This window comes from Vibrio sp. JC009 (assembly GCF_029016485.1).
Taxonomy (GTDB): Bacteria; Pseudomonadota; Gammaproteobacteria; order Enterobacterales; family Vibrionaceae; genus Vibrio.
The window spans coordinates 922,747-980,417 of sequence record NZ_CP092106.1 but is presented as its reverse complement, the minus strand read 5'-3'; the positions used below and the strand labels follow the sequence as shown (position 1 = coordinate 980,417).

Here is a 57,671-nt window from a genome sequence, read left to right as displayed (position 1 = left end):
CACTCAACATGCTCTGGTGATTCGTAAGTGTGTTGCTGAACTACGCTATCACCAGCCTCCAAGTCTTGAACCTGTCGTGTACCTTTTACTAACCAGTGTTGCCCCAGAGCAGGCTGCACAGGGATGCTATCAGGGTTGACTTTAATGGTGACGTAATACTTACCGCTGTTAATTTTGTATGAGTTTTTCGCCAGAGGTACACCTCTGAATATCACAATGCGCTTTGAACAGTACGGGATGCTTGTCACACGCATTTGGTCTTCATGCATTGCAATAGTATTCATCGTGGCATCAACCCCATCTCAGATATGGTTTCGGAAAGCTCACCAAAGCGTTTAAGTTTATATTCAAGCTCATTCACTTTAGCCTTCAATTCAAGGTTTTCAGCTTCTAGCTCTGATACTCTTTTTGAAGCGAGAAGGTTACGATTGGCGGTGTTGTCATAGGGCTTTGGCTTATCCAGGCTCTTATTGGCAGATTCTGTCAGAGGGGGGAGTACACTTCTCTTCCGTAACTCATCCTCTAACGCCTTGAGAGCTTCTCTAAGCGCTGGGTTTTGATTAAGAGCAGATTTACCACAACCAACCCCTTTTGCAACTTCGTTGCGATTAAGGTGCCCCCTGAAAATAATCTGCTTAAAGTCATCGTCAGTCTGTGTTGCTTTCCAAACTTCGAATGCTTCGAGGTTTTTTTGGGCTTTTTGTTGTCCGCTTGCCATTAATCCCTCCTAGATACCATCCATGCGATCAATGAATTCCATTACACTTTCATTGTCTTCAGTAATAATTTCAGCCACATATCCCTTGTGCGACATCATCAGTACACGCGCTAGGTCAACATAATATTTATATGTTGTTCCGATGTCTTCATGCCCCATTTGATTTGTTAGAGCCTCAGCCGCAGCAATATAAAGAGCATCTGCTGACTCAGTAAGCAGGCGATCTCCAAAAAACTTAACCAAGAACATCGTAGGCCACCAATGTCGAGCATCATAGAATTTTACCGAGTCACGAAAGGATGGATCTTTAACTTTTATAGCCTCCTTTGCATCAAAGGTTCTTGATGCAATTCGATCTGGTGTGACAGGGGTGCCTCTGTCTGTCAGGAAGAGAATAGACGGTGGGCATTCTTTCCCATACTTCTTTTCATACTTAGCAACACGGGAAAAATAATAAGGCTTAATATAGTATTCTTCTAATGCCTTCAAATCAGCTTTGTTGATTTTGATCGTTCTTGATTTGTTACCTTTACTGCCTGAAATAGTATAATCAACAGTAGCACTCTCGACTTGCCTCATTTCAGAAAAGGGCATTATGTGCTTGTTTCTACCATTTCCCAAGTATGGGAAATTGCAGAGATCCATTGGACGCATCGCCGTTCCAAGAGCTAACTTAAATATTGCCGCATAAACAGGATCACGATAAGACTGTATCAATAACCTAATTTCTGAATTGGTGATGAGTGATTTTGCTTTTTTCTGCCGACCTTCCTTATCTAAAACAGTTATGTTTTTACCATCGATCTTTACGGACGATTGGCGCGTTACATAATTAAGCATGTGTTCACTTTTGAAGTTTGGACACCAAGTTTTCTTTATTACTGAAACATTGGTTTCATAGCCCGACTCTTTAATCCAACTGAAAAATACGAGCAAAGTTTTTGCTTCTTCATAAATTGTTTCAGAAGACGGTTTGATGCTTTGGCGCTTGGTTCGCTCAATTTGCCTATCGACTTGCCAACGCTTAATATCGCGATTATCAGCAACAACGTGATATTGACCTACATCCAAATCACGGTACTTGATTTGTGTGGAAAGATATCGGTAAAACTTTGAAATAATACTAGAATATCTGCTTGATGTTTCAACAGAAGATCTGGCGTTTTCGCTAAGAAATAGATTTGCATGACTTAAAAGGATGCGCTTATCTGAAACATTCGCAATGAGAACATGGTGCTGCATGTTTCTGCCAGACTCTAAGTTTTGGTAGCTGATAAGCTTTTTGTCAATAGAAATCATTTAGTCACCCTGGCGAACTCTAAACATAACCACAGAGTCATAGCCGTCCTTTATCAAAGGAGGTGTCATCTCGTCTGCGGCAGTGAACTCAATGTCGGGCACATCTCTAAACTGAAAGACTCTTTGGGATTTCAAAACGGATTCGCTGTCACAGAATGGAAAAACGACCCCAACTCTTGCATTTGAAAGTATTTTGCTCTTGAAAATGTTTAGTTCTGTTCTCGTAAATAAAGGAAGTTGTACAACTATTGCGGGATCTCCCGAAATGTATTGTCTGCTTTCAGTGAACTTTTGAAAGCTGCACATATAACGATCTATAAACAACGTGACTTGCGGACTTCCAATAGCAGATAACTTATTAATTTTTTTCAGAATTCTATCTATAGCTGTATCTTTTTCATCTTCGTAAACATCCAAATCTTTATTTTGAAGATAATTAGCAAACACTGGTTTTAGATTGGGCGTAATTGGAATTAGTTCTGACTCAACAACTTTACTCGTACCGTTTTCATTACTTTCAGATAATGACCGTACTTTTTCAAGGGTCAGTTCACGCTCTAGATTTTGAACCTGATTGATAAGTTTTTCATTGTGTAGAGCCTGTTTTTCCAATGTTGTTCGTACTTCATTTGTTTCATGCAGTGTCGTGTCGTTAATCATCAGTGTCGTTATATACTGAAGTTCAACTTCTTTCGTATAGTCTGTATATTCGGTTCTCAGTTTCTCCACCTCTAAACTCAACTGCCTGATGCGCTCTTGACTCTTAGCCAGCAATGTCTGGTATTCACTACCGTTATCAATAAGGGTTTCGATTGGCTTCTGCCCCAGCACGTAGGGTTTTAGGTGTTTATAGAATCTATTGAATGACTGTCGTGAGATTCCTGCCTTCTCCGACACCTCTTGTATAGTCAATTTCCGCATTCCATCACCCAAGTAATGCTCTGCTATTGACTGTATGATTTTCCTTTCAGTGCCTTCTGAACTCATGAACTAGCCTCTGAAACTTCAGTTTGGGAGACACAACCTGTGGTATTTAGTTTACTTAAGTGTTTTTGGTTTGCCTGAAGCTGCAATTTAAAATACTTCCTTGCTTTTTCTGACAACCCCTCACTTAGCATCTGTTCGTAAAAGCGAATGTTAGACTCTAACGCATCTTTAGCGTCTTCAAGTATCACTGCATTCTTACAATCCAGTTGACAGTTTGAAACATCAGGAGAAGCAGATTCTCCATTTCCTATATGTGATATACAAGGTGGTCTATGTGATTCAGAATATTTGTCGGTGCTAACACAATATGTGCCAAGAGTTGTCCTTTTGATAAAAATAGGCTCACCTGCCTCTAAAAGGTAGGCAATATAGCGCCTTACAGACATCCGAATTAATGTTCCTTTAAACTCATAGGCATCTTGAGTCATAGCAGCAATACGACCAGCAGCCTCACCAGAATACCCGCCTTTTCTTACTGAATTTACAATGTGAATAAAATCTTCCGTGTAATGTTCACTCAAAGCATCTACTACAGACTCAATCAGATATGGGTTACGAGCAATATACTTTAATGACATACGATAACTTTTATGACCAAAGAGCATCCTGATTAAATCAATATTTCGTTCTGACCTCTTAATCAAGATCTCTGCTATCGTTTTTCTAAAGCGATGATGATGAAGCGAATCATCAATACCAAGAGATTCCCCTATTCTTGATAAAGTTCTGCGAATGCCTCTAGCGGTATCGGTCTTCTCACTCTCTTCACGCGAATCGTGCACAGTGGTTAACAGTAATTCCCGCTTTACACTGAACTGTTCAACAAACTCTCGCAATGTTTTGTAATCAGAAATTATTTCACCAATAAAGTCTGGAAGAGGGATATAATCATGCTCTCCAAAATAATTCGGATCGCTGCCTGTCTTAAAGCGAGTTATGTTCAGAATCCAATTTTCTCCATCTTCAGACTTGGTAATATCTTCAAACTTCAAGATCCCCATCTCACGATTTCGCATTCCTGTGATAAGCGAGAGTAGGATAATTATACTTTCTAAGATCTTATCCACCGCAAGCTTGAAGGATCTTCTCCAACTATAAGAATGATGTTCGTATACATATCTACCTTGCTGTTGTTCCAACTCGCGGACACGGTAATTGAATCCGCAAATTACTACACCATCTATTTTTGTACCTAGTAATTGTTCAAGCTTTGTATCTCTTGTTCTACGCATATAAGCTTTGTGCTTTTGCGTTGAAGCACCAATTTCATCTAGGTAAGATGCTATCCTTAACATCTCTGGTAGAGCTTTCTCTGACCAGAACAATGCGTGCTCTACTAACAACTCAAGTTCTTCTTCGGAAAGAGGTTTCCATCCCACACGTTCTTTTGCAATTGCAGCCTGAATATCCTGATAGCGTTCTTTGGTTCGTATTTTTTTTAATGAAACAGATAATGTATGAACAGAGGGGAGTAATTTTTGGTCAGATATCGAAATCCAAAAACAAATTAGAAAATAGGTAAAACTATACGCCCTTGCTGAGTGCTCTTTTGCTCTATCTAGAGCCTCATTTAACAAGCGTGGGGTTATCACATTAAGATCAGAAGCCTCACAACCCAGCGCATTGGGCAAAAACAGGAACTTTTCAAGATAGGGAAAACAGGATGTGTACGTGCGCGTAGAGTTGTAACTAGTTATGCGTCCAAAAGGGTTAAAGTCAGGTGTTAAGTAGTATGCTAAAGCTCGAAACAGTGCATTTGCACCTGTTATGTCGCTGTTAAAAACAATATTAGACTGCTGAATAGGCAGCACCCAAGAATTGGAAGAATATTTCGACTTATCAGTAATATAAAAGGAACCATCGGGTGCTTCATTAAGGCGAGCAACTAAACTACCATGAAACCCTATATCACTTTCCGCATCAAACAATCGTTCTAGCGAGTCCAGAGTTTCAGTTGCAGCTTCGTTTGCATCTGCCTCGTATCTTTCTAGACTACGGATTAAAGAGTCCTTCTCATCAAAACATTTCTTAGCCATTAGTCATCCTCAAAAAGTATCGAAAGAGACTGTAAATTAATAGGCAGCAACCCAGGGTGCCTCCGCTGATATCTAGCTGCCTTCTTCAAAGCTCTCTCATCCCCCCATTGATCTAAAATATACCGAATAATCTCAAGCTCATCATTTTCATCAGATTCATCCTGAATCTGAATCTCTCGTTGAATCAAATAAGGGAGTGAGTCTTCAAAAATGCATACCTGACTACAAAACAAGCACTTATGTATGGAACTACATTTTTGTCCTATAGGTATTGTTTCGCTTTCAGGCCAATCTGGTTTGTAAGAATCAGCACAAGCCCATAAAGGTAGTTCATGCCCTGGAATGGTGAAAAATCGTAGATTTAGCGTATTAGTGTTATTTTTGTGCTGGTTATTCAGCAGACCTTTGAATTTTCGCTCGCGCAAGCGTTTTACGAGCAGCTCTAGTTCATTACTTAATCGCTCTCTTCGTTTCTTAATTGCTACACCTGAGCTATCGTAGTGTACATCTGTTGTTTCTAAGCTTGAATGCCCCTGCTCCAGAGCAACTAGACTTAGTGGCTTTTTCTTCTTATCTCGAACATGCCTTATCCATGTAGGTCTTAGGCGTTGAGTCAAATCTTTTGCACTTACGATTCTATTACCATCGTCATAGATCTCGTATTGCTCCAAAAAATTCTTTACACCATCAATCCAAGCCTTTTTCTGTAGTAACGTAGTATGACGACCTACATATGTATTTGTTTTGCAGCTACCTTTCCACTTATTAACGGGTTTTATACATGAAAAGAGAGGGTTGTGTTCGATATCTTTTCCAGAGTCATATTCTATCCCTTCAAAAGCACTGGATAATTTTTTCGCAATCTCAATAAGATTATAAGAAGAGTACTTATCTGTCTTGCTGGTTGGCGATGTAAAAGATTTGGGATTGAAAAATGGCAAATTGGTGCTCTGAGACTTTTGCTTCTCTGAGAAGATTAGCGTCAAATCTGTATTAAGCGCCCCTGTCATAGTATCTATATAGTTTTCAGTATCAATAGCAAGCACTGTTTCCTTATTCCAACCTGTTTGAGTCATAAGGAAGAGGGCAATAGCTGCCTGATCTGCATAATTGGGGAAATACTTATTAAACAAGTTGTCTGAGCTAAATACTGGTCGCCCAGCTTTTTTATCCCTCATTTTTTGATGAGCATCTTCATAACGCCGATAAATCGCATGCAGAGGGTCAGTAGCGTAGTTAGGATGGTCACGAGCAGTCTCAATATACTCAACCATAGGCACTGCCAAGGGGTGTCCTTGTTCTAATAACGTTTTAAATGCTCGTTCGTCTGAAGGCTCCCAAGAGCGAGGTGAACCACTCACCTCCGCCATAAGTACATTAATCTCGTCAATACTATATGGTTGTGCCTCGCTTACACGCTTCCTGAATTCAAGTTTTTCTGAAAGCTTATCAATATGTGTTCTCAGCGCATCACTTAAGTTATCAAAGCCATCTTTTGATAATGGTTCAGACGGATCACTCTCCTGTGCTTTAAGCAGGGGGAAAACTAATAACGGCATACCATCATCAGTGCTATTTGCAACAGACTCAAAAGCTCCTTTTAAGCGCCCCGCACAATTTTTAGGAGCCTTTGTTTTTTTGCAATAGAGATCAAACTGCCTGAAAACCTCTGCCGTGAGCCGTTCTAGGGAAGTCAGGTGTAATGTTTGAGGGATTTTTCTTTCATATTCAATTAGAAAGCTTAGTAGTACATTGATAGACTTTCTTATTTCGTAAACTTTTGAATAACTACGTTCAGGGGCAAAGGCAACAAAGAGATAATGCAGACCTAAACAGAAATCACATTCACTACTAAAGCGAGTATGTTCAACGTAATTGCAAGGGATCGATTTTCCACAACGAGATGTGGCGGTTTGAACTTCTCTATAGATAGAACGATAAGCCATCTAACAAAGCCCCCAGAGGTTAAATCTGAATAACTTCTTTAACAATAGATAAAACGTCCTCTATAACTGCCGCCAGTGGCTGAGACGCATCTACAATTGCAAAACGCTCAGGATATTTAGATGCTTGTTCTAAATAGCCGTTACGTGCTTTATCTAAAAATTCTAATTTTTCCATCTCTAGACGATCTAATCCATCACCACGCATGTTAACACGTTCCAGACCCACTCTTGGATCAAGGTCAAGGATGATTGTCATATCCGCTCTAAAGCCGTTGAGCGCGATTTCGTTAAGTTGATCAATTAGTGGGAGAGGTAAGCCACGAGCGTAATGCTGAAAACTAACAGTAGCAGACTCAAAACGATCAGAAAGAACAATCTTCCCGCTCTCAATACTGGGTAGTATTTTCTCTTGAACATGTTGAGCGCGAGATGCGGCAAACAACAATAATTCAGTAGTATCACACATCTCAGGGGTATCAGGGCTAAGAATGATTTCTCGCACCTTCTCACCAATGGGTGTTCCTCCAGGCTCTCTGCTTAAAACGACTTCCCGACCTACTGATAGCAGATAATCATTGATTGACTTAATAACCGTGCTTTTCCCTGCACCATTACTACCATCACAAACAATCATGCAGCCTGAATTCATATAACCTCACTCAAAACCATCTCTCATTGGTTTACATTATATCACAACCAAAAATAATATCAATTGGTTTACATAAATATCAAACCAAAAATAATGCACCTTCCAGTCCTTCTACTACAATAAATTTCGCGTCTTTCATTATTTCTTTTTTCTTAACTGTTTCAGGTATGCACGAACTGCACGGTTATGTTCGGTCAAAGTCTTGGAAAATACATGGCCACCCTTTCCGCTGGCGACAAAGTAGAGATACTTTGTGCTCTCAGGGTTTAAAGCAGCTTTGATAGAAGCCTCACCCGCCATCGCTATCGGCGTTGGCGGCAGGCCTTTAATCACGTAGGTATTATACGCAGTGGGCGTCTGAAGATCCTTCTTGCGGATATTCCCTTTGTATTTATCGCCCATTCCGTAGATCACTGTCGGGTCTGTCTGTAGGCGCATTCCGCGCTTTAGACGGTTGTTAAATACCGACGAAACCGTGGTCCGCTCCGACTCCACAGCGGTCTCTTTTTCAATAATTGATGCCAGAATCAAGGCATCATAAGCACTTTTTAGCGGAAGCTTGTCTTGTCTTGCTTCCCAGCTACTTTCAAGCACCTTAGTCAGTTTATCGTTAGAGCGCTTTAATATCTCAAGATCAGAAGTACCGGCAGTGTAATGATAGGTCTCAGCCAGAAACAAGCCTTCCAGCTTTTCTTTATCCAGTCCAAGCTTTTTCGCGATCTCAGCTTCAGAAAGCGCCTTGGTATCGTGAGTCAGGAACTGGGCAGAGTTAAGGATTTCACGCCATTCGCTAAAACGGCTTCCTTCCACAAAGGTAATCGCAAACTGATGCTCTTTACCGTCGATAAGAAATGCCAGCGCCTGTGCCAGAGTCATATCGGGCTGAAGCTGGAATGTACCGGCCTTGAGTTTGACCAGTTCCGGCCTTACGCGACGTACAAATCGTGAATAGTCACTTGGCTTTATCCACTCTTTTTCCTCAAGCTGTCTGAGAACGGACTGGAAGCTGCTGCCACTTTTGATGGTAATGATTTCAGCTGAATCCAGTGCCATCGGCTGACCCAGATACTGATTAACCTGTTGCAGGCCATAAAAAACAGCGCCACCAGCAATGGCAGCTGCCAGTAAGACCAGCAAAAATAACTTCTTAATCACGAATTCTGATTCTCCTGAAAACTTCGTGTAACCGCACCTATCTCAAAGCAGCGGTTTTGTATCTTAGTTACCGGGGCTATCCCCAGTATTGAATTTGTCATAAAGACTTCGTCAGCACTGTCCAGGTGATCCAGCGTGAAATCACCTATCTGCACTTCTAATCCGAGCTGTGGTGCAGCCTGAATAACCAGCCTCCGCATCACTCCGGCAACACCACACATATCCGTGCTCGGTGTATAAAGGGTATTGCCTTTCTTCCAGAAAATATTTGCCATTGTGGTTTCAACCACATGCCCCTGAATGTCCAGGACAAGAGCATCAAGCAAGCCCTTTTCATCCACTTCCGCTTTTGTGATCACCTGCTCCAGGCGATTATTATGTTTATGGCCTGCCAGTAACGGATTCAGCCCGAGTCTGCGCTCACAAACGCCAAGCTCAACGCCGTTGTCCCGCCAGTAGTAATAATGCTCAGGGAAAAGAAAAGCGCTAATGGTCACAGTAGGCTGACTAACACCGGCCGGGCTATAACCCCGCCCCCCCTCACCTCTGCTGATATGCAGCTTTAACCCTGCATAGCCATCGGTAAAAGCGGCTTTTTCCAGCCAACCGCTCACCGTGTCCCAGTCGGGCCCGGGAATTGCCAACAGTTCAAGGCAAGCCTGCATCCGCTCAATATGAAGCGGCCAGTTCTGCACCCGGCCATCGAAAGTCCGCATGGTGGTAAAACAGCCATCTCCGTACTGGAATGAACGATCCCTTACTGAAATTGACTCGCTTAGTTTTCCATTAACCAGAATCATGCAGTCCTTCACCATCCGCTCCGGGGAACACCCCAGTTCCCCTCAATACCAATAGAGGCAAAGTCCCAGGACCTATAGGACGAAGTCCGTTCCCAGGGCCCAGAACCCATAAACACAAAAAACGGCTCAATGCTAAGCATCAAGCCGCTTTAAAACAAGTTTATTTTACTCTGAGAGCAAAACCAATCTTTATTCAGCGATCTTCTTAAAGATTAGAGAACCGTTCGTACCACCAAAGCCGAATGAATTACACAGAGCATATTCCATGTTCTCTACTTTACGAGCCGTGTGTGGAACAAGGTCAATATCACAACCCTCATCCGGGTTATCCAGATTGATTGTTGGCGGAACCATCTGATCAACCAGAGACATAATTGTGATGATAGCTTCAACAGAGCCAGCAGCACCCAGAAGGTGACCAGTCATAGACTTAGTTGAAGAAACCAGTACGCTCTTAGACGCCTCTTCACCAAGAGCACGCTTCACGCCTTTAAGCTCAGCAACGTCACCAGCCGGAGTAGAAGTACCGTGTGCGTTTACATAGCCGATCTGCTCGCCAGAGATACCAGCGTCACGCATAGCCGCTTCCATTGCCAGTGCGCCACCAGAACCGTCTTCGCTTGGCGCTGTCATATGGTAAGCGTCACCGCTCATACCAAAGCCTACAAGCTCAGCGTAGATCTTAGCACCACGTGCTTTCGCATGTTCGTACTCTTCCAGTACCAGCATGCCCGCACCGTCACCAAGAACAAAACCGTCACGGTCTTTGTCCCAAGGACGAGAAGCCTTCTGAGGCTCGTCATTGCGGCTTGAAAGCGCTCTTGCAGCAGCAAACCCGCCCATACCAAGAGGTGTAGACGCTTTTTCAGCACCACCGGCAACCATTGCGTCAGCATCGCCGTATGCAATCATACGTGCAGCGTGACCAATGTTATGAAGACCTGTTGTACATGCTGTAGAAATAGCGATATTCGGACCACGCATGCCTTTCATAATAGAAAGGTGGCCAGCAATCATATTTACGATTGTTGAAGGAACGAAAAACGGACTGATTTTTTTCGGGCCTTTATCAACCAAAGCCTTATGACCTGCTTCAATCAGGCCCAGACCACCAATACCTGAACCAATCGCGACACCAACGCGTGGTGCGTTTTCAGCGTTGATTTCCAGACCTGAGTCATTGATAGCCTGAATACCGGCTGCGATACCGTACTGGATAAACAGATCCATCTTACGAGCATCTTTTTTAGACATATACTCTTCGCAGTTAAAGTCTTTAACCATACCTGCAAAACGAGTTGAGAATTCTGATGCATCAAAGTGCTCAATAGTTGTGATACCACTTTGACCTTCTAGCAGGGCCTTCCATGAAGATTCTACTGTGTTGCCGACCGGTGACAACATACCCATGCCAGTGACAACGACGCGACGCTTGGACACGATATTATTCTCCGGAATTGATTTAAAAAGAGAGGATAAAGGTTTAGATAGAACTCAGGCGGTCAAGGTGACCGCCTGGAAGAGAATAATATTACTGAGCGCTGTTTACGTAGTCGATTGCAGCTTGAACAGTAGTGATTTTCTCTGCTTCTTCGTCTGGAATCTCAGTGTCGAATTCTTCTTCTAGAGCCATTACCAGCTCAACTGTGTCCAGAGAGTCAGCGCCTAGATCATCAACGAAAGAAGCTTCGTTTTTAACTTCTGCTTCATCCACACCTAGTTGTTCAACAATGATTTTCTTTACGCGTTCTTCGATGTTGCTCATTTTTTCTTTTCCTTTACAGATTCGCTCAATGCGATGTTTTCCGTAGTTTATTCAAACTTTTGAAAGTTGCAAGACCGACCTTGCTGGTCAAACCACAAATTTCACGAATTTAACCGAAATTACATACATTTTTGACCTAAGTCATGCCTAATTTTTAGACAAAACTTAAACCATGTACATTCCACCATTCACGTGAAGTGTTTCACCAGTGATATAAGCAGCATCATCTGATGCTAAAAATGCCACTGTTGTCGCAATTTCACGAGGATCGCCCAAACGACCTGCAGGCACCTGAGATAGTGTAGCAGCACGTTGGTCATCGTTCAGCGCTTTTGTCATGTCAGTTTCAATAAAACCTGGAGCAACAGTGTTCACTGTTACACCACGTGAAGCCACTTCACGTGCCATTGACTTGGTAAAACCAATAACACCAGCTTTAGCTGCTGCATAGTTGGCCTGACCAGCATTACCCATAGTACCAACAACTGAACCAATATTAATGATACGTCCGTTACGTTTTTTCATCATTCCACGCAGAACTGCTTTAGAAAGACGGAAAATAGACGTCAGGTTAGTATCCATGATATCTGTCCATTCGTCATCTTTCATACGCATCAACAGGTTATCACGGGTGATACCAGCATTGTTGATCAGAATATCAACACTGCCAAACTCTTCATTAATTGCTTTAAGAACAGCTTCAACAGACTCTGGCTGGGTCACGTTCAGAGCCATACCCTTGCCTTTGTCGCCAAGGTATTCGCTGATCGCAGCTGCACCGTTTTCACTGGTTGCTGTACCAATAACTGTGGCACCGCGTTCAACCAAAAGTTCCGCGATTGCACGGCCAATACCGCGACTTGCACCAGTTACTAAAGCAATTTTGCCTTCTAGCATCATTGTTATCACCTCAATTTACTTAGCAGCGTCTAAAGATGCAGCGTCATTTACCGCTGCTGCGCTAAGTGTTTTTACAATACGTTTCGTCAAACCTGTCAGAACCTTGCCCGGACCAAGCTCAAGCAGTTTCTCAACACCGTCTTCGCTCATCTTCTGAACGCCTTCAGTCCAGCGAACCGGGCTGTAAAGCTGTCTTACCAGAGCGGCTTTGATTTTAGCCGGGTCAGTCTCAGCGATAACATCAACATTGTTGATCACCGGGATGACAGGAGTATTAAATTCAATATCTTGCAGTGCAACTTCCAGCTTTTCAGCTGCAGGTTTCATTAGTGCGCAGTGAGAAGGCACTGAAACCGGAAGAGGAAGAGCACGCTTCGCGCCTGCTTCTTTACAAAGCGCACCTGCACGCTCAACGGCATCTTTGTTACCTGCGATAACTACCTGACCAGGAGAGTTAAAGTTAACCGGTGATACCACTTCACCCTGTGCCGCTTCTTCACAAGCTTTTGCAATGCTTTCATCATCAAGGCCGATGATTGCGAACATAGCACCAACGCCTGCCGGTACCGCTTCCTGCATTAGCTGACCACGCTTTTCAACCAGCTTGATTGCATCTTTAAAGTCGATAACGCCAGCACATACCAGTGCTGAGTATTCACCCAGGCTGTGACCTGCAAGGTTTGCAGGCTGCTCAAGCCCCTGCTCCTGCCATACACGCCAGATTGCTACAGAAGAAGCCAGCAGTGCAGGCTGAGTGCGGTGAGTCTGATTCAGATCTTCCGCTGGACCATTCTGAACCAAAGCCCAAAGATCGTAGCCCAGAACTTCTGACGCTTCTGCAAATGTGTTCTTTACAACTTCGTACTGTTCACCAAGTTCAGCCAACATCCCAACTGTCTGAGAGCCCTGACCCGGAAATACGATAGCAAACTTGCTCATAGTTATTTTTCCTTAAGCACGCAATATGAAAAGGATGGCTGGAGCCACCCTTAAATTTAATTCGGTTAGAATCTGACCAGTGCAGATCCCCAGGTGAAGCCGCCGCCAAATGCTTCAAGAAGCATTGTCTGGCCGCGTTTGATTCGTCCGTCACGCACAGCTTCATCTAACGCTGTCGGTACGGTTGCCGCAGAGGTATTGCCATGACGGTCCAAGGTTACCACTACCTGCTTCATGTCCAGAGACAATTTCTTCGCTGTCGCAGTAATGATACGCATGTTAGCCTGATGAGGAACCAGCCAGTCAAGCTCGGACTTATCCATATCGTTGGCTTTTAATGTCTCTTTTACCAGACGTGAAAGCTGGGTTACCGCTACCTTAAACACTTCATTACCAGCCATATGCAGCCAGCTGTTGATATCATCACCAAAGGCGTTGTTTTCATCGATAACGCGCTCTGGATATTTAAGGCTTAGCAGATCGCCAAAGCGGCCATCGGCATTAATATGAGTCGACAGAATGCCCGGCTCTTCACTTGCTCCAACCACCACTGCTCCGGCAGCATCACCAAACAGAATAATGGTTGAGCGATCCGTCGGGTCACAGGTCTTCGAAAGTGCATCGGCGCCAATAACCAGAATGTTTTTGCACATGCCGGTTTTAATATGCTGATCAGCAACAGATAATGCATACACAAAGCCCGAACATGCCGCTGCCATATCAAAAGCCGGACAATGTTTAATTCCAAGCTGCTCCTGCACCTGACACGCTGCAGATGGGAATGCGTGAGAACCACTGGTAGTTGCAACAATGATCATATCGATATCGTTTTTATCGATTTCTGCCATATCTATGGCATTTTGCGCCGCTTTTGCTGCCATATCAGCAACGGTTTCATCTTCTGCTGAAATACGGCGCTCTTTAATGCCGGTTCTCTGAACGATCCACTCATCGCTTGTATCTACCATTTTCTCCAGGTCTGCGTTTGAACGCACCTGAGATGGCAGGTAGCTGCCTGTTCCTAAAATTTTGCTAAACATGAAGACTAATAATGCCTCTCGAGTAAAACCGTTTCCAAACGATCGCTTATACGTCCGGGTACCTGTCTTTTCACTTCCAGTACCGCTTCACCTATGGCGTTGATAATAGCAGGAATATCTGCACTTCCGTGACTTTTTATTACAATGCCGCGCAATCCTAACAAACTTGCGCCGTTATACTGGTCGGGGTTCAGGGTTTTTAGCTCAGTAAATAGCTCTGAGAACAATTTTCTTGCTATCCAGCCCTTCAGGTTGGGCGTTGCCATATGCTCTTTTAGCTTGCCAATAAACAGATGCGCCACACCTTCACAGGTTTTCAGGCAGACATTGCCCACAAAGCCGTCACAAACGACAACGTCTGCTGCATCGTGCAGCAGTTGGTCACCTTCTACAAAGCCGATATAGTTTACTGAGCTGATCTGATTTAATAATTCTGCGCAGCGCTTCACTAAATCGTTGCCCTTAATATCTTCCTCGCCAATATTTAAGATGGCGACGCGCGCAGGGCGATTCAAGTGCTCTTCTGCCAAGGCACAACCCATGACGGCAAACTGGAAAAGCGTATCAGCATCGACAGAAACGTTAGCCCCTAAATCCAGCATCCAGGTTTTGTTCCCCAGAGCGGTTGGCAGTGCAGACACCAACGCCGGTCTTTCTATGCCGGGAAGCAGTTTTAGCCTAAACCGGGAAAGTGCCATCAAGGCACCTGTGTTGCCACCGCTCAGACAGGCATCGGCCTCTCCGTCCGCAACCAGATCCAATGCAATACGCATGGATGTATCTGTACTGTTACGCAAGGCGAGAGAAGGTTTTTCAGAATTAGAGATGACTCGGTCACTGTGCCTGATAGTGAGTCTTGTGCCCGGCACATAACCGATTTGAGATAATTGACTGGTGATCGTCTCTTGATCACCCACTAGGATCACTTTTAGCTCTGGGAAATGCGACAGTGCCTGCACGGCGGCAGGCACTGTTACGCGAGGACCGAAATCCCCGCCCATTGCATCAAGTGCAACGGTAATATTTTGCAAAGGTCAACCTTACTTGTTGATAACCTTCTTGCCACGGTAGTAACCGTCAGCAGTCATGTTGTGACGCAGGTGAGTTTCACCTGAAGTTGCGTCTACAGACAGAGCAGCTGTAGTTAGGGCATCGTGTGAACGACGCATACCACGCTTAGAACGAGTTTTACGGTTTTTTTGTACGGCCATTGACCCTACTCCTATGTCTTAACTTAAAACTTTAACGCTTTAAATTCTTTAAAACTTCAAACGGATTCGGTTTCTCTTCCTCAGTTTCCTTCGGAAGTTCACCAAACACCAAGTTGCTTGAATCAACGCTGCAATCCGCTTCGTCGTGCATTGCTACCTGAGGCAATCCCAGAATGAACTCGTCTTCAACCAGTTGTATGAGATCGACTTCACCGTACTCGTTCAGATCTACCAAATCGTACTCTTCCGGTGCATCCTCTTCACTTTTAGCACTGTAATACGGTGTATAAGTGAATTGGACTTCACACTCGTGTGTGAAAATCTCGTTACAACGCTGACACTCTAAATCGACTTCGACGTTAGCTTTACCAGAGATAACGACTAATCGCTGTTCATCCAGCTCAAATGACAATGAGACTTCTGCGTCGCGTTTTACGCCTTCGACTGACTCCGCTAAACGCTTCAAAAGACTGACCTGAATGCTACCAACATAATCAAGTCTCTTCTGAGCCGCTTTGGATGGGTCAACCGTTCGCGGTATTTTTACCTTTTGCATAGGGCGCGAATTCTAGCCTTCTATTCTCTTCGAGTCAAAGGATAAAGGTAAAAAACTTACGCTTTTTTTCTTTTCAGATTAATATGACTCAATCGTATTATAAATAGCACTTTTACTATGCCAGATTTACCGCTAATCCTTGCTTCAACCTCTCCATTCAGAAAGTCCATTCTGGATAAACTAGGACTTGATTTCGACATTGCCAGTCCCGACTGCGATGAAACACCACTTGTTAATGAAACTCCGGAATTATTGGTCAAAAGACTGGCATTAAGCAAAGCAAAAAGCTGCCATACAGACAAACCGGCTCTGTTTATCGGCTCTGATCAGGTATGCGTAATTAACGATAAAATAATAGGCAAACCGCTAACCAGAGAAAAAGCCATACGCCAACTCTCAGACGCCAGCGGCCAGAAAATCACCTTCTACACCGGAATCGCCCTTTATAACAGCAAAACCGGCACTGAACAGGTCGAAATGGATACGTTTACTGTTCATTTCAGGCAATTGAGCCAATCTCAGATTGAAAACTATGTAGATAAAGAACAGCCGCTTTACTGCGCGGGAAGTTTTAAAAGCGAAGGGCTGGGGATTGCGTTGTTTGAGAGGCTGGAGGGGAAAGACCCTAATACCTTGGTTGGGTTGCCGTTGATTACGCTTGTGGATATGTTGGGGCGGGAAGGGGTTAGAATTTTGGGTTGAAGGCCCTCGGCCCTAGGACAATGCTAGCTTTTTGTTCTACGCACTTCCCAGGGACCAGCAGGGCGAAGCCCGAACCTAGGGCCTAGGGCCAACCTTCCGAAGCCCTTCCAACACCTTCTCCAATTTCCCCCCCATCGGTGCCGAAATATCCATCTCCTTCTCCGTTCCCGGGTGGATAAACTTAATATTTGCGGCATGCAGGAAAAGCCTGTCCAGGCCAAACTTTCCGGTATAGGCATCAAATCTTCTGTCGCCGTATCTGTCGTCCCAGGCGATTGGGTGGCCTGTGTATTGGGTGTGTACGCGGATCTGGTGAGTTCTGCCGGTGATCGGGCTTGCCTGAACCAGAGTGGCGTCAGAGAATTTTTCCAGGATCTTAAAGCGGGTTTCTGACGGTTTACCGTTCGGGTTAACACGCACGATGCTATTTACTTCATTTTTCAGCAAAGGAGCGTTAACGACACGGCAGCTGTTTTTCCAATGCCCCATAACAAGTGCGAAGTAGTATTTCTGAACCGTTTTGTTTCTGAACTGAGCCTGCAGATGACGAAGCGCTGAACGTTTCTTTGCCACCAGCAGAATGCCTGAGGTGTCACGGTCAATCCTGTGTACCAGCTCCAGAAAGCGTGCCTGAGGTCTGAGTGCACGAAGTGCTTCGATGGCTCCGAAGCTTAAACCACTACCACCGTGAACTGCTGTGCCCGATGGTTTGTTAAGGATCAGCATATGGTCATCTTCAAACAGAATACAGTTTTCCAGTTCCGCTACCCGGTTCAGTTTAGTATTTGGGATATCTTTCTGTTCCGTCTCCTCCACTTTTACCGGAGGAACCCTCACCAGATCGCCTGCTTTTAGCTTATATTCAGCCTTGATGCGCTTTTTGTTTACGCGCACCTCCCCTTTCCTGATAATTCGATAAATCAGGCTTTTAGGGACATTTTTCAGTTGATTGCGTAAAAAGTTGTCAATACGCTGCCCAGCCATATCTTCATCGATATCAACAAACTGGACTTTAGTTTTAATCTCGGTCATGTGCTCTAGCTTAGCAATTCTGTGCGATCTGGTTTATTTGTTGCTGTTTTTGCAACAGGCGCGACATTCTAAAAAATCTAAAAATGAAATGGAAACTGAAGTTAAAAATTATTTTTTACACAGCCTGTGAATAACAATTGGAGTTTTAACTGGACAAAAATAAGCCACTCAGGCAATTCAGTTCTATTTTCAGCACGTTACATTTACTTCCATGTTAATCCAATGTGTTTTTTTTCCCTGTTTATAACAAAGCAGATTGCCGTGTTTTCTTCTCGCTGCTATAGTTCACAACTGAAATAGGCAGATTGGTGATATTTTGCACTTTTCCTTCTGCCTTATGTCAAAGCAATGTGAGTAGAACACTTCATTATCAGGATGCTGCACCGGCGTAAGACTTTCTGAATGAAGAACACTTGTCGCTCTACTCATCGTTCACTGATGTTGAGTTACGTACCACCTCAGATGTGGATCAGGTATTTTATCAGTAATAAATACCTGATGACTGTTGTGTCCCCGAGCATCCCTTCCAGCCGTGAGGTTGCACCACTGAACCATGGGATCTGACACCATCAGTATCGAAGCAAAGCGACAAGAAAATGAAAATATAAAGAAAAGACAACGAGAATTTCTAAATGAAAAGAATGTTAATTAACGCAACTCAAAAGGAAGAGTTGCGTGTTGCACTGGTTGATGGCCAGCGGCTTTTCGATCTCGATATCGAGAGCCCGGGACATGAATCAAAGAAGGCCAATATCTATAAAGGCCGGATTACCCGCATTGAACCAAGTCTTGAAGCTGCATTTGTCGATTACGGCGCAGAAAGACACGGTTTCCTTCCTCTAAAAGAGATCGCAAAAGACTACTTCCCCGAAGGTTACACCTATCAGGGCCGTCCAAGCATTAAAGAAGTGCTGCAAGAAGGTCAGGAAGTGATTGTTCAGGTTGAAAAAGAAGAGCGTGGCAGTAAGGGCGCGGCTTTAACAACCTTTATCTCACTTGCTGGCAGCTACCTGGTTCTGATGCCGAACAACCCTCGTGCCGGTGGTATCTCCCGCCGCATTGAAGGTGACGAGCGTACTCAGCTTAAAGCAGCACTCAGCACTCTTGAACTGCCTCAGGGTATGGGCCTTATCGTCCGTACTGCAGGTGTTGGCAAAAGCGCTGAAGAGCTTGAGTGGGACCTTAACGTACTGCTTAACCACTGGAATGCAATCAAGGAAGCGGCAGACTCAAATCCTGCTCCATTCCTGATCCACCAGGAAAGTAACGTTATTGTCCGCGCGATTCGTGATTACTTGCGTCGTGATATCGGTGAAATCCTTATCGACAGCAACTCTATCTACGAACGTGCCCGTGCGCATATTCAGCTGGTTCGTCCTGACTTTATTAACCGCGTTAAGAAGTACGACGGCGAAGTGCCACTGTTCAGCCACTACCAGATTGAAAGCCAGATCGAATCTGCTTTCCAGCGTGAAGTGCGTCTGCCATCAGGTGGCTCTATCGTTATCGACCCGACTGAAGCCCTGACTTCTATCGATATCAACTCTGCCCGAGCAACAAAAGGCGGTGATATCGAAGAAACGGCACTGAACACTAACCTTGAAGCAGCTGATGAGATTGCTCGCCAGCTACGTCTTCGTGACCTTGGTGGTCTGGTTGTTATCGACTTTATCGATATGACTCCGGTTCGCCACCAGCGTGAAGTGGAAAACCGCCTTCGCGAAGCTGTCCGCATGGACCGTGCCCGCGTACAGATTGGCCGTATTTCACGTTTCGGTCTGCTGGAAATGTCACGTCAGCGCCTGAGCCCTTCACTGGCTGAAGCAAGCCACCATATCTGTCCTCGCTGTTCAGGTACCGGTGTGGTTCGTGATAACGAATCACTGGCTCTGTCGGTACTTCGTCTGATTGAAGAAGAAGCGCTGAAAGAAAACAGTGCACAGATTCTGGCTGTGGTTCCGGTCGCCATCGCTTCTTATCTGCTGAACGAAAAGCGTCGCTCAATTAACCATATTGAACGCATTCAGGACGTAAACATCATTGTTGTGCCTAACGCCGATATGGAAACGCCACACTTTGAAGTCATCCGCGTTCGTGAAGGCGAAGAGCAACAACTGCTTTCTTACCTGCTTCCTAAGAAACTGGATGCAATGAAAGAAGCAGAAGCGAAAGAACCTGCTGATGTAGAAATCAAGCCGAAGAAAGTTGAAGAGCCTGTACTGAAAGGTTTTGCAGCTCCGGCACAATCTGCACCGGCACCTCAGCCAGCAGCACCAGTTGCGGCTCCGGCTGCGCCTGAACCAAAAGCAGCTGCTGAGAAAAAACCAGGTGCAATCACCCGATTCCTGAAAGCGCTTGGCAGCTTCCTGTTTGGTTCTTCTGAAGCAGAAGAGAAGCCAAAGGAAGAAGAGAAGAAGCCGGCTGAAAAAGAGCCTCGCGATAACCGCAACCGCCGCGACAACAAGAACCGTCGCCGCAGCGGAAACCGTGACAACCGCGATCCTAACAAGCGTAAGCGTCGTCCGAACAAGGCAGATCAGGATGCTCAGGCAACCGATAAAGCTGCTGACTCTCGTAAAGAGCAGAAAGAGCGTAAGCCTAAGCAGGACAAGAAGGGCAAATCACAGTCTAAAGTTGCTGAACAGGGCAAGAAACTGGCTGCAGAAGCTCAGTCTGATAAGTCTTCTGAAGAGAAGGCAGCTAAGGTTAAACAGCGCCGTGAACGTCGCCAACTGCAGAAGAAAGTTCGCGTAAAAGATCAGGATGCTAAAGCTGAAAATGCAAATGTTGCAGCTGAAGTTAAAGTTGCTGAAGAAGCAGCGAACAAAGCAGCTGATAAAGCCCAGGCTCCGAAATCTGAAGAGAAGGAAGAAGGCAAGCAACAGCGTCGCGGCCGTCGTACTCCTCGCCATCTGAGAGCGAATGGCCAGCGTCGCCGTCGCGGACGTGATCGCAGACCAAACCCATTCCGCCTGCGTAAAGGTGGGGTAGCCTCTCCTGAAATGGCGTCAGGCAAAGTAATGCCTAAGTACGACCTTTACAAGCCTAAGCGTAAAGAGCGTAAGCCTAAGAAAGAGCAGGTAGAAATGCCGGTAATGGGTGGATTTGCTTGTCCTGAAATGGCGATGGGTAAAGTGATTATCAGCCGTCCGGTTGAGGTTGTTGAAAAACCTGTAGTAGAGCAGCCAATCGCAGAACAAGTGGTAGAAACAGTAGTTGAGCCAGTTGCAGCAGCTCCTGTAGTTGAAGTTGCAGAACCGGTAGTTGAAACACCAGTTGTTGAAGAAACACCTAAGAAAGAGGTGGCAGCTCCTGTGGCAGAAGAAGTGAAACCAGCAAAAGAAAAACGCGCTTTCACCTCTCACGCAGCGTCAGCAATGACAAAAGCTCCGGGCCCTGATGAACTGGCTGAAATCCAGGTGGTTGCAGCTCCGTTCCGCGAAGAGCGTTACCAGCCAAAAGGCGCAGGTAGCATGACAGCGACGAATCAGGCTTCATCTGGAATGGCTAAGCCAACCGGGTACTGATTGAGTCCTTGTTAAACGAAATAAAAGAGGCTGTCAGATGACAGCCTCTTTTTTATACCAATAATCAGCGCTTCAGTGATTGCGCAGGCAAAATCGCTAATAGCCGGGATTGGTATTATTTATCAATGAGACTCTTGAGCCGTTTTTCTTTTCAGTAACGTACTTTTTATCTTCAGAAACAAAATCACAGACGCCAGTGTAAGAGTCACTGCATTGGCCAGAATGATCGGCAGATCCTGCACAAGAAAACCATAGATTAACCATAAACCAACGCCAAAAACGAAAAATGAGTACATTCCAAGAGAAATCGCTTCTGTGTCCTTCGTTTTTAAGGTTTGTAACACCTGAGGAATAAACGAGCATGTGGTGCAAAAGGCAGCTACATATCCCAAATTAGTTGGATCAATATTCATGGTTTATCCTCGCGCTTAGTTCTTAATCAGCGGCTAAATATATACGAACTTACTGATTTCAAAAGCGATAAAAACACTTTGTGCAACATCGATCGCAAGTTTTTGATTCCGTGATTAGCCACTGCTCTGATGACAAATTTGACAGTGAATTGCCGCTCACTCAATTGCACCCTCTTCTAATACAGGCACTTGCAGGTCATAATAGCTGGAATATTTAAATCACGAGAACCGGCCTGAGCGATTACACCCAGTATGAATATGAAAACAAGTGGCAGAGCATCCATCAGGCTACTCATTCCGGCCGGTTTATTTTTACTCTATATCGCTATTGTTGCTTCCGTGACAATAGGCCCGATGGACATCTCTTTTTCTGACAGCTTTCTGGCCATCATACCGGATATCTTCTTCTCCGATAAAGCGCTGGCACCTCATATTGAACTTATTATTCAACAGGTAAGGCTGCCCCGTACTCTTCTTGCTGTCGCCATTGGGGCAATTCTGGCTATCTGCGGAACAGTGATGCAAGGCCTGTTTCGTAATCCGCTGGCGGATCCGGGAATTATCGGCGTCTCCGCCGGTGCATCACTGGGAGCCGCTGTGGCCATCGTACTTTTTGGCGGCCTTGCTCAGCAGTATCCAACGCTTTTGCTCTTTGGCACCGTACCGGTATTTGCTTTTCTGGGGGGGACACTCGCCAGTGCCCTTGTATACAGGCTAGGTACAAGCAACTCGGGCACCTCGGTTTCTATGATGCTGCTTGCGGGTATCGCAGTTGGCGCTCTAGCCGGAGCCGGTCTCGGCATGATGAACTATTTTGCTGATGATCAGGCGCTGCGCGACCTTTCACTCTGGACAATGGGCTCGCTGGCCGGAAGCAACTGGAAAGGGATAGCGCTTGCATTTGTGTGTCTGGCGATTTTATTTATGCTGTTTATCAGAGATGCAAATAAGCTTAACGCCCTGCTGCTGGGCGAACCGGAAGCCAGACATATGGGCATTGATGTTCATTCACTCAAACGCCGCTTAATTCTGCTTACAGCGGCCGGAGTGGGTATCACCGTATCGCTCTCCGGTATCATCGGCTTTATCGGACTGGTAGTTCCGCATCTGGGAAGAATGCTGTCCGGTCCGAACCACAGAACATTATTGCCGGTTTCAATGATCATTGGCGCACTGCTTTTACTGGTTGCAGATATGGTTGCCCGTACCATAGTCGCCCCAATGGATATGCCGGTGGGTATCATTACCGCCTTGATAGGTTCTCCATTTTTCTTGTGGTTACTGGTTAAACAGAGAGGAAAATTGTAATGTCGGTTTCCCTTAAAAATATCAGTCTGAAACTCAGCGGCAAATCGATTCTCGACAATATTAGTGTTACCTTCCGCCCGGCTGAGCTGACCATTCTTCTTGGCCCAAACGGAGCGGGTAAAAGCAGCCTGCTTAAGATGATCACCCGCGAGTGGGCTTGTAACGGTGAAATCCATTATTTTGATATCCCTGCTTCAGACTGGAAACCTGAGCACATCGCCAGACACCTGGGCGTGCTACCGCAATCCAGCTCTCTGAGCTTTAATTTCACCGTTCGTGAAGTGGTGGAGCTGGGAGCTATGACTCTTAAAGCCAGTCAAAACCAAATCCGTAGTATTGCTGACAAATATATGCAGGCCAGCGATATCAGCCACCTGTCTGACAGACTTTATCCCAGCCTGTCGGGAGGTGAAAAACAAAGGGTACACCTGGCAAGAATACTGACTCAGCTTGAACAGAGCGGCAACCAGAAAATAGTATTGCTGGATGAGCCAACTTCAGCGCTTGATTTGTCACATCAGCATAAGACCCTGCAACAGGCTAAGTCACTGACAAAAGAAGGCGCTTCTGTCGTTGCGGTCATCCATGATCTCAATCTGGCAGCAAAATATGCAGACCGGGTAATGATTCTTGATCAGGGCAAACTTGTGGCGGACGGCTCTCCATGGGAAACCCTGACGGAAGAGAAGATTCTGGAAGTCTATAACTGGCCGGTAAAAGTTATCAACCACCCGGAAAAAGACCACCCGGTCATACTCAGCTAAAATTGTTTATTTTACGCTCGAAATAAAATCTGCCGACATTGAACTTCATCACACTTTTCTGTAGGATGCGCAGCGTTACTGAGTACCCGATCACATTTGTTTCCAGCCTCACTTTAACGCTCATTCTTGGCTCGAACAGCAAATTTGGTTGGCATCAAACTATTAGCTATAAAACTGGATCCTAATGTTCGAATTTCCTAAATTTTCAAATCATTCCGCTAAGAATGATATTTTGTCTGGTTTAACCGTTGCCCTGGCACTGGTACCAGAAGCTGTTGCATTCGCCTTTGTTGCGGGTGTTGACCCTATGGTTGGTCTGTACGCCGCATTTATCGTCGGCCTTGTTACTTCTATCTTTGGTGGTCGCCCGGGTATGATCTCTGGTGCTACAGGTGCAATGGCGGTTGTTATGGTAAGCCTGGTACTTGAGCACGGTGTTCAGTATCTGTTTGCTGCCATCCTGCTTGCAGGTGCTCTGCAGGTTTGTGCCGGTATCTTTAAGCTGGGTAAATTTATCCGCATGGTGCCGCACCCTGTAATGATCGGCTTTGTAAACGGTCTGGCGATCGTTATCTTCCTGGCACAGTTGGGCCAGTTTAAAGCGCCGGATATCAGTGGTGCACTGACATGGCTGCCTGCCGATCAAATGGCTCTGATGCTTGGCCTGGTTCTTGTGACCATGGCAATCATTCACTTCCTGCCTAAGTTTACAACTGCCATCCCTTCATCTCTGGCGGCAATTGTGTTTATCACGCTTGTTGTGCAACTTCTTGGTCTGGAAACCCGCACCGTTGTTGATTTCCTTCGCACCATGTCCGGTGATGAGGCTGCAACTCTGGCCGGTACACTGCCAACGTTTTCAACGCCTCAGGTGCCGTTTAACTTCGAGACTCTGAGCATTATTCTGCCGTACGCTGTTATTCTTGCTGCTGTTGGCCTGATTGAGTCTCTGCTGACACTGACAGTTATCGACGAAATGACCAACACCCGTGGTCAGGCAAACCGCGAATGTGTGGGCCAGGGCTTTGCTAACCTGACCTGTTCTGTATTCGGGGCAATGGGTGGTTGTGCGATGATCGGTCAGTCAATGATCAACGTAAACTCTGGTGGCCGTGGTCGCCTTTCCGGTATCGTTGCTGCGCTGGCTCTGCTTTGCTTTATCCTGTTTGCATCAAGCCTGATTGAAATGATTCCGCTGGCAGCGCTGGTTGGCGTTATGTTTATGGTAGTTATCGGCACCTTCGAATGGGCAACCTTCAAGCTGGCCCGTAAAGTACCAAAACAGGACTTCTTCGTAATCGTTCTGGTAACTGTGGTTACAGTTATGACTGACCTTGCGGTTGCGGTTGTGGTTGGTGTTATCGCATCTGCTCTTATGTTTGCATGGCAGCACGCTAAGCACATCTACGCCAGCAGTAAGATCACTGAAGATGGCACCAAAGAGTACAAGGTAAATGGCCCAGTATTCTTCGGATCTGCTGCTAACTTCCTTGAGCTGTTCAATGCTCAGAACGACCCGGAAACCGTTGTCGTGGATTTTGCTAACTCACGCGTTGCAGACCACTCTGCCATTGAAGCGATTGAAACTCTGGCTGAGCGCTATACCGCTCAGGGCAAAACGCTTCACCTGCGTCACCTTAGCCCGGATTGCCGTAACCTGCTTGAAAAAGCGGGAAGTCTGGTTGAGATTAACGTAAAAGATGACCCTAGCTACAAGGTAGCAACGGACGTTCTGGCGGGTTAATAAACCTACTCAAAGAGAAAGCCCTGCAAATGTTTGCAGGGCTTTCTTTTATTTATCGTACTGTATCTTTCTGAGCAAAGTCTCACTGGCCTCTTCAATCAAATCCAGAACCAGCTCAAAACCATCGTCCCCGCCATAATATGGATCCGGGATCTCATCGTATTCAGGGTGATAATGACCAAGAAACAGCTTTATCTTATGCACATGATCCACCGGACACATTGAAAGCAGATCACCCATATTATCTCTGTCTGCCGCGAGGATAAGATCGTAATATTCAAAGTCCTCTTCAATGACCTGTCTGGCTTCCATTCCCTTAAAGGAGTAACCCCGCTTCTCACCAGCCGTTCTTGCTCTGTAGTCAGGTTCGCTCCCTGCATGAAAGCTGATGGTTCCCGCCGAATCCACTTCCACCGGAATATTTAACCTTTCAGCGGTCGCTTTTAAAACCGCTTCACCGGTTGGAGAGCGGCAGATATTGCCCATGCAAACTATCAAGATTTTAGTTTTATCTTTATTTTTCATGATGTTAACCTCATAAAAACCACTAAATTAACACCTCAATGAACAAAAATAAAGTGGTTAGAATTCATTAAGTTAATAATAGTTTTGGAGGAGCTTTTCAGCAAGACAGTTCTAAAAGCGGATGCTACCAACAGGCTTGCTCATTCGTTTTGCTAACCATCTGACGTACCTGGTAATCACTTGTCATATAATTGTTTTTCTTATAATAACTTGAATGTAATTCAAAAATACTTGGCGTTACTCAAAAATTTTCTTGATAAAAATACGGTATTTACCCATACTTCACTTGCTCACCTACCATTGAGTAGGAAGAGGTGACCGCTAATCGCCCGGTCCATAATAGGCGACCATTTCTCATTATCTACAGTTAAAACCACTCACACCCTTCAAGCTCAGCTCGTTTACAATCAACATAGTCTGAATACCACTTCTGATAGCTATCGCGTTTATACGTCTCCGTAATGTAAAAGCTCGTGACCAAAAACGAGGTAGATTTCCCTAACTTCTGCACAATAACAACAAAGTCAGAATTATGAGCCCACAAATAAAGCCGTATGGGCTTCTTGCCCTTTGTTTCCTTGCGATAAAACAGCTTAATATCACCATGATCATGATTTTGCAGGATAGGCTTTACCCAATGAATTCTTGAGGCGCGGTCGGGATCTAAAAGTCGAGTTTTTACAGTTACAAACTTACCTTCTTTCTTAATTCGCTTTGTTTTATCTCGAGTTGTTATATGCCAGAAAACCTCCTCTTTGCCCTCCCTCATACCTTGTCCATGCGGATCAACATAGATTGATTCAGCCAAATAGGCTTCGTTTTGAACAAAGTCTTTATGAAAAATGGAGTACAAAAAATCGAATATCTCTGTCTCAGTCTTTTCTGGCAACTCAAGTGGTGCTTTAAGCATGCTTCACCCCCGTTGCCAGTTTGGTAAGAACCGGAATATATTAAAGTTTGTTTCCCATGGGGGCGTACCATAGTCCAAACCATGACCTAACTTATACTCAATATATTCAACGAGCTGGTTCTTTATTACACTAGTTTTCTCAATGTCATTCCGATTCCGGTAGGCCACAGCACCAATTATCAAATCACATAGCTGTATTAACTGAGACTCATAGCTTTGAACAATATATGCGTGAATATCAATTTCCTGCCGCCCTTCGGAATGAAGCACATCACAAAGCTTCGCGGTTTTTGCTCCACCCAATGTATCCATGTAGTCAAGATAGATCCGATATTGATCTCTTTGGCAAAGAAAGTCGCGCAACGTGTAATAAAACATCTTGTAGTAAAAAGTGTTATGCGACCCTTCATTAAAAAACGCATGATCGAGCCTTTCTTTGTGCTGAACGACAGTAGCCTTAAAGCAGATCTCCGGATCATCCAACATTAGATCTATCAAAGCCTTATAAAACGGGAACTGCTTTCTTACCAACTTGGTCCATTTGAGCTCGTTTTGATAGTTATGCTCATACCTTAACCATTTAATGTGGCGGGTAACGGCCTGCGCCTTATCTGCATCACAACATATAGCGCCGAGCACCATCACATCGGCACCGTCCTTCTGCAGATGGCAACTTTCATCACAAAATATTTTTTTCAATGGCATACCGTTACCTATCCAACTCAGTTATATCTTAATTTTACTTCTTACAAAAAATCGTTTTCTATCAATAAGCAATCAACAAAACGAAAACAAAACCAATCCATACAAAACAATAAGATAGCCATTATCCAATGCACTTTATATAGTGTTTAACTTCTCTCAATCAACAAACCATCAACAAAAATCTGTTACTTTGATTTTTCCTGTTACTGCGCTGTTGATAAGGGTGGTTTTGTATTCCTTGAGCTTTTCAATTTGTTGCTGCAAAACGTCTACAGCTCCATCGATTTTAATTGCCTCTGATTGACCAGATAACTGAGACAAGTTTGTTATGTACTGAATGGTCCATAGTTTTTCTTCTATGTTCTTAAATTGCTCAAAAATCAAGCAAGAAAATCAAATAGTTTCAGCCATTTTACTGCTTATTCGATTCAGTGGCGATTGGAAATATATGAAAGTATGTTGTCGATTTGCTTACACTCCATCTCAAGGCACTTTATGAGCACATACTCTATTTATATTGGAAATACGGTTATAGTCACGTATTCTTTATTTAGATAAGGAAATAATTAATAAACAGATACCAGACGCTTATTCGTTGATAGCTAAGCAACTCAGTTCAGGGAGGTTACAGGCTATTTATGACCAGATCTCTTTGGATATGTCTGCTGCTTTTAAGTCAGTCGCTTTTTGCTGCAGAGCTGATCATTGATGATCAGTTCAAGCGGCTTGATCTGACCACGCCGATAGCTACAGCCATTGATACTAAGGCCAGTGGCGCTGAATATATGCTTAAATTTGCAGATTTTAATCCAGTGCGGTATCAGGAGTCTCTGTCACCCAATACAAGCAGCTACTGGTATAAAATCGAGCTTTCAGCCTCCGGGCTCAGCCAACCCAAAAATCTGGCCCTTCTCTCTCAAAGCCAGATATTACAGCACTTCGACATCTATCTCTTTCAGCAGGGGAAATTGCTGCAAACCGCGCAACTGGGCATCAAAGACCGCCCGGCGAGTAATGATGTCTATCAGGGTGTGGTATTTAAGTTCCCTGTGAAAGTGGGCGATAAGCTCACTTTGTTAATCCGCAAAGAGAGTGACGGCCCGGCCATCATGCCACTAAGCCTGATGGATGACCAATCCCTCAATAATCATCAGGTAATTACCCTGTTTTTCTGGGGAGGCGCTGTCGGTGTCATTCTTGCGCTCGCGGCTTATAACGGCTTTATTTACGCTTTAAACAGACAAAGGTCGCAATACGGCTGGTATCTGCTTTTTCAGTTATTTATCTTCCTTACCTTCGCCCCGTTATTTGGGTTCGGCTACTTAATCTTTCCCGATGCTCTTTGCCGGTGGCTGGGCAGTCATATTGGCGTATTACATCTGATGTCACTATGGTGCGCTCTGATGTTCGGGCACCATTTCCTTGATATTAAAAAATTCCGCCCAAAAACCGGCCGGATAATAGAAAAAAGCGGCTGGATTTTGGCTGTATTACTGCTTATCAGTTTCCAGCTGACTGAATTACAACGTATGTACGTCACTTCAGTGCTTATCGTAATTGTATGTTATGTCTGTATTGGAACCGCGATTATCGCACTGAGGAAACAGTACTCGCCAGCCTCTTTTTACCTGCTTTCATGGGTCTGCACATGGGTTGGTGCAATTTGCGGATTCCTTACTTACAGCAATATCCTGCCGCAAAATATCATCACTATGCACAGCTTTATGATTGGCATCCTTGCTGAGCTCTATCTGTTGTCAGTGAGTCTTGCAAAACGCCTGCAGTATCAGGAGCAGCAGGAAGAGCAGCATCGTTTGATCGATCATACTCTGAACATGCCGAATCAGATTTTTTATCAATATGTCCTTAAAGACCAGCTCGCCGAGCGCGGGCTTGATATCAGGCGCATAAAACTGGTTCTGGTTCATCTGGAAGGTATGGACCATTTGATAAGTACCATGGGAGCAGAGTCCGTTGCTTCTGAAGCCAGAACTTTACTGGAAAAAATCGCCTGTCAGGTTTCTGAGCTAAGCTGGCAGATTGATCTGACTCTGGATAAAAAATACTTTGGCGTAAGCCTGTCCCCTCAACAAACTTTAGTGTTTGTCAGTGATGATTTGGCCACTGAGAAGCAGGTAGAAGTGCTGTCCGGTATCTGGCAAAACCAGTTAGCCGGCAGCTTATATTTTTCAGATTTGCATCTTAGAGCAGCAAGTGCCAGTGTTCAGTCTGAAGAGGAAGAGATTTCTGATCTGCACCAGAAGGCTTATATGGCTCTGCTGGAAGCACAAAAGAGAAATTTAAAATGGCTGCCATTTCATGAGCAGATGACTGAGGAAGCAGAGGCGCATGTCAAGATTTTGCATGAGCTAAAACTCGCCATAGCCCGGCGGCAGCTGGATATTTATATTCAGCCTCAGGTTGATCTTACAACCGGTAAAGTCGTTGGCGGTGAAGCCCTGATGCGTTGGACTCATCCTGTGATGGGCATGATTCCTCCCGGAGAATTTATCCCTATCGCTGAGCAGAGTGGACTGATAAACAGCCTGACCTGTATTGCCTTTGAAAAAGTATTTTCATGGCTTGAGCAATCAAAGGTCACAATCAATATCTCTATCAATATTTCAGTGCTCGATCTGCAGGAGAAGGACTTTATTGAATTTTTGCAGGAAACCAGTGCCCGGTATTCCGTTGATACGAGTAAAGTCACCCTGGAAATCACTGAGTCTCAGGAGCTGGACAGCTCTGATGATTTTGCTAAAAACATCAGCGCGATAAAAGAGTTAGGCTTTGCCATTTCCATCGATGATTTTGGTACCGGATACTCCTCTACCGCCTACCTGAGTCAGTTAAATATCGATGAAGTCAAAATTGACAGAGTGTTTATCCCGGACATTCAGAACAATACGGCAAACCAGACCATAGTAAAAACCCTCTTAAGTATGGCCGATGCCTTTGATGCCAGAACAGTTATTGAGGGCATTGAAACGCAGGAAGAGCTGGATATAGTCAGGAAGCTAAATGGTACCGTAGGCCAGGGGTATTTCTGGTCGCCAGCAATCTCAACCGGTGACTTTTCCAGCCAGTATTTAAGTTAGTTATAGAAAACTCATTGTGCTCCCTCCGCTAAAAGGCTATCTTGCACCCGTAATTTTATGGCTGATACCAAACTCCACTTAATTAAGGAATATCCCTTGAGCACAACTCCTTTTTCTCAACTCCCACTTTCGCAGGCATTACTGCAGAACCTTGATTCTATGGGTTATACCGCAATGACCCCGATTCAGGCTCAGTCACTACCACTAATGCTGGCAGGTAAAGATGTTATCGGACAGGGTAAAACCGGCTCAGGGAAGACTGCGGCGTTTGGGCTTGGCCTTCTGACCAACCTGAACGTGAAACGATTCCGGGTGCAGTCACTGGTGTTATGCCCTACCCGCGAACTGGCCGATCAGGTTGCAAAAGAGATCCGTCGCCTGGCGCGTACTATCCACAATATCAAGGTACTGACTCTGTGCGGCGGCATGCCGATGGGACCTCAGATTGGCTCACTTGAGCACGGTGCTCATATTCTGGTGGGAACGCCGGGCCGTATTCTTGACCACCTCGATAAAGGCAGAATCGACCTTTCCGAGCTGAATACGCTGGTTCTGGATGAAGCTGATAAGATGCTGGAGATGGGCTTTCAGGAAGCGCTGGACGCCATTATTGAACAGGCTCCGGTCCAAAGACAAACCCTGTTGTTCAGCGCCACCTTCCCGGAGCAAATTGAGAATATTGCCAAGCGGATTATGATTGCACCGCAGCGCGTAAAGGTGGAATCCACCCACAGCGAAACCAGCATCAAGCAGCAGTTTTTCAAAGTTGAAGACAACGACGAACGCTTGCAGGCAGTGAAAAAACTGTTGTTACATTATCAGGCAGAGTCGACGGTTATCTTCTGTAATACCAAGCGCGAAGTTCAGGAGGTTGCAGACGAGCTTTATCATTCCGGCTTTGATGTTATCGATCTGCATGGCGATCTGGAGCAGAGAGACAGAGATCAGTCACTGACTATGTTTGCCAACAAAAGTATTTCTATACTGATTGCTACCGATGTGGCGGCAAGAGGCCTGGATGTAGACAACCTGGATATGGTCATTAACTATCAGATTTCCCGTGATCCTGAAGTGCATGTTCACCGCATCGGCCGTACCGGACGTGCAGGTAGCAAAGGTGTTGCATGTAGTCTGTTCAGCGAAAAAGAGATGCACCGGGTGATGATGATTGATGAAATGCTGGATGCTCCAATCGAGCCGGTTCCTCTTCCGGGCGATGAAGTACTTTCAAAACCGGCTTTCGAAGCTCAGATGAGAACCATTGAAATCGCCGGCGGTAAAAAACAGAAAGTCCGTGCCGGCGATATTCTGGGCGCTCTTACCGGTGATAAAGGCATTGATGGTAAAAAAGTCGGCAAAATTAACCTGTTTGCCATGCGTTCCTATGTGGCAGTGGATAAATCCGTTGCTAAAAAAGCACTAAGTAAGCTTGAACACGGAAAGCTTAAAGGGCGTAAATTTAAGGCAAGGATTCTTAAATAACCAGAAAACCATTTATAAATCATGGTTTTTACTTTCTCCGCCTTCTTCTATTATTAGCGGTGAAGGTTTAAAGGAGTAAAGCAAATGGTTTCGCAGGAACAGAAAGATTCAAGACACAAAGCCCGCCAGCAGAAAGTAAAAGATAAGGTCGATCAGAAGGTTGAAAAGGCTCAGGAGGAGCGTGGACTTCTTCTGATCATTACCGGCAATGGTAAAGGAAAATCCACATCTGGTTTCGGTACCATTGCCCGCGCTGTCGGTCATGGTCAGAAATGTGCTGTGGCTCAGTTTATCAAGGGCACCTGGGATAACGGTGAAAAAAACCTGCTGGAAAAGCTTGGCGTCGAATTTCAGGTAATGGCAACAGGCTTTACCTGGGAAACCCAGGATAGAGAAGCCGATACCGCCGCTGCGCAGCTTGTCTGGAGCGAATGCAAAAGAATGCTGCAGGATGAGTCTATCGATGTGGTGTTGTTTGATGAGCTGACTTATATGGTCAATTACGATTACATTGAACTGGATGAGGTTCTGGATGCGCTTGAGAACCGACCACGAGAGCAGTCTGTCATCATCACAGGACGTGCGGCACATCGCTCTCTGGTTGAGCTTGCTGACACCGTATCTGAAGTAAAAAATATCAAACACGGCTTTAAATCCGGACTGAAAGCACGGAAAGGTGTTGACTGGTAGATCCCCGCCTCCGCCTGACTCTTATACACAAGTTTGAGGAGCCAAAGAATGCTCCCCCTTCTATTAGCTTTATCAACCAGTTAGGCTTTCTCACTCAAGGGGGAGAACCGTTCTCTGGTCACTTTAATATTTGTGTATAAGAGCCAGGCTGTTAGCTGATAGCTAACAGCTAGTTAAACAACCCTTTCAACAACTGGTCCGCCAGATTCTTAGTCTCTTCATCTCCGGCTTTATCACCCAGAAGCTTCTTAAGACCGCGCTGAGCTTCCTTTTTAGCCTTCTCTTCCAGCTCTTTTTTCTTCTCATCTTCCAGAGCCTTCAGTAACTGGCCTAGCTCGACCTTATACTTAGGATCAGTCCACTTGTTATAAACGCGAACAGGAATAGTCACATCTCTCAGCTCATCGATATCTTTACCGCCCTGTCCTTTGGAAGTACCTACGATTGATGTATCGAACAGAAAATCCATGGTCTCTTTCAGATAATTGGTTTCACCTTTACCTTTAATTCTCAGGAAAGGAGAAGCCATGGCAAGATCATCTGTCTTCGCAACCCCTTTAGACAAAGTGATAGTCGATGTAAGAGCTGAGAAGTCCGTTTTCTTCTGTTCAGCATCTGCGCTTGAAATGTCTTCACCTTTCAGCTTGGCCTTACTTTCGCGTACAATCTGCGCAATATTGATTCCGTTCACGGCACCATCAGCAAAGTTAATCTTAACCGTACCGGCAAGGTTTTGTTTTATGCCTGTCGGTGTCAGGCTTTTACCCTTAACGGCAACATCAATATTCCCCGTACCTTCCAGCATTTCATTTTCAGCTACATCTTTTAGTAAAGGCAGCACCTTAACTCCGGTGATCTGGTTATTCACCGAATAAGTGGCAGGCGTTTTTCTGCCATCAAGCTTAGCACTGGCTTTGATAGCACCTTCATAAAGGTTTGAGCTGAAAGAAGACAGAGTGACTACGCCTCGGTTAACACTAAACTTAGCATTCACATTCTGCATGTGAGCGTTGCTTGCCTTAAACTTATCGATGGCAATACTGCCCGCAATATCCAGCGTTTTCAGCGCAGAAAGATCGGGTTCGGCTTCTGGAGCCGGAGCAGACGCTTTAGTCGGCTCTTGCTTAGCTGGCTGCGTTTCACCCGATTTCGCTGTTTCTGAAGAAGTGGTATCTGGAGTCTTATTCAGGCCCAGAAACTCATCCAGATCGATGTCCGGGCTGTGAATATCAAAACGAATTGCCGGGATATCTGCCAGAGCAACGTTTGCATTACCATCAAGCTCAATATCATTGAGTGCCAGCTTTTCAATGGCCAGATTCAGCTTCTGTTTTTCCATCTGGAAATCAAAACCGAATTTACCATTGATATTCATTGGTGATTGAGGAAGTGCTTCTCCTTCAAATACAGATTTCAGCTCAATATTGTCCAGCTTCACCACGCTGATGGCTTTATCCACCAGCAAGGTTGCAGCCAGATTTACATCAAGCACCATATCCGCCGCATTACCTTTTACTGCCACCGTTAGCGGGCTTAAGTCATCAAAAGCAAAGCTTTCCAGTGTCACTTTTGCGCTGGAAATATTGGTTGCCGGGTCGCTAAAGCTGGAGTCCAGTTCAATATTACGCAGCTGATAGCTAACCAGATCTTCTGCCAGCTTAAGTTCTGCCTGACCTTTAGCCGCAAACTTCTGCGCATTATTCTGGCCTTTGGCTTCAAATGTCGCAGTTGTCCACTGATCAAACGCAAACTCAGACACAGCCAGACCCACATCATACAGCTTGGTGTAACTGCCCGCTTTATCGTCACGGATTTCCATCAGCGCATTGGTAATGGAAATACCTGCAAGATTAATTTTCCATGATTGCGCCTCGCCACCACGGGTTGCTACCGGTACGGACTCAGACTTTGTACCTTCATTAACAGCAGGAGATGTTACCGGATCACCCTGCACCGGAGCAGATGTCAGTGAATCCAGGTTACTCTTACCATTTTTCAGAGTTTCCAGATAAATCTCTGCACCATCTAAAGTGACGCTACCAACGTACAATTCACTATCCAGCAGTGGCATCACTGAAACATCAACATTGATCGCATCGATTTTCAGCAGGTTTTCATTTTTAAAGCCCTGCGGATTTTTCAACTCAGTTTTGCCCATGGACAAACCAAGGCTTGGGAAGAAACTCCAGTTAATATCGCCTTCAATAGCCAGATCCAGACCGGTCTGCGCTTTGGTCTGTTCAACAATAATTGGCTTAAACTGATTAGGATTAACAAACAGAACCAGGGCTGCAATGGCGATAACCACAAGCGCAACCGGGATCCCTAGGATAAGAAGCAGTTTTTTCATTTTTTTCGTCCCTGAGAAATAGAAACCTAGACACTAAAAATAATAGATAACAAAAACAAAAGATGGCACATATAGTGCCATCTTTTCAATTGGATAATAAGCTTTATAGCCAACTATTTATTAAGATTTCAAAAGCTTGGCAATATGTGCTTTCAATACGTCAATCGCAATCCGGTTTTTACCACCACGCGGAACGATAATGTCTGCGTACTGCTTTGAAGGTTCGATAAACTGCATAAACATTGGACGAACCGTCTTCTGGTACTGCTTAAGTACAGATTCCATGGTTCTGCCACGCTCTTCCACGTCACGCTTCACACGGCGAAGAAGACAGATATCAAGCGGCGTATCCATAAAAATAGAAGCATGCATCAGGTCACGCAGTCTTGGGTCAGTCAGCAGCAAAATACCTTCTAAAATGATCACCTTTTTAGGCGTAAAAGTTGTGGTATCTTCTGTACGTGTGTGCTCTGTGTAGCTGTACTCAGGGATCTCAACCGCTTCGCCTTTAAGCAGAGCCTCAAGATGCTCACAAAGCAGATCGTGATCAAGAGCATTTGGGTGGTCGTAGTTAGTTTTAACCCGCTCTTCCATGCTCAGGTGGCTTTGATCAGCATAGTAACAGTCTTCTGTTATTACTCCGATTTCATGATCGCCTACTTTTTCCAGCAACTCGTTATAAATCGTTCTTGCTATTAAGCTCTTTCCCGAAGCAGAAGCGCCAGCAATTCCTACGATGACGCATTGATTATTTTCAGACATGATTCGCACTTGGTGATAATTGAATAAACCGCATGATTATATGTGGTTCGAGGGGGAGTTGCTAGTGGCTGATGGTTAACTTAGTATATTTTTGTTCCCATCAATAAATGTCCACTATGCGTTAATTGAGTATTCACTCGCAAAGCCTGCTCTATTTTGTTGTAAGGTAATCCGTTGAAACTTATATATCCCCTCAGCTTTACATACCTAGGGTGCTGATATCAGTGGTTGCATAGAAACCCCTCATGGGAGTACAATGTACCCGCTGGTTATATTGAGGATAAGCCAATTAGCCACGCAATTGAATTTATAGAAACACCTATATTTGAATCTCAGCGCAAAGAGCTGATAAATGATGATGAGTTTAGAGAGCTACAATCGGACATCATAAAAAATCCAAAGTTCGGGAAACTGGTAATCGGAACAGGGGGACTTAGAAAAATAAGACTCGCCAGCTCTAACACTGGTAAAAGTGGAGGGTATAGAGTTTTATATCTTTTAGTTTTACCTGATACCGTTTATCTGATGATGATCTATAAAAAAGGGCGAAAAGACAGTCTAACAAACCAAGACAAGAACTTGCTTAAAGAAGTTTCGCAATCTATTAAGAGGAGGCATGCTAATGGGTGATAGTATTTTCGATGATCTGTATGCATCAATGAAGCAGGCTGAATCAATAGCCAAAGGCGAATTAAAACCAGCAGGCGTAACACGCTATGAAGTAGCGGATGTTAAAGCAATCCGGGCACAACTAAACGTCACACAAAAAGAGTTAGCTTCTGCTATGGAAGTAAGTGTTGAAACAGTAAAAAGCTGGGAGCAAGGGAGAAGAAACCCAACAGGTTTAGCCTGTAAAGTCCTCACTCTTATTAGCCAAGACCCTTCAATATACAAAAAATTTGCGGCTCACTAGCCCCCTACTTTTCAGAGCGGAAGCTGTTACAACCTCCGCTCTGATAGCTGACGGTGAAAAAACTACTTCACTTCAGTAAAAGAAATCATCTCAGGCTTTACCTTCCCTTCCCAGTAAATCTTACTGGCGACGGTTTCTGCCAGAGACAGATAAATCGCGGTATGCTCACTGTCAGGGCGGGAAACTACGGTTGGTTTTCCTGAATCGATATCTTCACGCATGGTGATATGCAGCGGCACCTGAGCAAGGATGGATGCACCAAACTCCTGAGCCATTTTTTCTGCGCCATTGGTGCCGAAGATATGCTCTTTCTCGCCACAATGGCTGCAGATGTGATAACTCATATTTTCAACAATGCCCAGAACAGGCACATTCACGCGCTCGAACATAGCCAGACCTTTGCGGACATCAGCCAGTGCCAGATCCTGTGGTGTGGTCACAATAACAGCGCCAGTTACCGGGATCTGCTGAGACAGGGTCAGTTGCACATCACCTGTACCCGGTGGCATATCAATCACCAGATAATCCAGCTCAGGCCAGTCAGTTTCTTCAAGCAGCTGTCCCAGAGCCTTTGACGCCATTGGGCCACGCCAGATAGCGGCTTCAGATTTATCCACCAGATAACCGATAGAGTTGGTATGAATACCGAAAGATTCAATTGGCACCATAAACTGACCGTCGCGAACGGCTGGAGTATCGTCTTCTTTACCCAGCATAATAGGTACTGAAGGGCCGTAAATATCAGCGTCCAGCAGACCTACCTCTGCACCGTTGGCCTTAAGCGCCAGAGCCAGATTTACAGCAGTTGTGGACTTGCCCACCCCGCCTTTACCTGAGGTAACAGCGATAACATTTTTCACTTTGCTTAACTGAGACTGCACCGGCGTTTCCATAGCACGGACATTCAGAGAAACATTCACTTTATCGGATTCAACATCCTGCTCATCCAGCCAATTGGCAAACGACTCAAATAGAGTCGATGAACAAAACGGAAATTCTACACGCACGGTTTTATCAGCAAGCAGCTTTACAATCCCCGTCTGCTCGCTCCAGTTTTCCACAAGCAAAGGGTGAGTAAATTTGTTTAACCAATCACACACTGACTGCTTAGAGTCAAATAATGACATATATTGCTCCTTATTATAATTCCCCTTACTCAATCCCGGTCATTTGAAGAATGGTAACGGGCAGGTATCGATAAGCAAACCCTCCTTGCCAGGGAAGGCAAGGCGGAGCCCCATGGATGGGTTCATGCGTGTTTGTGTTCGATACCTGTTCGTTACCATTCCCCCGTCCAGGTGCAGGGTTGAGATCATGCTACCACCAGCCGGACTGCAACTAAACCCCATAAATATTGAGGAATAATCAACAAACGGCCTGATATTTATCGGTGAATCATTGATTACAATCTTGGAGTAAGAGTGCGATTAAGGTAGTATTATCGCCTTAATTTTTAATACCTATCAAAAAGCGAATAAATAAGTATGGCAACTGATCCAAGAAACCTTTCTCCAAGGAAACTACTGGTAACTTGTGCCCTTCCGTACGCTAACGGTTCTATCCACCTTGGTCATATGCTTGAGCATATCCAGGCAGATATTTGGGTTCGTTATCAGCGCCTTCGCGGCAACACTGTAAACTTCATCTGTGCAGACGACGCTCACGGCACGCCAATCATGCTTAAAGCGCAGCAAATGGGTATTACTCCGGAAGAGATGATCGAAGCAGTAAGCGAAGAGCATCAGAAGGATTTTGCCGGATTTGATATCAGCTTTGATAACTATCACAGCACTCACAGTGAAGAGAACCGTGAACTGGCTTCTCTTATCTACACTCGCCTGAAAGAAAACGGCTTTATCACCAGCCGCACCATTTCTCAGTTGTATGACCCTGAAAAAGAGATGTTCCTGCCGGACCGTTTTGTAAAAGGCACCTGCCCTAAGTGTAAGTCTGAAGATCAGTACGGCGACAACTGTGACAACTGTGGCGAAACTTACAGCCCGACAGAACTTATCAACCCAAGATCTGCAGTATCTGGTGCGACACCGGTAATGAAAGATTCTGAGCACTTCTTCTTTGACCTTCCGCAGCTTGAAAGCATGCTGAAAGAGTGGACACGCTCAGGCTCACTTCAGACAGAAACCGCAAACAAGATGCAGGAATGGTTTGAGTCAGGTCTTCAGCAGTGGGATATCTCACGTGATGCACCTTACTTCGGTTTTGAAATCCCGGGTGAAAAAGACAAATTCTTCTACGTTTGGCTGGATGCGCCTGTGGGCTACATGGCTTCATTCAAGAACCTGTGTGACAAGCGTGATGACCTGAACTTTGACGAATACTGGGGCAAAGACAGCGATGCAGAGCTTTACCACTTTATCGGCAAAGACATTGTTTACTTCCACAGCTTGTTCTGGCCTGCAATGCTGGATGGCTCTGGTTTCCGTAAACCAACTAACGTTCTTGTTCACGGCTATGTAACCGTAAACGGCGCTAAGATGTCCAAGTCTAAGGGCACCTTCATCAAAGCGGCAACTTACCTTGATCACTTAGATCCTGAGTGTCTGCGTTACTACTACGCCGCTAAGCTGAACAGCAAGATCGATGACCTTGACCTGAACCTTGAAGACTTCACTCAGCGTGTAAACTCTGATGTGGTCAACAAGATTGTTAACCTGGCTTCACGTAATGCCGGCTTTATCACCAAACGCTTTGAAGGCAAGCTTTCTGCTGACTTCGCAGAGCCTGAGCTTTACAAAGAGTTTGCACAAGCGGCAGACCGTATTGCAGAGCTTTACGAAACCCGCGAATTCAGCCGTGCTATCCGCGAAATCACCGCTCTGGCTGACAAAGCAAACCAGTACGTGGATGAAAAAGCACCCTGGGTTGTGGCGAAAGAAGAAGGTAAAGACAAAGAACTTCAGGATATCTGCTCTGTGGGTATCAACCTGTTCCGCGTTCTGATGACTTACCTGAAGCCTGTAATGCCTGAGCTTGCAACACGCACTGAAGCATTCCTGAACCAGGAGCTGAGCTGGGAAGGTATCGCTTCACCGCTGACAGACCATGAAATCACTAAGTTCAAGGCTCTGTTTAACCGTATTGATCCTAAGAAGGTTGAAGCTATGGTTGAAGCATCAAAAGAAGATGCAGCAGCAGAAAAAGCAGCGGTTGAGAAAGCGGCTGAAACTGAGCTTTCTAAGGACCCGGTTGCAGACGAAATCGAATTTGACGACTTTGCAAAAGTAGACCTTCGCGTAGCTAAGATCGTTTCCTGTGAAGAAGTACCAAAGGCGAACAAGCTTCTGAAACTTCAGTTGGATATCGGCGGCGAAACACGCCAGGTATTTGCCGGAATCAAGTCGGCTTACAAGCCGGAAGATCTTATCGGTAAGCACACGGTTATGGTAGCAAACCTTAAGCCTCGTAAGATGAAGTTCGGCATGTCTGAAGGCATGGTTCTGGCTGCTGGCCCTGGTGGTAAAGACCTCTGGATTCTTGAGCCACACGAAGGTGCTCAGCCTGGCATGCGTATTATGTAAGACGGCTAACTATACGAATCTGATTAAGCGGCGGCCTTTTGGGTCGCCGTTTTTATTTGTACTCACCATATTGGTGCATACTGCCCGCCAATCGCCTCTTTTTAATCCACACAAAAACCTATCTATCTGTAATTATTATAAAAAAAACACTGGCACTATTTATGCTCAGTAATACCAATACCAGTAATTAGCGGTTCAGCGATTGCTAGGGTTGGTATAAACCAGGTATTTAAAAAAGATGGAAAGGAGACCGTTATCGTTATGTTCGTTGTTTTAGCAATCCTGCTGTCTGCCGCAATTCTGGGATTTATGTATCATATCTCTCAGGTTAATGAGTCAGGTTTTCGACGTAAGTATGAACTGATCACCGAACTAAGAGATCTTGTGGACTTCTGCCGCCTGCACAGAGCTGAGTCACACAAAGTACTCGCTTTTAACCAAAAATCAGAGCAGCAAATTGAGCATATAGAAACGTCACTGCTGACGATAAGCAAGCAGTTAATCGAGAGTGCCAGCTACGAAAACAAATCCATCTACCGGATCCTGCAAACAAGAATAAAAAAAATGCTGGATGAATGGCGCTATATCAGTATCAGTCAGAACCAGATGGTACACGGAAAGACCATAAGGCACTGCCTTTTCCTGATTGATGAAATAGTCCTGACATGGCTGATAGAGAAGCACAGAAGTGACCTCAGTGACGAATACAACCTCAACTGGCAGCAGATTATCGATACGCTTGAAGCTCTCACCCGTTTCAGAATTGCAATTCAGGATATTGGCACAGAAGTCGGAAGCTCAAGGCTGGAAGGTTGCGCAGCCATTCTTTTACGCAAAGTTTATCAACTGGAAATCATTGATCCTTTGGCAACAGAGAACACAGAGACAAATAAGGTATGTGAGCAGCTCAGGAGAATTGCCAGCCCCGGCAGAGTGAAGTTTACCGATGAACAGCTCTATACCATTTCATCGGATATCTCTTTAATCGTTTTTAATACCTATGATCAGATGCTGGAAAGCATAACCAATACTATTTACGAACCTTTACCGAAACTCAATCCACAAAGAGATCTGTAATACCGAAACAAGAAGACCCGCATAACGCGGGCCTTCACTAAATTTGTCATCTGTTGTAGTAGATCAGCTATCGTCTTCGGTGAAATCCGTTGGCAGCGTCTGCTTCATCTCATTCCAGATCTGTGCACTGGCAAGGCCGTACTGGCGCACCACCATTGGGATCTGCTCTCTCTCACCTGACTCGCAAACCGCCAACAGTTCTTTATAGAAGCTTAGCGCCAGCTCTCTGGCCTGAGGGTTTGAGAAATAATAGTTGCCTACCCTGTCATACAACTTTTTAATGCCATTGAATATCAGGCCGTAAATCTGGTTACCTGAATGGAATGCCAGACGCTGGAACAGCATGTAATCATAGAAATTGAAAGTCTTTGCAACTAACTCAGCCTGTCTTACTTCTTCGTCTTTGTCGCCATCACACTTGATAGACTGCTGAAGCTTCTCAGCATAAGGCGACTGTTCTACAAATGCTTCCCAGCTATGCGCATTAATAAGGCTTTCACAGGACTCAATCACACTTGAGATGGTTTTCTCTGACGCCTCTTTGCTTGCTTTGAAAGCGTAGCGCATAAAGATTGGGCTGATATTGGTTCTGGCTGCCAGCAGATCTTCCACAATGCTTGTGGCATTATCGGCATCCAGCGTCATCAGAGTATCCAGAATATGAAGACCCGAAGTCTCCATAAACTTATTTACCCTGGTTGGTTTACCATGCTGAATGGTCAGCCAGCCATCTCTTGCAAGACGCTGAAGTACTTCCCGCAGTGTCGTTCTCGTTACACCGATAAGCTCTGACAGCTCCCTTTCTGCAGGGAGAATAGAGCCTGGAGCAAAACGACCGTTCCAGATACTTTCGATAATATACTTTTCAGCAAACCCAGCCGGGCTCTTTGCCTTGATGACCATATGGTGCAATTTCCAACTTTATTTCAGTAAGTTTAATCAACTCATCATACCACTTGTTGCTCTTTCCGAAAACCAAAGGGTTGCAGATACAGAACGCATAGCTATATAGATGAGTTAAAAAATGTACAATTCAGCCCATATTTCGACTGAAAAACCGGAAACGCAATTTAATATCAATGAAACATTTATGTAAATAAAAGTCCGACTCTTTTTTATGGAATCTCACACAAATAAGAGTGCAGAAATCACGCTTTTTCTCAACATTCAAGTTACGAAATCTAAGTTAACTATACATCTCGTCACACAGTGAATAATTTTGTAAGAAATCATTGCCAGACATGTTATGCTAGCTGAGTTTGCTTGCATGAATACTTGGATAAAACTATCCGCATACTGCACAAAGTACCGATAGTTAACATGCAGGCTAAAGCAGAACTTGCCTGACTAAAGGAGTGACTTGGCAAGGGAACAGGTATTGTCTTGCCCGTTGTTTTTCTAAGTCACTATTTACTCGCATACCATTTGGTAATGTCATCAGGCATGCTGGAAGCTAAGTACATTTCATTAACTTTTAAGAGTAATAACAATGCCGAAGACACTCGGAAGTGCATTTATCAGAAACTTTCTCGGTAAAGCACCTGATTGGTACAAAATCACCATCATCGCCTTTCTAGTCATTAACCCGATCATTTTCGCTATCAACCCCTTTGTAGCCGGCTGGGTACTGATTATTGAGTTTATTTTTACTCTGGCAATGGCGCTAAAATGTTATCCGCTACAGCCTGGCGGCCTTCTCGCCATAGAAGCGGTCGCTATCGGGATGACATCCCCAGCACTGGTTTTGCATGAGCTGGAAAACAACCTGGAAGTTATCCTGCTTCTGATCTTTATGGTTGCCGGTATCTACTTTATGAAGCAGTTGCTGCTGTTCATTTTTACCAAGATACTTCTGAACGTTCGTTCCAAGATCATCCTGTCTATGGCTTTCTGTTTTACAGCCGCGTTCCTGTCAGCCTTCCTTGATGCCCTGACCGTTATCGCCGTTGTAATCAGTGTTGCGGTAGGCTTCTACTCTATTTATCACAAAGTGGTTTCAGGGAAAGGAACGCACCATTCTCACGACCACACCATTGACACCCACCTTTCTGAGCTGACCCGTGAAGACTTGGATCAATACCGTGCCTTCCTTCGCTCACTAATGATGCATGCCGGTGTCGGTACTGCGCTTGGTGGTGTTATGACCATGGTTGGTGAACCACAGAACCTGATTATTGCCGACCAGGCAAGCTGGCTGTTCGGTGAGTTCCTGCTTCGAATGGCTCCGGTAACTATCCCGGTACTAATCTGTGGTCTGATTACCTGTGCAATGGTAGAGAAACTGAAAATCTTCGGTTACGGTACAGAGCTACCGGAACACGTGCGCAATATCCTTGTGGACTACGACAACGAACAAACCAGAAAGCGTACTAAGCAGGACGTTGCTAAGCTTTACGTCCAGGGCGCGATTGCAATCTGGCTTATCGTTGGCCTTGCGCTGCACCTTGCAGCCGTAGGTCTGATTGGTCTTTCAGTAATTATTCTTGCTACTGCATTTACCGGCGTTATTGAAGAGCACTCACTGGGTAAAGCGTTTGAAGAGGCGCTGCCATTTACAGCACTTCTTGCCGTATTCTTTGCCATTGTTGCAGTTATCATCGACCAGCATCTGTTTGGTCCGATTATTGAAGCTGTACTGGCACTGGAAGGTGGTCAACAGCTAAGCATGTTCTATGTCGCGAATGGCCTGCTTTCTATGGTATCGGATAACGTATTTGTTGGTACGGTATACATTAACGAAGTAAAATCAGCGCTGCTAAATGGCGTGATTACCCGTGATCAGTTCGACCTGCTTGCTGTAGCGATCAACACTGGTACTAACCTGCCATCAGTTGCGACGCCAAACGGTCAGGCTGCGTTCCTGTTCCTGCTGACATCTGCACTGGCTCCGCTGATTCGCCTGTCATATGGCCGCATGGTAATTATGGCGTTCCCGTACACCATTGTTCTGGCGATTGTTGGCCTGGTTGGCATTATCTTCTTCCTGGACCCAATGACGGCATGGATGTACGATGCAGGCTTGATTTCTCACCACGTTGCAGATGCTGCTGACGCAGCGGGACACGCAGCTGGCGGACATCACTAATCTTATTTTTCGCTATTGATTGCGGAACTTAATTTAGGTAAAAAGCTCTGAGTAATCAGAGCTTTTTTATTTCATACCATTTCGTTTGTTTTTGTCAGGACCCATTCAGTGAACATCTTATCTTCTATAAAGGCCTTCTCCCTATCCAGACTCTCCTGGGGGCTGCTATTCATTTTCATTGCTTTCTTTACCGCTTGTGCATACGGTTTTCAGCACATCTTAATGCTGGATCCGTGCGTAATGTGCGTTTACGAGCGGGTGGCTATGTTGGGTGTGGGCGCATCTGCGTTAATCGGCTACCTGAATCCTAAATCAGCAATCCTGCGCTGGATTGGCCTGGCTGGCTGGGGAGCAACATCCTATAAGGGTCTGACCTTATCCATGGAGCATGTTCACTACCAGACTTCCATTTTCGCAACCTGTGACGCTCTTAGCTTCCCGGAATGGGCACCACTAAACAAATGGTTCCCGGCATTTTTTGAAGCACCGGGTGACTGCAGTGAAATTGCATGGGAATTTTTAACGCTTTCAATGCCACAATGGCTGATCGTTATCTTCGTATGTAACCTGATTGCGCTGGGTGTTGTAGTGCTTTCTCAGTTTGTTAAGGCGAAGTAGACTCTACTAAAATTGCCGGTAGAATGCTCATGGTAATCAGGTAACAAAAGCCCACATTGCTGTGGGCCGTGAGTTATTGGTTTTGCTAATTTAGCAAGGCTAATCCAAGTAGCCTTGTTGATGCTAATTAATTGAATTTATTGCTTTACTTGAGTCGCATTAGGATGATTGCCTTGAGCTGTGGCAGGCTTGGGAATGAAAGTAACATCAATACCAAGAGGCAAAGGCCAAGCTTTCCGTCTCTTCTGCATTGATTTGTTTGTGTAGAATACCTGATGTGACTTTTTACAGCGTATAATTGCATAGTTGGGCTCCGCACTAACTACTTCTCCCTGGCGTCTGGTGTTGATTTCATGCCTTTCTTTCCATTCAATAATGTCTGGAACAGAAGGAAGTCCCGATGCTAACATTTTACTTCGCCATAGCGTATGTTGAGAGCAGGCTATTCCCATCAGTTTGTCGTTGTCTATGACAGACAACAACTTTAAGTTGTTGGGGTTGATCCAACGAATAACTTTTAAGCACTGTTCGTAATGTGCAACAACAGTATTTATGCTGTCGTCTGAATCAAATAAATCTGCTGCTTTCCAGATTGGCTCATGATGTGCGATACGATTTCTAAGTTTATTGATTTCGAATAAATTTGAGCTGATATGGTTAATACTCAAAGGTGTATCGTTTAAGTCCTTAGCATATGGAAAAACTAAACTGTTAAGACTCGGCCAAAGCTCAATAATGGGAGGATTAGCAGGAGGTTGGCTTGAACGATGTTTTTTGTCTGTTAAGTGTACCCAAAAACCAAACGTTAGTTTTGCAATTAGATTATCAGGGGTAATAGCTTTCCCCTCTCTAACCAAATCATCCTTAGCTTTCTTTATCTGTTGAAATGCTGGGCGATTATTTAGATTTGTATAAGAATTGCAAAACCAAAATTGGTCGATCTTGGCTTTCTCTTTGGTCCAATCTTGTTGTTGAAAATTTGCTTCGACTAACTGCTCATGATATTCGATGTAAGCAGTATTGATAGCATTGCGCAAAGAGACTTCTAATACTTGAAGCACTGGATAAAAGAGACCTGATAGCTGCTTGTTCCACGCATATAGTCCTAAACTTTGTTCATCGCTTGCATCGCATAAGTTTGGCTTTTTGTAAGTAGAAAGTCGAGGGTTTGATAGTGTTTTAATTATTGATTCTACAGGCATATTAGTGTTCCGCTGTGATGATGATAAAGTATACCTACACTTCCGATAGCGAACAAACTACTTGACATAAAGCCGGGATTAGCTAGAATCCAAATGTCGACGGAAACGTCACTAGATTGAAAGCGCGGTACAGTGTGAAGCTGGTTGGTCTTAGACCCCGTTAGCGAGATATTTTCGAAGGGCTCCTTTTAGGAGCCTTTTTCGATCTTGTTCCTTTACCTCTACTCTTCGAACTCACTCTCATACCTAGTACATCCAGGTTACTTACCGCAACACTGCTTAAACTTTTTGCCACTTTCGCAAGGGCAAGGGTCATTTCTTCCCACATTTTTATACGGGTTCAGCGCCTGTGATTTTGCTCCGGCCATATGCTCATCGGCAGCATGGGACACTTCATTAACCATAAAGTCCAGTTGTGGTTTTAGTTCAGAAAGCTTTGGTGGCTCTTCTACGCCTGATGCCATCATCTGACTGCGGGTTGCTTCTTCATCAATTGCCAGCATAAAGGTGGTCAGCAGTGCCTGTAGCATTCTTAGGGTGCCATCACCCAGTTCAATCTCCTGATATTGCTGCTCAACCACAGGCCACACTGTCATAAAGCCTTCTGCCAGGTCCGCCAGAGGCTCAGCATCTAAATCGCTAAGCACCTTATATTCCGCTCTTTGCAGCAGGTTATGCTGCTTATTAATGTGAGGAACCAGCATTTCTGAAGCCTCTCCTGAGTCCAGGCCTGCCAGTTGACACCAGGATTCCGGCTCCAGCGGTTTAACTGCGCAGTTAGAAGCAAGCACAGCTCCTTCAAGAAAGTAAGCGGATTCACCCTGCCACGCTTCTGGCAATGTTATAAGTTCCATATAAACGACTCTGTAAATTCTGATAGCGGCATTATATTTTTAAAGTGACTTTTTTATCAACTCCCCCTACAATTCGCCTCCCGGTTTAAATGTGAGAAATATTAACCAATGCGAGTAGTTTTAGGCCCTATGGAGGGCGTTCTGGACCATCTGATGCGTGAAATCCTGACGGATATCAACGACTACGATCTGTGCGTTACAGAGTTTGTCCGCGTTGTGGACCAACTGCTCCCTGACCATGTTTTTACCAAACTCTGCCCTGAGCTTAAGCATGGGTCGGTAACTAAATCCGGTACTCCCGTCTATCTGCAACTTCTCGGTCAGGATCCTGACTGGATGGCAGAAAATGCCGTGCGTGCAGCCACGCTGGGTGCAAAGGGGATCGATCTGAACTTCGGCTGTCCGGCAAAAACGGTAAATAAGAACCGTGGTGGCGCTGCCCTGCTTCAGACTCCAGAACTTATCCACCAAATCGTAAAAGCCTGCCGGGAAGCCGTGGACGATTCTGTTCCTGTATCCGCCAAAATCCGTCTGGGCTGGGACAATCCGGAAGACTGCTTTGAAATCGTCAACGCCATTGAAACCGCCGGGGCCAGTGAAATAACCATTCATGCCAGAACCAAAACCGGTGGCTATAAAGCAAAAGAGATTAAGTGGGATTACATCAGCCAGATAAAGGCGAAGACTTCAGTACCTCTTATCGCCAACGGCGAGATCTGGGGCTATCAGGACGGTCAGGACTGCATCAAAGCCTCTGAAATCGATTCTCTGATGGTGTGCAGAGGCGCCTTTAACATCCCTAACCTCGGCAATATGGTTAAGTATGATCACCAGCCTATGGGCTGGAGTGAAGTGCTGAGTTTACTGCTTAGCTACTCAAAATACGAGATGAAAGGGGATAAGGGGCTTTACTATCCGAACAGGGTAAAACAATGGCTCAGATACCTGAAAAATGAATACCAGGAAGCAGATGAACTGTTTAAGTCCATCCGCACCTTTAAAAAAGCGGATCCTATTGTCAGCCAGATCCAGAGCTTTCAAGAAGCCGCTATACAATAACCTGATTCTTGCCGGATGTTTTTGCTACATAAAGCTTGGCATCCGCATCCTTAAACTGGGTTTCAAAACCAACCTTATCGTCGGCAAGTGTAATGGAAATACCGCCGGATATGGTAAACCCGCTATCCAGGATCTCGCTGGCACACTCCTCAACCACCTCTCGTACCCGCTTTAGTACCCGGGTCATCCCCTCTTTGTTATCACCAAGCAGATAAACCACAAACTCTTCACCGCCAAACCGGGCAACCGCATCACTGTCCCTGATACTGTCACCTATCTTGTTTGCCACAAAGCAGAGTACTTCATCCCCTTTATCATGCCCGTAGTTATCGTTAATTTTTTTAAAGTCATCGATATCATAAACACCCAGGGCGATGTATTTGTACTTAGACGGCTGCCTGATGTGCATTTCCAGCCCGCGGCGGTTAAATACCCCGGTCATGGGATCCCGCTCCGCTAAGTCCTTAAAATAGCGCCTCTCAATCAGGCTTTTCAGATAAAAAAGACCGGTAACCGCAAAGACATACAACGCCAGAACAATCAGAAGATTAACCCGCTCTTTGATAACAAACCTGATGGCATCCTGCCAGGTATCAAACTGGTAAAAGAGTGTATGGGTAAAATCAACGCCCTTAATCTGAATATCCTGAACAAAGTAAGCATCTGCCGGGAGCGGCGTCGTGTAGGTGTTGATAAGCCGGTAACTGCTCTGCGCCTCATCGGTAATATTAACCAGCTGGTTTACTGAAATATCGACAATGACTTCCCCCCGGAGCTTGCCGCCTTTAATTACCGGACTGGAAAGTGAAAGCACCTCTTCCCCTATGCTGCTTCTGTATGCAGGGCCTGTTACCGACAGACTTCCTCTGTTTGCCGCAGTCTCTTTCCAGAACGGCAGTTGAGTGGCACCAAGAACCAGGTGCTGCTCCATCCGGCGTGCCACCTTTTCCGGAGAGGTAATAACATAACCATCAGCAGAGATAAAATGCACAGCAGCAATCACATTATCCAAATCATGAAGAAAGGAAAGCATTGGAGCAAGGGCCAGCTTTTGCGTTGCCTGACTATGCAGAACCGACCCCTTCCGGCACATGGATTCAGCACCCAGAAACATATAATCCAGCTCTACTGCTGGCGCGAATACAATATCGGCGGTATCGGTTACCCGGTTATTCAGAGGCCACAACCGGCATAACCCATTGCTAATTTCAGACTGATGCTGGATACCAATATCTGAGTAAGAAGAGAGCTGCGCAGAGATACCATATTCCAGTGCAGTCAGAACTTTTACTGAACGAACCAGGTCTTTTCTGAGCTTAACTCCCTCTTCCAGCATATCAGCCTGAATGCGCTCAATATGATTCGTTATCAGCATGACAATTACAGCCAGCGCAAAAAAAGCGGGCACAAATAGAATAAATTTTGCACTTATGGACCGCACTTTAAGTAGAGTCACTTTATTATCCTTATTCTTGCCCGGGAAGCAGGGAGCAACCCGGGGAAATATTCTGAATAAGGTGCAGTTATTACAGCGTCTAGAGTTTAAAACGTATAACCTGAGGTTCTGACATACCAAGCTTGAGCGAGATAACGCCGTCAGTACATGTCATTTTTTCCGCAGTGATCAGCGAACTTCCCCCTTCGTTCACCAGGCCCGATTTCCATACAGGAATATCTACCGTCTGAGGGGTCAGGCTCAATGCAATCACAGTCCTCACGTTATCCAGCTCCCGTGAGAAGGCCAGGTAATCATCTGAAAAGTCCAGCAGGGTAAAAGAACCACGCTGTAATTCAGGCGATGACGTTCTCATCCTGACCAAACTTTTGAAAAACGGCAGCAAGTCGCTATTCTCAACCCGTTCCCAAGGGAAACAGCGGCGATTGTCCGGATCTGCACCACCCTCCATACCCACTTCGGTACCGTAATAGATGCATGGCACACCCACATAGGTAAAAAGCAAATAAGCCGCGAACTTCATTTTATCTGTGTTGCCATTGAGCAAAGTCAGAAAACGGTTAGTATCATGGCTATCTAGCTGATTTAACTGACTAAGCTGATTCAGCCACGGGACCTTTGCCTTACTTTCCTGAAGCCAGTTAACGAATTCAGAAACTGACAGGGTAACGGGAGCATGAGAAATATCTTTGTTTGCCAGCAGTGACCAGACCGGATGAGCAAAGCCGTAATAGTTCATCGCGCCGTCTTCCTGATCACCCTGAAGCCACTGAGTCGCCTCAAAGAAATGTTCGCCTAATACGTAGGAGTCAGGGTTTTCCTCTTTGCAGGTTTTACGAAATTCCCGCACGTAATGTGCGTTGTTTTTCGCCCCCTCACCTTCGCCCAGCATATGGATAACATCAAAACGCCAGCCATCAATGTTATATGGCGGCTTCAGCCAGTGACGCAGAACGGAATCTTCTCCTGAATAGATCTGCTCTCTCAGCTTAGGATTGCTGAAGTTTAAAACCGGAAGCGTGCCAATTTCCTTCCAGCCTATGTAGTTATTTGAGTTTTCCTCAAAAAAGTAAAAATCCCGACAAGGAGAGTTAGTGTGGTGATAAGCGCCATCACCATAAATATCACTTATATCGAACCACTTGTGATTAACCGATGTATGGTTAACCACAGCATCCAGAATCAGCCTCATTTCGCGGTCGTGAACATTTTTACTCAGCTCAGCAAACTCTTCGTTAGTGCCAAAGTGGGGATCAATGGTGAAGTAGTCATCGGTGTCATACTTATGGTTACTGTGCGATGAAAAAACAGGATTAAGGTAGAGCGCCGTTACACCAAGCTCCTGAAGATAATCCAGCTTCTGCTCAACGCCTGCCAGATCTCCGCCATAAAACTCACAACTGGCCGATTTATCATAGCTTCCGGTTTCTGCTCCCCAGGGCTTAGCCACCTGCTGATAGCTACGTTCACCAAGCGTAACCATTTTGGTTTCCGGGCTGATATCCGGGTTTCCGTTGCAAAAACGCTCGGGGAAGATCTGGTAGAACACCTGCTCAGATACCCACTCCGGCGGCTGTTGAGCAACATTAAATTTAAAGTGATATTCCCTTCCCGGCATCCGCTTCTGAATACCACGGGCATCAAGCCAGTATTGCTGCTGCCCCAGAGCCAGTTTGAACAGATAGTGAGTCACATCAATATCGCGGTTCTTTCGGAATCTGGCCTTCCACAACACCAGCTTCCCTTCCCTGCCGCACTCCTGCATATCAATCAGGTACTCTTCGTTATCGGGCTCGTGCCTGAGTTGTACCTTATCAAATGGCAAAGATTCGGTTTTCAGAATTACCTCAAAATAGTCGCCATCAAAAGTGAGTCCGTTTCTGGTCTGTGCGTGGGCAGCAAAGGGCGTGTGCATAATTGCCTCTTTTATCAATAGATTTTGTGATTTTATCGCTTGATTTTATGGGAATTGAGAACGAAAAAAATCCCCCTTAAAAGTAAGGAGGATCACACTTAGAGGGATGAGACAGGGGGGAGGAGTTAACCCAGCAGAAGACTGTCGTCTGCCAGTTCTTCGCCACGCACCTTGCTGAACATTTCCAGCAGATCCGGCACGCCCATATTGGCTCTCTGCTCACCTGCAACATCCAGAACGATCTGGCCCTGGTGAAGCATTACAGTGCGGTCACCTACGGCCAGTGCATCTTTCATTGAGTGCGTTACCATCATCACCGTCAGGTTGAACTCTTTAACGATGGTTTTGGTCAAATCGATTACGAATGCCGCCATACGAGGGTCAAGCGCCGCCGTGTGCTCATCCAGAAGCAGAAGCTTGCTGTCTGAAAGCGTCGCCATTACCAGACTTACCGCCTGACGCTGGCCACCGGACAGCAGACCGATATTATCACTCAGACGATCTTCCAGCCCCAGACCAAGAATACTGATGCGCTCCTGGAATAGCTTTCTGCGTTTTGATGACAGTGAATGAGCCCAGCCACGTTTTTTACCACGCATATAAGCCAGAGCCATGTTCTCTTCGATAGTCAGATCACCACAGGTACCCGCCAGCGGATCCTGGAATACCCGTGCGCACTGACTGGCACGTTTGTGAACCGGCAGCTTGGTTACATCCATATCGTCGATACGGACATGACCGCCCACCATTGGCGTCTCACCGGTCACTGCACCAAGCAGCGTTGACTTACCGGCACCGTTTGAGCCGATAACCGTCAGAAACTGATGTTCAGGCACCTCAAGGTTAATACCTCTCAGCGCTTTGTTCTCAAGAATTGTTCCAGGGTTAAAAGTAACCTGAATGTCTTCTAAATAAATCATGCTACTTCTCCTGAATTTTTCGCCTGCTTAGATCCTGCTTTATTCTCAGCGGGCTTACCGCCCTTTTTTGCCTGCATGTTTCCTTTTAGCTTTGGCGCAATCAGAGCCACTGCTACCAGCACAGCCGTAACAAGGTTCAGGTCAGACGCCTGAAGGCCAAACATGCCGGTGCTCAGTGCAAAGGCAACTGCCAGGCGGTACAGAACCGAACCCACAATTACCGCCGTCACTGCAACCCAGATCTTTCTGCCAGGAATAAGAGTCTGACCAAGAATCACCGCAGCAAGACCCACAACAATGGTACCTGTACCGGAAGTCACATCGGCAAAGCTGTTTGTCTGAGCAAACAGGGCACCGGCAAAACCAACAAAACCGTTAGACAGCGCAAGGGCAAAATAAGTGTAAAAGGCAACACCGCCGCCCTGTGCTTTTACCATGCGGGAGTTCACACCGGTTGCACGAAGGCCAAGGCCAAAATCACTGTTCAGAAGACGGATAACAAACCAGGCAGAAAGCAGAACAAGTACACCAACCACCAGAGGTCGGACGTACATAGAGTCGCCCATGGCTTCAAACGGAGTAAGGATGGTATCTGAACCAAGCAGTGCAATATTTGGTCTGCCCATGATGCGGATATTGATTGAGAACGCAGCGATCATGGTCAAAATGGACGCCAGAAGATGCAAAATGCCACATTTCACCGCAAGGAATGCCGTTACCCAACCAGTAATTGACGCTGCAATCACCGCCATCACTGTCGCAACCCAGGGGTCAACACCTGCAACGATAGCTGTCGCAGCAACTGCCGCGCCCATTGGGAAACTACCGTCCACCGTAAGATCAGGAAAATCCAGAACCCGGAACGTTAAGTAAACGCCCAATGCAACCAGACCATAAATTAACCCTATTTCAAGAGCACCAAAAAATGCAAAAGCAGACATACTTACACTTACTCCTTCTCTGCTTAATAAAACCAATAACAGCTATTGGCTTATTTACTGTCGTTTATACTGTCAGTCCTATTAAAACTGTCATCCCGGACACTGCCTGAGCAATTATCCGGGACTTGAATCCCCGTATGCACGGGAATGACAACAGTTTATAACTGACTAATTTTTATCAGACAGCAATCTGTTTTTAACTACTTAATCTCTGTTGCGCGATCAAGTATTGACTGAGGAATGGTGATTCCAAGCTTGTCAGCAACAGTCTTGTTTACAACAAGATCTGAACCTTTAGCTACACGTACAGGAATATCACCCGGGTTTTTACCATCCAGGATATCAGCGACATAATCTGCAGTCTGAACACCGATTTGGTAGTAATCAAAGCCAAGCGCTGCAATAGAACCCGCTTCAATATAAGTTGTTGTTGCAGCAAAAACCGGCTTCTTAGCCTGGTTTGCAGCAATCGTCATACCTTCAATCGCACTGGCAACTGTGTTATCGATCATCGCGTAAAGCACATCAGATTCAGCAGAAATCGCCTGAGTCGCACTCTGTACAGCAGAAGTCGTCAGAGCAGTAGACTCTACAAGCTCAATACCCTGTGCTTTAGTTGCGTCACGAAGCAGAGTCAGAAGGCTAACAGAGTTCGCTTCACCCGGGTTGTAAACCACACCGATAGTTTTAAGGCCAGGAAGCATCTCTTTCATCAGCTCAACGTGCTGAACAACCGGTGAAAGGTCAGAAAGACCTGTTACGTTTTTGCCTGGTTTTTCATTATTAGAAACCAGTTTCGCGCCAACAGGGTCCGTTACCGCTGTAAATACAACCGGGATATCACGGGTTGCAGATACCAGCGCCTGAGCTGTCGGAGTCGCGATACCAACCAGTACATCCGGACGCTCACCTACATACTGACGAGCAATCTGTACTGCAATCGCCGGGTTACCCTGCGCTGTTTTAAAATCAAAATCCAGGTTCTCACCCTGTACATATCCCTTTGCTTTCAGACCATCCAGAAGGCCATTACGCGTCGCATCCAGCGCCGGATGTTCCACGATCTGAGAGACTGCAACTTTTGCAGTTTTTGCAATTACACCAGTTGATGACATCAGAGCAACACCTGCCAGAGCAGCAGTTGCAATAATACGGCTTGCTTTCATCTTGACTCCTTGATTTGCAATTTTCTTGTTTCAATGCTGTGTTTGAAAAAATATTATTCTTGGTTTGTACGTTTTTCTTTACGTATTAGCCCACAGTTGTACCGTAAACTAGTACAGAATGGAAGGGGGATTTTGGAATTATTGATGAGATTGATGAAAAGTGGGAGCTATGGGGTTATGGGGTTATGGGGTTATGGGGTTATGGGGTTATGGGGTTATGGGGTTATGGGGTTATGGGGTTATGGGGTTATGGGGTTATGGGGTTATGGGGTTATGGGGTTATGGGGTTATGGGGTTATGGGGTTATGGGGTTATGGGGTTATGGGGTTATGGGGTTATGGGGTTATGGGGTTATGGGGTTATGGGGTTATGGGGTTATGGGGTTATGGGGTTATGCAAGATTGTGTCCTTGCCATAATCCAAGTCAAGCATTTTATTCCGCTTTTCCCTATAGCCTTATAACCCTCGAGGGCGGAGCCCGCCCCCATAGACCAGAATACTAAAACCACCTCTCCAACGCACTCCGGTCCAACTGCCTGAACGCTCGATTAAGAATATTTGCCAGTTCTTTATACCTTGGATTGGATTTTACCGGTTCAAGCGCATAACCCGATTCCGTAATTTTCTGGTGTAGTTCCCGGTACCAGCCTGCCAGTGCCGGGGGGAGTTTGGTGTTTGAACGGCTTCCTAACCACCACATTCCCTGCAGAGGGAGACTGATGGCAAACAATGCGACGACGATGGCCTGTGGCATTGCCTGATAATTCTGGAAACTCATCTGAATGAGGATACTGATTGCTGCTACTGCGGGCATCACCTTGATGCCAAATTTAGTTGCTTTGATTATTCGGTTCTCGGGGAAAATCGGAGACAACTCCTTTCGCAGAGGCCAAACATCCATATATTTTTGTCCATCCCTAAAATTATGGACAAGTCCCGTGTTTGCACTCATTGTTACCTCACTCACTCAAAAAAAGTTGAAACGTTCAACTAAAACTGCAAAAATTTGACCAACGTTAATAAATCTTCAATTTTATTTTGTTATATTGGGGCATTATCGTTATCCTTTGCGAGCCCTCAATATCATTGTTGACCTTATATACCATATAGGCAAATTTATGATGTTCAATGCAAGGATTGCAAATGTGAGCGCGGTATCGTGTTCACAATTCTAAATATTAAGGATAATCGGGTTTGTTTGACCAGGAAGCTGACTATATATAACCAATGTCAACTGCTCCTGAAATAGATTTTCACCCTTATTCAGACGATTAACAGGTAATCAACCATGTCTAAGCTAGTTTTAGTTTTAAACTGCGGTAGTTCTTCGCTTAAATTCGCTATCGTTGACGCAGAAAATGGCGACGAGCATCTAACAGGCCTTGCTGAGTGTCTTCACCTTCCTGAAGCACGTATCAAGTGGAAACTTGATGGCAAGCACGAAGCGCAACTTGGTGAAGGCGCTGCACACGATGAAGCACTTTCTTTCATCGTTGAAACTATTCTTGCTTCTAAGCCAGAGCTTTCTGAGCAGCTTAAAGCGATCGGTCACCGCGTAGTACACGGCGGTGAGAAGTTTACTCAGTCTGTTCTTATCGATGATGCTGTAGTTAAAGGTATCGAAGACTGTGCAACTCTTGCACCTCTTCACAACCCTGCTGCAATCGTTGGTATTAAAGCAGCTCAAAAAGCGTTCCCGGGTCTGCCAATGTCTGCAGTATTCGATACCGCTTACCACCAGACTATGCCAGAAGAAGCGTTCCTGTACGCACTTCCATACGATCTATACAAAGAGCACGGCATCCGTCGCTACGGCATGCACGGTACTTCTCACCTGTTTATCGCTCGCGAAGCAGCAGAGCGTCTGGGCAAATCAGCTGATGAACTGAACATCATCAACTGTCACCTGGGTAACGGTGCATCTGTTTGTGCAATCAAAAACGGTAAGTCTGTAGACACTTCTATGGGTCTGACTCCGCTTGAAGGTCTGGTAATGGGTACTCGTTGTGGTGACATCGACCCGGCTATCATCTTCCACATGCACGACGCGCTTGGTTACTCTGTTGAGAAAATCAACACTATGCTGACTAAAGAGTCTGGCCTGCAAGGTCTTACTCAGGTGACTTCTGACTGTCGTTTCGTTGAAGACAACTACGGCGAGAAAGAAGAAGCAACACGCGCAATGGACGTGTTCTGTCACCGTCTGGCTAAATACGTTGCTGGTTACACTGCAACTCTTGAAGGCCGTCTTGACGCTATCGTATTCACTGGTGGTATCGGTGAAAACTCTGGCCCTATCCGTGAAATGGTTCTTAACCGTCTTGGCGTATTCGGCATTGAAGTTGACGGCGAAGCTAACCTGAAAGCACGCTTCGGTGGTGAAGGCGTTATCACAACTGCTGACAGCCGCATCCCTGCAATGGTTATCTCTACTAACGAAGAGCTGGTCATCGCTGAAGACACTGCAAAACTTGCAGGTCTGTAAAGAATAAGAATTAACTGGCTAACGAAAGTTAGCCAGTTTTGTATTGGGGCTCATTTTTCCCCTCGTGAGCCGTTTTTTGAATCGTCAAAGGTACTCTACAAATGTCCCGTACTATTATGCTTGTACCTATTAGCGCTGGTGTCGGATTAACCAGTGTTAGCTTAGGTGTTATTCGCGCAATGGAGCGCAAAGGTGTAAGTGTTTCTTTCCTTAAACCAATCGCACAGCCTCGTCACGGTGGTAACACACCTGACCTGACTTCAACTATCATTGAAGCAAACAGCGATATTAAAACAGCAAAACCAACTCCGATGCAGGAAGCAGAATCTCTGCTTGGTGCCGAGAAGATGGATGTGCTGCTTGAATCAATCGTTGCACGTTACAACCAGGTAAACGATGCTGATGTTACGCTGATCGAAGGTCTTGTT

Annotated in this window: 53 protein-coding genes (2 of these 53 only partly in view); 18 read left to right on the top strand and 35 right to left on the bottom strand. The window is 45.3% G+C overall.

The genetic code is table 11. From position 1 onward, the window contains the following. From L3Q72_RS04600 to yceD, 17 genes are all read right to left on the bottom strand, one after another. Nucleotides 1–284, bottom strand: partial view of an AAA family ATPase gene (locus L3Q72_RS04600; RefSeq protein ID WP_275131495.1) — the 5' portion only. The gene continues 1,921 nt to the left of window position 1, outside the view; the window shows 284 of its 2,205 coding nt (coding positions 1–284); the start codon lies at nucleotides 282–284; the stop codon falls past the left edge of the window. After that, on the bottom strand, nucleotides 281–718 hold the full coding sequence (locus L3Q72_RS04595) for a VPA1267 family protein (RefSeq protein WP_275131494.1): 438 nt from the start codon (nucleotides 716–718) through the stop codon (nucleotides 281–283). Before L3Q72_RS04595 ends, L3Q72_RS04600 begins: the two co-directional genes overlap by 4 nt. 9 nt (nucleotides 719–727) lie before the next feature. Beyond that, nucleotides 728–2,017, bottom strand: coding sequence for a site-specific integrase (locus L3Q72_RS04590; RefSeq protein ID WP_275131493.1), 1,290 nt, complete (start codon nucleotides 2,015–2,017; stop codon nucleotides 728–730). Next, entirely contained in the window at nucleotides 2,018–3,004 is a 987-nt protein-coding gene (locus L3Q72_RS04585) for a TetR/AcrR family transcriptional regulator (RefSeq protein WP_275131492.1), read from the bottom strand. After that, nucleotides 3,001–5,040, bottom strand: a complete 2,040-nt coding sequence (locus L3Q72_RS04580; protein ID WP_275131491.1) for a tyrosine-type recombinase/integrase — start codon at nucleotides 5,038–5,040, stop codon at nucleotides 3,001–3,003. Before L3Q72_RS04580 ends, L3Q72_RS04585 begins: the two co-directional genes overlap by 4 nt. Beyond that, nucleotides 5,040–6,986, bottom strand: coding sequence for a hypothetical protein (locus L3Q72_RS04575; RefSeq protein ID WP_275131490.1), 1,947 nt, complete (start codon nucleotides 6,984–6,986; stop codon nucleotides 5,040–5,042). Before L3Q72_RS04575 ends, L3Q72_RS04580 begins: the two co-directional genes overlap by 1 nt. Nucleotides 6,987–7,005: 19 nt before the next feature. Further along, nucleotides 7,006–7,635 (bottom strand): dTMP kinase, encoded by a 630-nt coding sequence (gene tmk / locus L3Q72_RS04570; protein ID WP_275131489.1) that lies wholly within the window; start codon nucleotides 7,633–7,635, stop codon nucleotides 7,006–7,008. A gap of 138 nt (nucleotides 7,636–7,773) precedes the next feature. Then, on the bottom strand, nucleotides 7,774–8,790 hold the full coding sequence (gene mltG / locus L3Q72_RS04565) for an endolytic transglycosylase MltG (RefSeq protein ID WP_275131488.1): 1,017 nt from the start codon (nucleotides 8,788–8,790) through the stop codon (nucleotides 7,774–7,776). Further along, nucleotides 8,787–9,590 carry an aminodeoxychorismate lyase gene (pabC, locus tag L3Q72_RS04560; RefSeq protein ID WP_275131487.1) on the bottom strand — a complete coding sequence of 268 codons (804 nt, stop codon included), beginning with the start codon at nucleotides 9,588–9,590 and terminating at the stop codon, nucleotides 8,787–8,789. Before pabC ends, mltG begins: the two co-directional genes overlap by 4 nt. A 189-nt stretch (nucleotides 9,591–9,779) precedes the next feature. Further along, the gene (gene fabF / locus L3Q72_RS04555; RefSeq protein WP_275131486.1) at nucleotides 9,780–11,030 is read right to left on the bottom strand and encodes a beta-ketoacyl-ACP synthase II; all 1,251 of its coding nucleotides are present in this window, start codon (nucleotides 11,028–11,030) and stop codon (nucleotides 9,780–9,782) included. 91 nt (nucleotides 11,031–11,121) lie between these two features. Further along, a complete protein-coding gene (gene acpP, locus L3Q72_RS04550) occupies nucleotides 11,122–11,355 on the bottom strand; it encodes an acyl carrier protein (RefSeq protein ID WP_004406112.1) in 234 nt (77 codons plus the stop codon). Between the two features lie 165 nt (nucleotides 11,356–11,520). Then, on the bottom strand, nucleotides 11,521–12,255 hold the full coding sequence (gene fabG / locus L3Q72_RS04545) for a 3-oxoacyl-ACP reductase FabG (RefSeq protein WP_275131485.1): 735 nt from the start codon (nucleotides 12,253–12,255) through the stop codon (nucleotides 11,521–11,523). Nucleotides 12,256–12,270: 15 nt separating this feature from the next. Beyond that, a complete protein-coding gene (gene fabD / locus L3Q72_RS04540) occupies nucleotides 12,271–13,194 on the bottom strand; it encodes an ACP S-malonyltransferase (RefSeq protein ID WP_275131484.1) in 924 nt (307 codons plus the stop codon). 65 nt (nucleotides 13,195–13,259) lie between these two features. Beyond that, nucleotides 13,260–14,234 (bottom strand): beta-ketoacyl-ACP synthase III, encoded by a 975-nt coding sequence (locus tag L3Q72_RS04535; protein WP_275131483.1) that lies wholly within the window; start codon nucleotides 14,232–14,234, stop codon nucleotides 13,260–13,262. 5 nt (nucleotides 14,235–14,239) lie between these two features. Then, entirely contained in the window at nucleotides 14,240–15,265 is a 1,026-nt protein-coding gene (gene plsX / locus L3Q72_RS04530; RefSeq protein ID WP_275131482.1) for a phosphate acyltransferase PlsX, read from the bottom strand. A gap of 9 nt (nucleotides 15,266–15,274) precedes the next feature. Then, a complete protein-coding gene (gene rpmF, locus L3Q72_RS04525) occupies nucleotides 15,275–15,445 on the bottom strand; it encodes a 50S ribosomal protein L32 (protein ID WP_275131481.1) in 171 nt (56 codons plus the stop codon). 31 nt (nucleotides 15,446–15,476) lie between these two features. Next, entirely contained in the window at nucleotides 15,477–16,001 is a 525-nt protein-coding gene (gene yceD / locus L3Q72_RS04520; RefSeq protein ID WP_275131480.1) for a 23S rRNA accumulation protein YceD, read from the bottom strand. Between the two features lie 117 nt (nucleotides 16,002–16,118). Here yceD and L3Q72_RS04515 point away from each other — a divergent pair, with 117 nt between their 5' ends. Further along, the gene (locus L3Q72_RS04515; RefSeq protein WP_275131479.1) at nucleotides 16,119–16,703 is read left to right on the top strand and encodes a nucleoside triphosphate pyrophosphatase; all 585 of its coding nucleotides are present in this window, start codon (nucleotides 16,119–16,121) and stop codon (nucleotides 16,701–16,703) included. A 75-nt stretch (nucleotides 16,704–16,778) separates the two neighbouring features. On the opposite strand, the gene rluC is transcribed toward L3Q72_RS04515, so the two are convergent. Then, complete coding sequence (rluC, locus tag L3Q72_RS04510; protein ID WP_275131478.1) at nucleotides 16,779–17,735, bottom strand: 23S rRNA pseudouridine(955/2504/2580) synthase RluC; 957 nt, start codon at nucleotides 17,733–17,735, stop codon at nucleotides 16,779–16,781. 632 nt (nucleotides 17,736–18,367) lie between these two features. Here rluC and rne point away from each other — a divergent pair. After that, on the top strand, nucleotides 18,368–21,262 hold the full coding sequence (rne, locus tag L3Q72_RS04505) for a ribonuclease E (RefSeq protein ID WP_275131477.1): 2,895 nt from the start codon (nucleotides 18,368–18,370) through the stop codon (nucleotides 21,260–21,262). Nucleotides 21,263–21,384: 122 nt separating this feature from the next. On the opposite strand, the gene L3Q72_RS04500 is transcribed toward rne, so the two are convergent. Continuing rightward, the gene (locus L3Q72_RS04500) at nucleotides 21,385–21,675 is read right to left on the bottom strand and encodes a SemiSWEET transporter (RefSeq protein WP_275131476.1); all 291 of its coding nucleotides are present in this window, start codon (nucleotides 21,673–21,675) and stop codon (nucleotides 21,385–21,387) included. 258 nt (nucleotides 21,676–21,933) lie between these two features. Between L3Q72_RS04500 and L3Q72_RS04495 the strand changes: the two genes are divergently transcribed. The 3 genes from L3Q72_RS04495 to L3Q72_RS04485 all read left to right on the top strand — a co-directional run bounded on the left by L3Q72_RS04495 (nucleotide 21,934) and on the right by L3Q72_RS04485 (nucleotide 25,491). Continuing rightward, nucleotides 21,934–22,983 carry an iron ABC transporter permease gene (locus tag L3Q72_RS04495; protein WP_275131475.1) on the top strand — a complete coding sequence of 350 codons (1,050 nt, stop codon included), beginning with the start codon at nucleotides 21,934–21,936 and terminating at the stop codon, nucleotides 22,981–22,983. Further along, nucleotides 22,983–23,747 (top strand): heme ABC transporter ATP-binding protein, encoded by a 765-nt coding sequence (locus L3Q72_RS04490; protein ID WP_275131474.1) that lies wholly within the window; start codon nucleotides 22,983–22,985, stop codon nucleotides 23,745–23,747. Before L3Q72_RS04495 ends, L3Q72_RS04490 begins: the two co-directional genes overlap by 1 nt. Before the next feature lie 184 nt (nucleotides 23,748–23,931). Continuing rightward, on the top strand, nucleotides 23,932–25,491 hold the full coding sequence (locus tag L3Q72_RS04485) for a SulP family inorganic anion transporter (RefSeq protein WP_275131473.1): 1,560 nt from the start codon (nucleotides 23,932–23,934) through the stop codon (nucleotides 25,489–25,491). A 48-nt stretch (nucleotides 25,492–25,539) separates the two neighbouring features. On the opposite strand, the gene L3Q72_RS04480 is transcribed toward L3Q72_RS04485, so the two are convergent. The 4 genes from L3Q72_RS04480 to L3Q72_RS04465 all read right to left on the bottom strand — a co-directional run bounded on the left by L3Q72_RS04480 (nucleotide 25,540) and on the right by L3Q72_RS04465 (nucleotide 28,015). Continuing rightward, nucleotides 25,540–26,016 (bottom strand): low molecular weight protein-tyrosine-phosphatase, encoded by a 477-nt coding sequence (locus L3Q72_RS04480; RefSeq protein WP_275131472.1) that lies wholly within the window; start codon nucleotides 26,014–26,016, stop codon nucleotides 25,540–25,542. 367 nt (nucleotides 26,017–26,383) lie between these two features. After that, nucleotides 26,384–26,926, bottom strand: a complete 543-nt coding sequence (locus tag L3Q72_RS04475) for an RlfB protein (RefSeq protein WP_275131471.1) — start codon at nucleotides 26,924–26,926, stop codon at nucleotides 26,384–26,386. Between the two features lie 3 nt (nucleotides 26,927–26,929). Then, nucleotides 26,930–27,631, bottom strand: a complete 702-nt coding sequence (locus L3Q72_RS04470; RefSeq protein ID WP_275131470.1) for a DUF3800 domain-containing protein — start codon at nucleotides 27,629–27,631, stop codon at nucleotides 26,930–26,932. A 171-nt stretch (nucleotides 27,632–27,802) separates the two neighbouring features. Then, entirely contained in the window at nucleotides 27,803–28,015 is a 213-nt protein-coding gene (locus L3Q72_RS04465) for a hypothetical protein (protein WP_275132127.1), read from the bottom strand. Between the two features lie 254 nt (nucleotides 28,016–28,269). Between L3Q72_RS04465 and L3Q72_RS04460 the strand changes: the two genes are divergently transcribed. The 3 genes from L3Q72_RS04460 to cobO all read left to right on the top strand — a co-directional run bounded on the left by L3Q72_RS04460 (nucleotide 28,270) and on the right by cobO (nucleotide 32,901). Then, the gene (locus tag L3Q72_RS04460) at nucleotides 28,270–30,729 is read left to right on the top strand and encodes an EAL domain-containing protein (RefSeq protein ID WP_275131469.1); all 2,460 of its coding nucleotides are present in this window, start codon (nucleotides 28,270–28,272) and stop codon (nucleotides 30,727–30,729) included. 96 nt (nucleotides 30,730–30,825) lie between these two features. Then, nucleotides 30,826–32,211, top strand: a complete 1,386-nt coding sequence (gene dbpA, locus L3Q72_RS04455) for an ATP-dependent RNA helicase DbpA (protein ID WP_275131468.1) — start codon at nucleotides 30,826–30,828, stop codon at nucleotides 32,209–32,211. 84 nt (nucleotides 32,212–32,295) lie between these two features. Continuing rightward, nucleotides 32,296–32,901 carry a cob(I)yrinic acid a,c-diamide adenosyltransferase gene (gene cobO / locus L3Q72_RS04450; RefSeq protein WP_275131467.1) on the top strand — a complete coding sequence of 202 codons (606 nt, stop codon included), beginning with the start codon at nucleotides 32,296–32,298 and terminating at the stop codon, nucleotides 32,899–32,901. A gap of 169 nt (nucleotides 32,902–33,070) precedes the next feature. On the opposite strand, the gene L3Q72_RS04445 is transcribed toward cobO, so the two are convergent. Then, nucleotides 33,071–35,251, bottom strand: coding sequence for an AsmA family protein (locus tag L3Q72_RS04445; RefSeq protein WP_275131466.1), 2,181 nt, complete (start codon nucleotides 35,249–35,251; stop codon nucleotides 33,071–33,073). Between the two features lie 120 nt (nucleotides 35,252–35,371). Further along, the gene (gene udk / locus L3Q72_RS04440) at nucleotides 35,372–36,013 is read right to left on the bottom strand and encodes a uridine kinase (RefSeq protein WP_275131465.1); all 642 of its coding nucleotides are present in this window, start codon (nucleotides 36,011–36,013) and stop codon (nucleotides 35,372–35,374) included. Nucleotides 36,014–36,241: 228 nt separating this feature from the next. Here udk and L3Q72_RS04435 point away from each other — a divergent pair, with 228 nt between their 5' ends. Beyond that, nucleotides 36,242–36,643: a type II toxin-antitoxin system RelE/ParE family toxin gene (locus L3Q72_RS04435; RefSeq protein WP_275131464.1), complete on the top strand. Its 402-nt coding sequence runs from the start codon at nucleotides 36,242–36,244 to the stop codon at nucleotides 36,641–36,643. Continuing rightward, nucleotides 36,636–36,926 carry a NadS family protein gene (nadS, locus tag L3Q72_RS04430; RefSeq protein ID WP_275131463.1) on the top strand — a complete coding sequence of 97 codons (291 nt, stop codon included), beginning with the start codon at nucleotides 36,636–36,638 and terminating at the stop codon, nucleotides 36,924–36,926. The genes L3Q72_RS04435 and nadS overlap by 8 nt, the downstream gene beginning before the upstream one ends. Nucleotides 36,927–36,988: 62 nt before the next feature. Here nadS and apbC read toward each other — a convergent pair whose 3' ends face one another. Continuing rightward, complete coding sequence (apbC, locus tag L3Q72_RS04425; RefSeq protein ID WP_275131462.1) at nucleotides 36,989–38,053, bottom strand: iron-sulfur cluster carrier protein ApbC; 1,065 nt, start codon at nucleotides 38,051–38,053, stop codon at nucleotides 36,989–36,991. Between the two features lie 357 nt (nucleotides 38,054–38,410). Here apbC and metG point away from each other — a divergent pair, with 357 nt between their 5' ends. Together metG and L3Q72_RS04415 are read left to right on the top strand one after the other, a co-directional pair. Beyond that, nucleotides 38,411–40,465, top strand: a complete 2,055-nt coding sequence (metG, locus tag L3Q72_RS04420) for a methionine--tRNA ligase (protein ID WP_275131461.1) — start codon at nucleotides 38,411–38,413, stop codon at nucleotides 40,463–40,465. Between the two features lie 261 nt (nucleotides 40,466–40,726). Next, complete coding sequence (locus L3Q72_RS04415; protein WP_275131460.1) at nucleotides 40,727–41,542, top strand: hypothetical protein; 816 nt, start codon at nucleotides 40,727–40,729, stop codon at nucleotides 41,540–41,542. A 63-nt stretch (nucleotides 41,543–41,605) separates the two neighbouring features. Here L3Q72_RS04415 and fadR read toward each other — a convergent pair whose 3' ends face one another. Continuing rightward, complete coding sequence (gene fadR, locus L3Q72_RS04410) at nucleotides 41,606–42,445, bottom strand: fatty acid metabolism transcriptional regulator FadR (protein ID WP_275131459.1); 840 nt, start codon at nucleotides 42,443–42,445, stop codon at nucleotides 41,606–41,608. A gap of 586 nt (nucleotides 42,446–43,031) precedes the next feature. Here fadR and nhaB point away from each other — a divergent pair. Both nhaB and dsbB read left to right on the top strand, forming a co-directional pair. Further along, a complete protein-coding gene (gene nhaB / locus L3Q72_RS04405; RefSeq protein ID WP_275131458.1) occupies nucleotides 43,032–44,627 on the top strand; it encodes a Na(+)/H(+) antiporter NhaB in 1,596 nt (531 codons plus the stop codon). Nucleotides 44,628–44,735: 108 nt separating this feature from the next. Next, on the top strand, nucleotides 44,736–45,245 hold the full coding sequence (gene dsbB, locus L3Q72_RS04400) for a disulfide bond formation protein DsbB (RefSeq protein ID WP_275131457.1): 510 nt from the start codon (nucleotides 44,736–44,738) through the stop codon (nucleotides 45,243–45,245). A 137-nt stretch (nucleotides 45,246–45,382) separates the two neighbouring features. Here the strand turns inward: dsbB and L3Q72_RS04395 are convergent, their stop codons facing one another. Continuing rightward, nucleotides 45,383–46,447, bottom strand: coding sequence for an Abi family protein (locus L3Q72_RS04395; RefSeq protein ID WP_275131456.1), 1,065 nt, complete (start codon nucleotides 46,445–46,447; stop codon nucleotides 45,383–45,385). Between the two features lie 260 nt (nucleotides 46,448–46,707). After that, on the bottom strand, nucleotides 46,708–47,301 hold the full coding sequence (locus tag L3Q72_RS04390; RefSeq protein WP_275131455.1) for an SEC-C metal-binding domain-containing protein: 594 nt from the start codon (nucleotides 47,299–47,301) through the stop codon (nucleotides 46,708–46,710). 108 nt (nucleotides 47,302–47,409) lie between these two features. Here L3Q72_RS04390 and dusC point away from each other — a divergent pair, with 108 nt between their 5' ends. Then, nucleotides 47,410–48,360, top strand: a complete 951-nt coding sequence (gene dusC, locus L3Q72_RS04385) for a tRNA dihydrouridine(16) synthase DusC (protein WP_275131454.1) — start codon at nucleotides 47,410–47,412, stop codon at nucleotides 48,358–48,360. Here dusC and L3Q72_RS04380 read toward each other — a convergent pair. The 5 genes from L3Q72_RS04380 to L3Q72_RS04360 all read right to left on the bottom strand — a co-directional run bounded on the left by L3Q72_RS04380 (nucleotide 48,350) and on the right by L3Q72_RS04360 (nucleotide 54,758). Then, nucleotides 48,350–49,735, bottom strand: coding sequence for a sensor domain-containing diguanylate cyclase (locus tag L3Q72_RS04380; protein WP_275131453.1), 1,386 nt, complete (start codon nucleotides 49,733–49,735; stop codon nucleotides 48,350–48,352). The genes dusC and L3Q72_RS04380 overlap by 11 nt on opposite strands. A 160-nt stretch (nucleotides 49,736–49,895) precedes the next feature. Continuing rightward, nucleotides 49,896–51,749: a maltodextrin glucosidase gene (gene malZ / locus L3Q72_RS04375; RefSeq protein WP_275131452.1), complete on the bottom strand. Its 1,854-nt coding sequence runs from the start codon at nucleotides 51,747–51,749 to the stop codon at nucleotides 49,896–49,898. 107 nt (nucleotides 51,750–51,856) lie between these two features. Next, a complete protein-coding gene (locus tag L3Q72_RS04370; protein ID WP_275131451.1) occupies nucleotides 51,857–52,651 on the bottom strand; it encodes an ABC transporter ATP-binding protein in 795 nt (264 codons plus the stop codon). Further along, nucleotides 52,648–53,592 (bottom strand): ABC transporter permease, encoded by a 945-nt coding sequence (locus L3Q72_RS04365; protein WP_275131450.1) that lies wholly within the window; start codon nucleotides 53,590–53,592, stop codon nucleotides 52,648–52,650. Before L3Q72_RS04365 ends, L3Q72_RS04370 begins: the two co-directional genes overlap by 4 nt. 200 nt (nucleotides 53,593–53,792) lie before the next feature. Continuing rightward, nucleotides 53,793–54,758: an ABC transporter substrate-binding protein gene (locus L3Q72_RS04360; RefSeq protein ID WP_275131449.1), complete on the bottom strand. Its 966-nt coding sequence runs from the start codon at nucleotides 54,756–54,758 to the stop codon at nucleotides 53,793–53,795. Between the two features lie 132 nt (nucleotides 54,759–54,890). On the opposite strand from L3Q72_RS04360, the gene L3Q72_RS04355 reads away from it, so the two are divergent. Then, on the top strand, nucleotides 54,891–55,220 hold the full coding sequence (locus L3Q72_RS04355) for a hypothetical protein (protein ID WP_275131448.1): 330 nt from the start codon (nucleotides 54,891–54,893) through the stop codon (nucleotides 55,218–55,220). A gap of 37 nt (nucleotides 55,221–55,257) precedes the next feature. Here the strand turns inward: L3Q72_RS04355 and yfbV are convergent, their stop codons facing one another. Next, nucleotides 55,258–55,710 (bottom strand): terminus macrodomain insulation protein YfbV, encoded by a 453-nt coding sequence (gene yfbV / locus L3Q72_RS04350; protein WP_275131447.1) that lies wholly within the window; start codon nucleotides 55,708–55,710, stop codon nucleotides 55,258–55,260. A 336-nt stretch (nucleotides 55,711–56,046) separates the two neighbouring features. On the opposite strand from yfbV, the gene L3Q72_RS04345 reads away from it, so the two are divergent. Together L3Q72_RS04345 and pta are read left to right on the top strand one after the other, a co-directional pair. Further along, complete coding sequence (locus L3Q72_RS04345; protein WP_275131446.1) at nucleotides 56,047–57,243, top strand: acetate kinase; 1,197 nt, start codon at nucleotides 56,047–56,049, stop codon at nucleotides 57,241–57,243. 101 nt (nucleotides 57,244–57,344) lie between these two features. Then, nucleotides 57,345–57,671, top strand: the start of a protein-coding gene (gene pta / locus L3Q72_RS04340; RefSeq protein WP_275131445.1) for a phosphate acetyltransferase. 1,812 nt of this gene lie beyond the right edge of the window; the window shows 327 of its 2,139 coding nt (coding positions 1–327); it begins with the start codon at nucleotides 57,345–57,347; its stop codon lies off the right edge, out of view.

Coding starts and splice junctions, on each gene's coding strand:
- L3Q72_RS04365 (WP_275131450.1), bottom strand. CDS start 53,592: ATGTCTGCTTTTGCATTTTTTGGTGCTCTTGAAATAGGGTTAATTTAT.
- L3Q72_RS04575 (WP_275131490.1), bottom strand. CDS start 6,986: ATGGCTTATCGTTCTATCTATAGAGAAGTTCAAACCGCCACATCTCGT.
- dusC (WP_275131454.1), top strand. CDS start 47,410: ATGCGAGTAGTTTTAGGCCCTATGGAGGGCGTTCTGGACCATCTGATG.
- L3Q72_RS04395 (WP_275131456.1), bottom strand. CDS start 46,447: ATGCCTGTAGAATCAATAATTAAAACACTATCAAACCCTCGACTTTCT.
- L3Q72_RS04475 (WP_275131471.1), bottom strand. CDS start 26,926: ATGCTTAAAGCACCACTTGAGTTGCCAGAAAAGACTGAGACAGAGATA.
- L3Q72_RS04490 (WP_275131474.1), top strand. CDS start 22,983: ATGTCGGTTTCCCTTAAAAATATCAGTCTGAAACTCAGCGGCAAATCG.
- udk (WP_275131465.1), bottom strand. CDS start 36,013: ATGTCTGAAAATAATCAATGCGTCATCGTAGGAATTGCTGGCGCTTCT.
- yceD (WP_275131480.1), bottom strand. CDS start 16,001: ATGCAAAAGGTAAAAATACCGCGAACGGTTGACCCATCCAAAGCGGCT.
- rluC (WP_275131478.1), bottom strand. CDS start 17,735: ATGACCGAGATTAAAACTAAAGTCCAGTTTGTTGATATCGATGAAGAT.
- L3Q72_RS04495 (WP_275131475.1), top strand. CDS start 21,934: ATGAAAACAAGTGGCAGAGCATCCATCAGGCTACTCATTCCGGCCGGT.
- fabD (WP_275131484.1), bottom strand. CDS start 13,194: ATGAGCAAGTTTGCTATCGTATTTCCGGGTCAGGGCTCTCAGACAGTT.
- fadR (WP_275131459.1), bottom strand. CDS start 42,445: ATGGTCATCAAGGCAAAGAGCCCGGCTGGGTTTGCTGAAAAGTATATT.
- L3Q72_RS04580 (WP_275131491.1), bottom strand. CDS start 5,040: ATGGCTAAGAAATGTTTTGATGAGAAGGACTCTTTAATCCGTAGTCTA.
- L3Q72_RS04345 (WP_275131446.1), top strand. CDS start 56,047: ATGTCTAAGCTAGTTTTAGTTTTAAACTGCGGTAGTTCTTCGCTTAAA.
- tmk (WP_275131489.1), bottom strand. CDS start 7,635: ATGAATTCAGGCTGCATGATTGTTTGTGATGGTAGTAATGGTGCAGGG.
- L3Q72_RS04380 (WP_275131453.1), bottom strand. CDS start 49,735: ATGCTGATAACGAATCATATTGAGCGCATTCAGGCTGATATGCTGGAA.
- pabC (WP_275131487.1), bottom strand. CDS start 9,590: ATGATTCTGGTTAATGGAAAACTAAGCGAGTCAATTTCAGTAAGGGAT.
- L3Q72_RS04500 (WP_275131476.1), bottom strand. CDS start 21,675: ATGAATATTGATCCAACTAATTTGGGATATGTAGCTGCCTTTTGCACC.
- L3Q72_RS04480 (WP_275131472.1), bottom strand. CDS start 26,016: ATGAAAAATAAAGATAAAACTAAAATCTTGATAGTTTGCATGGGCAAT.
- L3Q72_RS04590 (WP_275131493.1), bottom strand. CDS start 2,017: ATGATTTCTATTGACAAAAAGCTTATCAGCTACCAAAACTTAGAGTCT.
- L3Q72_RS04515 (WP_275131479.1), top strand. CDS start 16,119: ATGCCAGATTTACCGCTAATCCTTGCTTCAACCTCTCCATTCAGAAAG.
- L3Q72_RS04415 (WP_275131460.1), top strand. CDS start 40,727: ATGTTCGTTGTTTTAGCAATCCTGCTGTCTGCCGCAATTCTGGGATTT.
- L3Q72_RS04360 (WP_275131449.1), bottom strand. CDS start 54,758: ATGAAAGCAAGCCGTATTATTGCAACTGCTGCTCTGGCAGGTGTTGCT.
- fabG (WP_275131485.1), bottom strand. CDS start 12,255: ATGATGCTAGAAGGCAAAATTGCTTTAGTAACTGGTGCAAGTCGCGGT.
- L3Q72_RS04460 (WP_275131469.1), top strand. CDS start 28,270: ATGACCAGATCTCTTTGGATATGTCTGCTGCTTTTAAGTCAGTCGCTT.
- L3Q72_RS04445 (WP_275131466.1), bottom strand. CDS start 35,251: ATGAAAAAACTGCTTCTTATCCTAGGGATCCCGGTTGCGCTTGTGGTT.
- nadS (WP_275131463.1), top strand. CDS start 36,636: ATGGGTGATAGTATTTTCGATGATCTGTATGCATCAATGAAGCAGGCT.
- nhaB (WP_275131458.1), top strand. CDS start 43,032: ATGCCGAAGACACTCGGAAGTGCATTTATCAGAAACTTTCTCGGTAAA.
- L3Q72_RS04535 (WP_275131483.1), bottom strand. CDS start 14,234: ATGTTTAGCAAAATTTTAGGAACAGGCAGCTACCTGCCATCTCAGGTG.
- L3Q72_RS04370 (WP_275131451.1), bottom strand. CDS start 52,651: ATGATTTATTTAGAAGACATTCAGGTTACTTTTAACCCTGGAACAATT.
- metG (WP_275131461.1), top strand. CDS start 38,411: ATGGCAACTGATCCAAGAAACCTTTCTCCAAGGAAACTACTGGTAACT.
- L3Q72_RS04470 (WP_275131470.1), bottom strand. CDS start 27,631: ATGCCATTGAAAAAAATATTTTGTGATGAAAGTTGCCATCTGCAGAAG.
- L3Q72_RS04585 (WP_275131492.1), bottom strand. CDS start 3,004: ATGAGTTCAGAAGGCACTGAAAGGAAAATCATACAGTCAATAGCAGAG.
- acpP (WP_004406112.1), bottom strand. CDS start 11,355: ATGAGCAACATCGAAGAACGCGTAAAGAAAATCATTGTTGAACAACTA.
- L3Q72_RS04485 (WP_275131473.1), top strand. CDS start 23,932: ATGTTCGAATTTCCTAAATTTTCAAATCATTCCGCTAAGAATGATATT.
- L3Q72_RS04595 (WP_275131494.1), bottom strand. CDS start 718: ATGGCAAGCGGACAACAAAAAGCCCAAAAAAACCTCGAAGCATTCGAA.
- cobO (WP_275131467.1), top strand. CDS start 32,296: ATGGTTTCGCAGGAACAGAAAGATTCAAGACACAAAGCCCGCCAGCAG.
- rpmF (WP_275131481.1), bottom strand. CDS start 15,445: ATGGCCGTACAAAAAAACCGTAAAACTCGTTCTAAGCGTGGTATGCGT.
- L3Q72_RS04390 (WP_275131455.1), bottom strand. CDS start 47,301: ATGGAACTTATAACATTGCCAGAAGCGTGGCAGGGTGAATCCGCTTAC.
- rne (WP_275131477.1), top strand. CDS start 18,368: ATGAAAAGAATGTTAATTAACGCAACTCAAAAGGAAGAGTTGCGTGTT.
- yfbV (WP_275131447.1), bottom strand. CDS start 55,710: ATGAGTGCAAACACGGGACTTGTCCATAATTTTAGGGATGGACAAAAA.
- apbC (WP_275131462.1), bottom strand. CDS start 38,053: ATGTCATTATTTGACTCTAAGCAGTCAGTGTGTGATTGGTTAAACAAA.